Here is a 57,470-nt window from a genome sequence, read left to right as displayed (position 1 = left end):
AAATTACAAAAACCGTTCAACCGAACAATAAACACACAAACCGCGTAAATACTCAGCTAAATACGTTTGAATTAGGTTATTTTTAGCTTCAATTAAAGACAAACTATTTAAAAACGCTACTATGAATAAAACGTTTCTATTAAGAATTTGAATATGAAAACACAATTTCAACTCTACAATTTAAGTGAAGAGCACTTTACTGATGTTATTAACTTAGGGAATTTAGTCCACGGCGACGGTTATTTATTTCCAGATACATTAGCCGCTATGCACCTTAAGGGAATAAAGGATGGATTAAACTCCAGCTTTGTTTTGTATCATGGTGACATGTTAGTTGGCTTTCGTATCACTTACGCCCCTAATAATTGGCAACTTGATCGTTGGTGCACTCCTGAGCTTTGGCCAATAGCGACAGAGCTTGTCGCCTATTTTAAATGTAATACTATCCATCCTGATTTTCAGGGAAAAGGGTTGGGCGGAAAATTACTGTCTGAGTCCATGACCACTTTAAAACAAATGGGTGCAAAAGCAGGGTTAAGTCACATTTGGATGCAAAGTCCTGGAAATGCATCATTTAAGTACTTTACTAAAGCCGGTGGAGTGTTAATAAAAACCCACCCAAGACGCTGGCATGAAGATGAAGCTTTACAAGATTATGTGTGCATAATTTGCGGTGAAGATTGTTTTTGTAATGCATCTGAAATGATGTTGGAATTTGATAAAGAGTAATCGCAGCCATGTATGATCCATTAACGAATAAGCAACTTAACAACCAACAAGGTTTTCCAGAGTCGTATTGGAGCTCTACTACATCGCCAATCAATTATGCTCCCCTAAATAGTGATGTTAACGCTAATGTTGTTATTGTTGGTGCGGGATATACTGGTTTAAGTTGCGCTATTCATTTAGCGCAACAAGGCGTTAATAATATTGTTGTCGTTGAAGCTAACGAAATTGGTTGGGGTTGTAGTGGTAGAAACGCAGGTTTTGTTTTACCAGGTTCTGGTCGACTTGGTTATAAACAACTTGTTGACCGCTTTGGACTAGCGCCTACCCACAAATTACATGATGATTTCATGTCTGCTATTGAATTAGTCGACACCTTAGCTATAAAGACCAAAGCCAATATTGATAAAACTGAACTTGGTTATTTAAAACTAGCCCACAGTAAAAATTGGTTTGAAAAGTTAAAGGACTCGGCAAATTACCTTCACCAAGAGTTTAACTATGATGTAGAGATCATTTCAAAGTATGATTTCTGTCATGATTATGTCGATCATAAAAATGTATTTGGGGCTATTCGTTACAATAATGGTTTTGGCATTAACCCACTTAAGTTAGTTAATAGTTATGCTGAGTATGCGACTTCTCTAGGGGTAACTATTTATAATCAAAGCCCAGTTAACCAGATAACCAAAAGCGGTCAACAGCATTCAGTAAACACGGAATTTGGATCTGTGTTGGCTGATAAATTAGTGATAGCTACGAACGGATACACACCTAAAGGTTTAAATACCCCAATAAAAAACAAAATTTTACCAGTGTTAACCAATGTCATTGTCACTCGGCCATTAACAGCTGATGAGTTAAAACGCTCAAACTTTAACACTCACCAAGTGATGATGGATACTCGAGAATTAAAATACTATTACCGCTTATTACCTGATAATCGAATTTTATTTGGCGGACGAGGTGCCATTTCAGGAAAAGACGCGACTAAACCTAAATACGCTAATAGGTTATTGTCTGAATTAAAATCCTGCTTTCCAGAACTTAGCACTATAACGATAGATTACAATTGGATTGGTTGGATATCGGTCGCTTTTGACCAAATGCCACATATACATAAGACTGACGATGATATTTTTTATGCTACCGGATATTGTGGTTCGGGCGTTTCTTTTAGTGCATACGCAGGCAAGTTATTGTCTGAACTCATTCAAGAGAAAGATGTTGTCTCCCCTTTAATATCCGCTCTGCCCAGTTTACCTTTTGCCCAGTTTAGACGGACAGGTCAGCGATTCTTTTATCAATATGGAAGAATGAAAGATTGGTTAGGTTAACCAATCTTTTTTTTTGCTTATTTAATAAGGATGGTATTAATACATTAAGGTATATAGTTTACGACGATACTTACTGGCGAGTTCATCACCACTGGCTAAATTAGAGACGATATCTAAATAATATTTTTTCGCTTCACCAAAACTCATGTCAGATTTTAATATTTCATATAACAAGTCTAATGCTTCTTCATTTCTATTCACTTGACTGAAGGCCAATGCTAATTGCTGTTTCAGTTGAAAAGACTCAGGTTCATTAGCAAGTTCAGCTTGTAATTTTACAATCTCAGGTGAATCCGCCGCATTCGAGGCTAAATCTAATTTAGCGATTAATTGATTATAGGTAGAGTCTTGGTTCACTATCAATACACTGTCTAATAATGTTTGAGCGTCTTCTAATTTCCCTAATTCAATACTCGCATTAGTAAACCCGAACAGAAACTCCATTCGTGATTGTTCTGCTTCAAAGGCTTTTTTAAATAACGGATAGGCATCTAGCCAATTGTTTTGTTGCGCAAACTCGACGGCACTTGCGTACCAGGCATCTTGTTCTTTTGGTAAGTGTTTTTGTAATAAAGCTAAAATTTCCGACTCTGGCTGAACCCCTGCAAAACCATCGATGGGTTGTCCATCTTTCATTATGGCTACTGTCGGTAGGCTTTTCACACCAAATTGCATTGCTATTTGCTGTTGTTCGTCACAATTAACGCGGGCAAAAATAAGATCATTTGGATATTGAGCAGCAACTGAAACTAAACTTGGACTAAGTTGTTTACATGACTCACACCAATCTGCCCAAAACTGAACCATCACCAATGTTTGTTTAGACTTCTCTAACAAAACCTGTTGAAAATTTTCTAATGTTATATCAACTATATTACTCATGTTTCTGCCCCGACTTATTTTTGCTTTTATATATGGGATAAATATCTAAATACAATTAATAGTCTATCTTTATTTTAGATCGTTAAACCGCTTTCAATATTACAATGTTCAATATCATCATATAGGTAGGGAAAAAATATATGTTCAACCCGTTCAAGGTACAAACTGATCATTCGATCGAACTAAACGAAATGAGAAGTCAAATAACCCAGCTAACTTCTAAACTTGATGCTATCAACCGCTCTATGGCGGTCATAGAGTTTACTCCCTCTGGCGAGATAATTCATGCCAACGAAAATTTTCTGACACTGATGAATTATAAACTCGAGGACATCATTGGCCATCACCATAAGATGTTTTGCCAAACTAGCTTGACTAACAGTGAAGAATACAAACAATTTTGGCAGCACCTAAATAATGGTGAATATATAAAAGGCCAATATGAACGGATAACTGCAAACAATGAAATAGTATGGTTAGAAGCTAGTTATAATCCAGTCTTCGATAAAGATCGTAATCTAGTAAAGATCATTAAGTTTGCTTCTAACATCACAGAGTCCATTGAAAAAGCACAAGAACAAAAAAATATGGTTGATGCAATTGCACGCTCTATGGCAATCATAGAGTTCAACTTGGCTGGGGAAGTTTTGGCAGCAAATAACAACTTTCTTGATTCAACTGGATACAATTTAGAACAAATATTAGGCAAACACCACAGGATGTTTTGTGAGACCGATTACGCAAAGTCGAATGAATATCGTCAATTTTGGGAAACACTTAACCGTGGTCAATTTGTATCGGGTCAATTTAAAAGAGTAAGTAGTAACGGTGAAACTATTTGGTTAGAAGCCAGTTACAATCCTATTTTTAACATCAAGGGGGAATTAATTAAGGTCATTAAATTTGCAACTGATGTTTCAACACGTGTAAATGCTGCGATGAATGCTCGAAAAGTAGTATTTGCAACTTCGTTAGATGCCGATAAAGCAGCACAACTTGGCTCTGAGGTAGTTAATGACACTATTAATATTATGGATTCGTTATCAGCCGATATTACTTTTGCATCTCAAAATCTTGATGCATTAAATACTCAATCAGATCAAATCAACAATATAGTAAACACCATTAGCTCAATTGCAGAACAAACAAATTTATTAGCACTCAATGCAGCAATAGAAGCAGCAAGAGCCGGTGAGCAAGGTCGAGGATTTGCAGTGGTTGCCGACGAAGTTAGGGGGTTAGCAGCAAGAACGAGTTCATCAACAACTGAAATAGCCGATGTCATTAAACAAAATATTGAGTTATCGCAAAAGGCTGCTAAAACTATGCAAGCCAGTATTGAACAAGTAAATGCAGGTACTGAATTAGTTAAAAAACTAAGTGATAACATTTCAGATATTAATTCAGGGGTCAGCGACATAGTAAACGTCATGGACAAATTAAATAGAAGTTGACCTTACTAAAATAAAAAAACCGTCTAATGACGGTTTTTTTTAATGCTTAGAATTAAGTAGATTATTAAATATACTCAACTTCTACTATTTCGTATTCAACCATACCTGAAGGTGTTTGAATCTTAGCAACATCATCGACACTTTTACCAATTAAGCCTCGGGCAATTGGTGATCCTATAGAGATCTTGCCAGCTTTTATATCCGCTTCATCTTGACCAACGATGTGATACTTAATTTCTTCTTCCGTTTCACAGTTTAAGATGGTCACTGTCGTACCAAAGATGACTTTGCCTGTATTAGGCATTTTGGTGACATCAATGATCTGAACATTAGAAAGTTTTGCTTCAATTTCTTGAATTCGTCCTTCGCAAAATCCTTGTTGTTCACGCGCAGCATGATATTCAGCATTTTCTTTTAGATCGCCATGTTCACGCGCCGATGCTATATCGGCAACAATTTTTGGACGGCGAACTGTTTTTAACTCTATCAATTCAAGGCGCAGAGCTTCTGCACCATGAACTGTCATCGGAACTTGAGTACTCATATTACTGAATTCTCTTATGTAAGTTTTGTAATGACTCTACACTACCACGATCATCCGCTGAATTTGCTAAACAAGTTGCAAATGCTGCATTTAATGTTGTTGTGTAGTTCGCTTTATAACGTAATGCACCACGACGCAATACTTTTGAATCTTCAATCGCTTGACGACCTTCAACCGTATTAACTATGTAGTTGTACTCACCATTTTTAATTCGGTCAAGTATATGTGGACGCCCTTCAAATACCTTGTTTACTTTACGACATTCAATGCCAGCTTCTTCAAGTACTTTATGACAACCACGTGTTGCATCTAATTCAAACCCAGCTTCAATTAGTTTTTGAGCCAAGCCAATCACGCGAACTTTATCTGAGTCGCGAACTGAAATTAATGCACGACCGCCGCGAGCGATTTCAATACCAGCACCTAGTTCAGCTTTAGCAAACGCTTCTTCAAACGTATTACCAACACCCATAACTTCACCAGTTGAGCGCATTTCAGGACCAAGAATAGGGTCAACACCAAGGAATTTGTTAAATGGCATAACCACTTCTTTAACTGAGAAGTAAGGAGGAATTACTTCTTTCGTTATTCCTTGCTCAGCTAAACTCTTACCAGCCATCACACGAGCCGCTACTTTTGCAAGTGGAATCGCGGTTGCTTTTGATACAAATGGAACAGTTCGAGCAGCACGAGGGTTAACTTCAATTAAATACACTTTGTTATCTTTAACAGCAAACTGGGTATTCATTAAACCAATTACACCAAGCTCTAGTGCCATGTCACGCACTTGTTTGCGCATCACATCTTGAATTTCTTGAGACAATGAATATGCAGGTAATGAACATGCCGAGTCACCTGAGTGAACACCCGCTTGTTCAATATGTTCCATGATGCCACCAATGAGAACATCAGTTCCATCACATATTGCATCAACATCTACTTCGATTGCGTTATCTAAAAAGTGATCAAGTAATACTGGAGAATCATTTGATACTGATACGGCATCTGTCATATAACGACGCAAGTCAGCTTCATCATATACAATCTCCATTGCTCTACCACCTAGTACGTAAGATGGACGAACAACTAGCGGAAAACCTATATCAGCACTTTTCAGAATAGCTTGCTCAGTAGAAGTCACTGTTGCATTTTCTGGTTGTAATAAACCTAAACGCTCAACCATTTGTTGAAAACGTTCACGGTCTTCAGCACGGTCAATTGCATCTGGAGAGGTACCAATGATTGGCACACCGTTTGCTTCTAATGCACGAGCTAACTTAAGTGGCGTTTGACCACCATATTGAACAATAACGCCAACAGGCTTTTCAATACGAACTATTTCTAATACATCTTCAAGCGTGATTGATTCGAAATACAAACGATCAGATGTATCGTAGTCTGTAGATACCGTTTCAGGATTACAGTTAACCATGATGGTTTCATAACCATCTTCACGCAATGCAAGAGATGCGTGAACACAACAGTAATCAAACTCAATACCTTGGCCGATACGGTTTGGACCGCCACCGATAACCATGATCTTATCTTTGTCAGACGGGTTCGATTCACACTCTTCATCGTAACTTGAATACATGTAAGCTGTATCTGAACTAAACTCTGCAGCACATGTATCAACACGTTTGTAAACCGGATGAATTTTAAACGTTTGACGTTTTTTACGAACTTCAGATTCACTTACTGCTAATAAATCAGAGATACGAGCATCAGCAAAACCTTTACGTTTTAATGAACGTAAGAAACCTTTATCTAAACCAGCAAAACCACGTTTTACTACTTCAGATTCAGATTTAATTATGTCTTCAATTTGAACTAAGAACCAAGGGTCTACATTCGTTAATTTAAAGATAGCGTCTAAATCCATGCCACTACGGAATGCATCGGCAATATACCAAATACGATCAGAACCAGGCTCTTTAAGTTCATGAATAATCTTGTCGTGTGCGCCTTCAGATTCAAGGTCAATAATCGGGTCGAAACCTGATACGCCAACTTCTAGTCCACGCAAGGCTTTTTGTAATGATTCTTGTTGGTTACGACCAATTGCCATCACTTCACCCACAGATTTCATCTGTGTTGTTAAACGATCGTCAGAACCAGCAAATTTTTCAAAGTTGAAGCGTGGTAACTTAGTTACAACATAATCGATGGTCGGTTCAAACGAGGCTGGCGTTGTGCCACCTGTAATGTCATTACTTAACTCATCTAATGTATAACCTACAGCTAACTTAGCCGCGATTTTTGCAATTGGGAAACCTGTTGCTTTTGAAGCCAACGCCGATGAACGAGATACACGTGGGTTCATCTCGATGATCACCATACGGCCATCTACTGGATTAACACCAAACTGTACGTTAGAACCACCCGTCTCAACACCAATTTCACGCAATACCGCAATAGAGGCATTACGCATTATTTGATATTCTTTATCAGATAATGTTTGTGCAGGCGCTACAGTGATTGAGTCACCCGTATGTACACCCATGGCATCGAAGTTTTCGATAGAACAAATAATGATGCAGTTGTCGTTTTTATCACGAACCACTTCCATCTCATATTCTTTCCAACCGATAAGTGATTCATCAATCAGAATTTCATTCGTGGTAGATAAATCTAGACCACGTGTACAAATTTCTTCGAACTCTTCTTTATTGTAAGCGATACCGCCACCGCTTCCGCCCATAGTAAACGAAGGACGAATAATACAAGGAAAACCGATTCGACTAAGTACGTCTTTAGCTTCATCCATAGATTGAGCAGTTTCAGCACGAGGACATTCAAGATTTATGGCCTTCATCGCTTTGTCGAAGCGTTCTCTGTTTTCCGCTTTATCGATGGCATCCGCCGATGCACCAATCATTTCCACACCATACTTTGCAAGCACGCCGTGTTTTTCTAAGTCTAATGCACAGTTAAGGGCCGTTTGACCACCCATGGTAGGTAAAACCGCGTCTGGGCGTTCTTTTTCAATTATTTTTTCTACTACTTCCCAGTGAATTGGTTCGATGTACGTTGCATCGGCCATCTCTGGATCTGTCATTATTGTCGCTGGGTTAGAGTTAACTAGAATAACTCGATAACCTTCTTCGCGTAATGCTTTACAAGCTTGAGCGCCTGAATAGTCAAACTCACAAGCTTGACCGATAACTATTGGACCAGCACCTAATAACAGAATGCTTTTTATGTCGGAACGTTTTGGCATAGGAATTCTTCTCTTAAATCTGTATTAGTATTATTTACGCTCAGTCATTAGTTCGATGAAATGATCAAACAAAGGCGCTGCGTCATGTGGACCAGGACTCGCTTCAGGGTGACCTTGGAAACTAAATGCTGGTTTATCTGTGCGATGAATACCTTGTAATGTACCGTCGAACAAAGATTTATGAGTCGCAACTAAATTATCAGGCAATGAACTCTCTTGAGCCGCAAAACCATGATTTTGAGCAGTGATCATTACTTTTTTGGTTGCTAAATCTTGAACTGGGTGGTTACCACCATGATGACCAAATTTCATTTTTTCAGTTTTTGCACCACTTGCAATAGCCAGTAATTGATGACCTAAACAAATACCAAAAACTGGAATATCTGTTTCTAAAAATGATTTGATTGCATCAACTGCATATGTACATGGCTCTGGATCGCCAGGTCCATTAGATAAGAATATGCCATCAGGATTAAGTGCTAGTACTTCTTCCGCTGATGTTTGTGCAGGTACAACAGTTAGTCGACACCCACGATCAACTAACATACGTAAAATATTGCGTTTAACACCGAAGTCATAAGCAACAACATGAAAACGTTCTTCTGCTAGTTCTGAATAACCTTGACCTAATTGCCAGCTGCCCATTGTCCATTGATATGGTTTTGTGCAACTAACTACTTTCGCTAAATCCATTCCTTTAATACCAGGGAATTGTTTAGCAGCTTCTAACGCTTTGGCCTCATCAATTTCACCTAACGCAATGATACAACCGTTCTGCGCACCTTTGTCACGTAGAATACGAGTTAATTTGCGAGTATCAATATCTGCAATGCCAACAACATTGTTATTTTTTAAGTAAGTACTTAAATCTTGTTCACTACGAAAGTTACTAGCTACTAAAGGTAAATCACGAATAACTAGGCCTTTGGCCCAAATTTTATCGTTTTCTTCGTCTTCAGAATTAGTACCGTAGTTACCAATATGTGGATAGGTTAAAGTTATGATTTGTTCAGCGTAAGATGGGTCAGTAATAATTTCCTGATAGCCTGTCATTGAAGTATTAAAAACTACTTCGCCAACTGACATACCTTCAGCACCAATTGCGGTACCTCGGAATATAGTTCCATCTTCTAGAACCAATAGCGCGGGTTGAGTCAAGATAACCTCCTAGCAATGATATGCAGATTTTACGTTTTTATCTGCAACCGGTTAATCTTAGCCATACAAACCTGTTTTTTCATCTGACAAATGAGCAACAGCATTTGCGTTAGGCAAATTTCGATTATTGTAGCTAAGAGATCATCATTAGGCTAGGAAAAAATACATAAATTATAAAAACAGTCCATTTAAGTAAAAAAAATGCATTAGGCCGTTATTTTATATATTAAGTTCTTTTAAACTAAGTACATCTTGCATATCAAACAGGCCATTTTGTTTGTCACTCAACCAGTTTGCAGCCCTTACTGCACCTTTGGCAAACGTTAATCTGCTAGTTGCCTTATGTGTTATTTCGATGCGTTCACCTATATCTGCAAACAAAACCGTATGATCACCAACTATATCTCCAGCTCTTACCGTGGCAAAACCTATGGTTTCTCGGTCTCGTTCACCGGTATCGCCTTCTCTTCCGTACACGGCAACTTTGTTTAAATCACGATCTAACGTATCGGCGATCACTTGCCCCAACGCCATTGCAGTTCCCGATGGTGCATCTTTTTTGTATCTATGGTGACCTTCTATTATTTCGATATCACAGTCATCACCTATGGTTTTTGATGCGACTTCTAGCAACTTATATAACAAATTAACACCGGTAGAAAAGTTAGCCGCAAATACAATAGCAATATGCTGAGATGCATCTTTCATTTTTTCTAATAAGGTTTCAGGTAAACCAGTAACCCCTATCACCATGTTTAACTTATGTTTAACACAGAAATCAATATTGGCACTTAACGCCTCTGGTAAAGTGAAATCAATCCAAACATTGGTTAAAGGCGCCAAACTTTCTAATTCAGAACTTGCATAAATATTCGTTGCGCCAATACCAGCTATCAATCCTGCATCCATTTTATCAAATGGCGAAGACTCTCTAACCGAACAAGCTGATAATGTTGCCGTTTCATCTGCAACTACCGCTTCTATTAAATTACGTCCCATACGGCCGTTTGCGCCAAATATTCCCACGTTTGTCATTGTTTATCTCGTTTCTATCTATTTAGTGGTATTCATTACCAATTTGATTAACGGATGTTACCGCAATCCAAATAATAAAAAACCCGCCAATAGCGGGTTTTTAATGTTAATTTTCAAATATATTATTCAGAAATGGATAATATATTATAAATACTAAGGTGCTTTAGAAACCATAACCATAGCCGGTCTAAGTAAACGACCATTTAAGGTAAAGCCTTTTTGCATTACAGCTATTACTGTATTAGGTTCAACATCTTCGCTAGGTTGCATTGACATAGCTTGATGGAACTCTGCATTAAACTTTTCACCTTGAGGGTTAACTAACTCAACACCAAACTTAGCAACAGCGTCAATAAATGACTTCTGCGTTAACTCGATACCTTCGATTAACGGCTTTAATGCTTCGTTTTCTTTGTCAGAAAATTCGACGGCTCGCTCTAAATTGTCGATGACAGGCAATAACTCATTCGCGAATTTTTCTAATGCAAATTTGTGAGCTTTTTCAACATCAATTGCAGCTCGACGACGGATATTGTCGTTATCAGCAGCAGCTCTGATCACAGAGTCTTTTTGGCCTTCAATGGTTGCTTTCGCTTCCGCTAACTCAGCTTGTAGCTGTGCAATGTGAGCTATTGCGTCGATTTCTTCAGATTGAACTTCTGCTTCATTGTTAACAACTTCAGCGTCTTGTTGTTCATTTTCTAATTGTTCGTTGTTTTGATCTTGATCAGACATGGGGTTATAGACTCCAAACCACTCTAACTATAGGAAAAATGTGTTGTGGCATATTATGGGGATTGAAATTCTCGATTCAAGGCTGATGACAGAATATTCGCAGTAACGTCTACTGCAGATATAACTGACGCATAATCCATCCTTATTGAACCGACCACTGAAATATATCCAACAACCCTATTATCTTTGAATAACGGCTTAACAACAACACTGCAATTGGAAAAAAGCTCAACACCGATCTCTTCACCGATAAACACTGAAACACCATTATTATTTTTACTTTGTGTAAATATTCCGTTTAACGCCGACACATCTTCAAACGATTTAAGCAATTTACGTAAGGTGTCTGTGTCGTTTGAAATTTCATTATTTAATAAACGCGTCTCACCAGAAGAGTAAACCAATAGTTCATTCGCTACTAATGTGTCTCCGAATAACGTTTGTTTCACTAACTCAAAAACAGCGACGTCCATTTGTTTTATTAAATAAGGTAAACGCTCTGCCCCTTCCGCCATAGTAAAACCGGCTAAAGCAATATTAAGCAACTGAACCGTCTGTTGTAAAACAGGCTCTGACACAGGTTGTGCTAATTCAACAACACGATTTTGCACTTGATCATGTTCATCTATTAATACGCATAGTAGACGTCGATCAGCTAACCTCACCAATTCCAACTGACGTATTACCACATCATTACTCTGCGGCATTACTACTAAACCCGTTAATCGCGTCATGTCTGCTAATAACTTACTGGCTTTAGCACAAATTATCTCAGGATTTGAGGAATAACCTAAACTGCTAGACAGTTTTTGCAACATGTTGGGTTTACATTGAATGTTCGCCAGTAAGTGATCGACGTAATGTCGTAAACCTTCACGTGACGGAATTCGACCTGCACTTGTGTGCGGCGAAAAAATAAGTCCTTGTTTTTCCAAGGCCACCATTTCATTTCTGATGGTCGCGGAACTGGCTGAAATTTCATCTAAAGATGAAATAGCCTTAGAAGATATTGGGCTGCCACATTTTAAATAATTTTTAATAACTAAATTAAGTATTATTTCGCAGCGTGTATTTGTAATATTTTTTTGATTCAATGTTTTGTCAGTCTTCTAATTCAGTCGAAAAAACGCTATAACCCAACTAGATAATCAATTTCTAGCATATAGATACATCTATTAGGGCGTTTAGGTAAAATACAATGGCTCAACACTTCAAAACAATTGGATTAATTGGCAAAGCAAATCATGATGCCACTATGGAGACAGTTGTTGGCTTATATAACTTCTTAAAAAGTAAAGGTCACAACATAGTTGTTGAGGAAAACGTTGCTAGTTATATAAATGATGCCGGCTGTCCTGTTATGAATTTATTAGAGCTAGGCAAACTATGTGATTTAGCGATCGTTGTTGGTGGTGACGGTAATATGCTTGGCGCGGCCAGAACATTAAGTAAACATGACGTGGCTGTTATCGGAGTGAATAGAGGGAATCTCGGTTTTTTAACTGATCTTAGCCCTGACGATTATGAAACGTCTCTGACCGAAGTCCTCGATGGAAAATATAAAACTGAATTACGTTTTTTATTAGATGTATCGGTTTATAGAGATGGTGAGTTAAAAGCCAGTAACCGAGCAATGAACGAAGTAGTACTGCACGCTGACAAAGTTGCTCACATGATCGAATTTGAGGCATTTATTGATGGATCATTTGTTTTCCATCAACGCTCAGATGGGTTGATCGTTTGCACGCCTACAGGCTCAACAGCATATTCGTTGTCTGGTGGTGGTCCTATTGTTCACCCAAATCTAAACGCCATTGCACTAGTCCCAATGTTTCCACATACATTAACCAGCCGCCCATTAGTGGTTGACGCCAACAGTGAAGTTAAAATCATTGTTTCAAAAGCTAAAGATTCCTTACTACAAATAAGCTGCGACAGCCACATTATGTTGTCAGTAAAACCCGGCGATGAAATTATTATTAAAAAACATCATTTAGGTCTTCGTTTAGTTCATCCTACCAATCACGATTATTACAGTGTACTTAGAAAAAAGTTACACTGGGGTAAACAGAATTATTAGTAACACTAAGAGTTAAATTAATTTTATATAGACATACCAAAATATTTAAACTACTGTATATTACAACAGTTAATTATCTTTGTGATGTGTCTATATGTTACTTTCTTTAGCCATTAAAAATTTTGCAATCGTTAGCCAATTAGAAGTGAATTGGCATAATCAAATGACGACCATTACCGGTGAAACTGGCGCTGGGAAATCCATTGCGATTGACGCTTTAGCACAAGCTTTAGGCGAACGTAGTGAAGCATCTATGGTTAGAGCTAATACAGATAAAGCCGAAGTGATTGCTGTGTTTGATATTACCAATTTAACCTCTGCACAAAACTGGTTAAAAGAACATGAATTATTTAATGATGATGAGTGTATCCTGCGCCGTGTTATTTCAAAAGAAGGCCGCTCTAAAGCGTATATTAATGGTAGCCAAGTTCCAGCCTCTCAGCTAAAAGGCATTGGTAGTTTATTAGTAAGTATTCATGGTCAGCACGCACACCAATTACTGACAAAACCTGAACATCAACGTTTTATGTTAGACCAATACGCAGGCAATCAAACTCTTTTAAATAAGTTAAAAGCGAACTACCTTGATTTGCAATCCAAAACCTCAGAATTTAAACAATTAACTGAAAAACAAGCTGAATTTAGTGCTCAAAAACAACTATTACAATATCAGGTAGATGAGTTAAACAATGCTGAATTAATAGAAGGTGAATACCAAGAGATAGAACAAGAGCATAAACGTTTACATCATGCTAATTCATTACAAGGCGATAGCCAACATGCTCTGGACATATTGCATGAAAACGAAAATGGCAACGCTTATTCCGCATTACAATCAGCCCTTTCTTTACTACATAAGTCCTCAAACTTAGACTCGAGGTTAACACCAACTATTGAGTTATTAGATTCAGCATTAATTCAGCTGGATGAAGGCACTAGTGAACTTAGAAACTACATTGACGATTTAGAACTTAACCCTGCGCGTTTAATTGAAGTTGAGCAACGTTTAAACCTTTACGTTGAATTAAGTCGCAAACACCAAGTATTCCCTGAACAACTGATTGAAAAATTGGAAGAACTAACTGATGAGTTAAATAAACTGACCAATTCGGATAATAGACTTATCGAATTAGAAAGTGAGATTGAAATAGCCAAAAACAGTTATAAAGAATTGGCCATTGAATTAACTAATTGCCGGTTAAAATTTGCAAAACAACTTAATCAAAAAATCACAGCTAGTATGCAACAGTTGAATATGGGGGATGCCGTTTTTGAAATAGAGATAAAATCTGATCCGGAAACTTTCACACAATTTGGTTCTGACAAAATTGAATTTTTAGTCAGTGCCAATCCAGGTCAACCCTTACAGCCTCTATTAAAAGTGGCATCTGGTGGTGAACTAAGTCGCATGAGCCTAGCAATTCAAGTCATCATAGCCCAAAAGGTTACGACACCTACCCTTCTATTTGATGAAGTTGATGTGGGTGTTTCTGGTCCCACAGCGTCAGCAGTTGGTAAACTAATGCGAGAATTGAGTAACAATACCCAAGTGATTTGTGTCACTCATTTACCTCAAGTGGCATGTTATGGTCACCAACAACAATTTGTTAATAAACAAACACACTCAGGTATGACTCAAACCAGTATGGAAGCCTTAAATCAAACTGGCAGGATAGATGAACTAGCTAGATTGTTAGGGGGAGATACGATATCTGCCACGACCAAAGCTAATGCGTTGGAGTTATTATCGATTGCTCATGCACATTAGAGCAAATTTGTAATGAAAATTGGGGGAATGAATCAAGACCATCAGTATTAATCCTCCACTATAATAACGATTGCACAAATGAATTACACCAGTCATGTTTTGACAACTCTCTATGCAAACTAAAATAAGCCACAAGCTATATTGCAATTCATGTAAGTTAAAGTGAAACTGGGCTTAATAAAATTAGTGGTTTATAAATTCCAGCCGCTATATTTAGACATGCAATGAATAATAGGAAGCTGAAAGTGTTGAATAAATTAGTATTATCGTTTTTCCTATTATTGATTAACTTAGTCAGCCCAAACGTTTTCTCAGAGCAACTATATTTCAACAAAACCCAAGTTGGAGACAAAACAAAATTTGAGTATAAATGGCAAAATAGTAACGCAAGGCCATATTCTTTGGACTTTGAATTAAATACTAAAGCCATAAACAGCGACTTCAGACATTTTAAATCGTTAACGCCTTCAAGATTACAAATCTACTCAGTCAAAAAGTTAAAACAAGCAGCTTCTCAACTAGATCCCAGAAAAGGTAGTGTAAAGATCAAACCTAGTTACCAGGGAGTAGAATTTGAGTTTAAAAGTACTAGCCGTGAATGGATGGAACAGCAATCAGTCACACTCAAGAATGTCTATGACTCATCACTAAAAGATTATTTACATCAGGAATACTATATAGAATTCCAACCAATAGGTTATAGAGGTAATCCATCAACTTTATCCTATAAACCAGATCATGTTAGGTTTGCTAAAGAAAGTGCGGACTCTTTAGCGCCAATAATAAAAAGACTAAAAAAAATATTACCCCGAGCGAATGCCAGAAGGACGGCTATATTTTTACTATCGTGGTTACAAACGATTCCTTACAGCACTCTAGAATCTCGCACGCAGTCTAACGGTTCAGGCTTTTCACCTCCGATCAAACTTATATCAAACAATAAAGGCGATTGTGATAGTAAAGTCACATTGATGGCGAGTATTTTAAAAGCGATGTACCCAAGACTTAGAGTTGCCATCATATATGTGCCTGAACATGCCCTTATTGGGCTTAATGTTTCACACTTGAGTACTGATTATAAACTGCAAATTGATGGGCTAGATTACACGCTTGCAGAGCCTACCGGTCCTAGAATGATTAAATTCTCCGAAATCTCTGAACGCTCTAAAAAGTTTATTGAATCTGGCATGTATCAAACCGAAATCTTCTAACTTAATTCTTTTTTAAGGGCTCCCCTATTTACTTCTAGCCAGAAATCTCTACAATGCGCGCTGATTAAAAAATGTTCTTTAGTAATTTGTTCACACTTCAGTTGATGGTACGTATGTAACATCGATGTATTTATGTTGCGTGTAACACATTACGTTCTTTCTAAAAATAGGTGATTGATTTATGCAACCGATGTTAAACATCGCAGTTCGTGCTGCTCGTAACGCTGGAAAAATTATTGCTCGTGCATATGAGCAATTAGATTTAGTACAAGCTGAATTAAAAGGTACAAATGATTTTGTAACTAATGTTGATAGGGAAGCAGAAGAAGCAATCATCTCTACTATTAAAACCTCATTCCCAGATCACTCTTTTGTCGCAGAAGAAAGCGGTATAACTGAAGGTGATAGCAAATATCAATGGATCATTGACCCATTAGATGGCACCACTAACTTTATTAAAGGGATACCTCACTTTGCAGTTTCGATTGCATTAAAAGTTAATGGTAAATTAGAACAAGCCGTCATATTTGATCCGATTCGTGGTGAATTGTTCACTGCATCTCGTGGTGCTGGTGCACAGTTAGATGGCAAACGAATTCGTGTTTCTAAAGCTAAAGATTTATCTGGTACGCTTTTAGCAACAGGCTTTCCATTTAAACAAAAACATCAAACTACTGCTTACTTAGCAATTTTCTCAGATTTATTCCTACAAGTTTCAGATATGCGTCGTGCAGGTTCAGCCGCATTAGACTTAGCATATATTGCTGCTGGTCGTATGGAAGGTTTTTGGGAAATGGGACTTAAGCCTTGGGATACAGCTGCTGGCCAGTTAATCGCTAAAGAAGCCGGTGCGGTTATCTCTGATTTTGAAGGTGGTGATAACTTTGATAAAAGTGGAAACATCGTTGTAGCGACACCTAAAGTACTAGGCGCTATTCTTAAAACGATTAGACCTCATTTGAATGAAGGTTTACGCAGTAAATAACTAATTCGATAATTCTAAAAGCCGGCATCCGCCGGCTTTTTTGTATCTGCTTGTTTATCTCGATGTTTCATTTTATAGCCATATTTGACTGCATAAAGTGAATTACTAAAATAATTTAACAGTGATTTACAGGCAAAAAAAAACCGACATAAGTCGGTTCTTTTTAAAAGATAGAAATCTAGTTAAGAACTAAACCTTTACGGCCAGCCGTTTCTTTTACAAAACTCTGCCAACTAGCGGCAGTTTTAGCTGTATTTTTATCTTTCTTAGCTTCTTTAAATGCATCATAAGAGGCTTGCCAGTTTTCTAAGTAGAAATTAGCTTCACCAATTAATACTTGCAACATACCTTCACGTTTGAATCCAGCTTTAGAAGCTTTATCAAATGCGTCTAGTGCCGCTTCGTATTGTTCAATGATCATAAGATTGTTACCTTGCTTACGGAAAAGATCTCCGTCGTTAGATAACTTAGCCGCTTCACCATAATAAGTAGCTGCTTTCTTAAACTCTTTAGCATTTTGAAAAGTACTTGCCATGATAGACAAAGACTTATCGTCTTTCTTGATCAAGCCGCTATTGATGTATTTCTCTTGTATAACCGCTGCTTTATACGGAATACCATTATTGGCATATAATTGAGCTAAACGTTTCATTTCTGAATCTTTAGTCAAATAACCATTTCTGTAAGCAACTTCAAAAGTAGATAACGCTCTATCGTAATCTTCTATTAATGCATAGAAGTTAGCTAATTGAACCCACCATTTACTTTCTTCAGGGAATGTTTTAACAAGAACTTCAACAGCCTTAGTCGTTTCTTTATATTTTTTCTGCTCATAGTACGAAGCCATGATTAAAATATAAGGGTTTTGATTAGGTTTTTCTTGTAAAGCTATTGCCTTTTTAGCAGGCTCAAAAACATTATCATATTGCTTAAGTTCGTAATAAGCATTTGCAATGCCTACATAAACTTTTTCATTCTCATCTAAAGAAAAGTTTATATACTCTTTATAGTATTTAATCGCATCTTCATAATTTTGAGCTTGCATAGATAATGCAGCAACATTGTTAAGAATTTCTGAATGATCTCTAAATGGTAATTCATCAGATTCAATTGCTGATTTTAATCTAACAATTGCTTCTTCACCCTTACCATCGATGCCAGCGTACATAGAACCAATATAACGGTCTACGTTCGCTTTATCGAAATCATCTTTAGGAGACATTTCTAACAATATTTCTAAAGCTTCATTTACTTTATCTTCTTGATAAAGCTCAAAAGCTTTTTGAACTTTTTTACCTGCACGAGGACTTAGCGCTTTACCGCCACGAGCTTTCTGTCGTTTTTTCAACTCTTCCTGTTTATCAGCTGGTACTTTTGCTTCCGCTATAGGAGCAAGAGTGACACCAGCTGTGATAACAGCACAAAGGAATAAATTAAGAACATTTTTCATATCTATTAATTCCCCAGTTTAAAGTCTAATTGAACAGTTAAGCCTGTCTGACGCTGAGCCTTACCATCAACCATTTTTGGTTTATACTTCCATTTACGTAAAGCTTTTTTTGCTTCACGGTCAAATACACGCTTAGGCTCAGAATTGATTACGTCTACGTTTTCAACTCCACCAATTTCGTTTATTTCGAAAGTAAGTTGAACCCAACCTTCAATACCGTCACGAGCTGCTTTGCTAGGGAACTTAGGTTCAATACGAACGATAGGTGTTGCATCACCGTCACGTATTAAAGCACCAGGTCCATTCAAGCCAGCAGATGCAGTACCTACATCAACAGATGGCATGTTAAAGTTAAACCCACCATTATCAGCAATTTGCTGTTCTGGTTCAGGCTGAGCAGGTTTAGGTGGCTGCTTAGGCGGCGGCGGAGGCGGCGGCGGCACACGGTTACGCTGCTGCGTCTTACCCTCTGGTGGAGTAGTATTAATTTCAACTACAATCTTTTCCATTTCTTTATCGTCGGGACTAGATCCACTTGAAATAAGAAATGCCATAAAGACAAATAAGCCGAAAGTGACTACTACACCAAGTATAATTGATGCAATAAATCTCCCCATACTACTTTTTCTCCGCTGCGATTGAGATCTTCTCTATTCCAGCAGCTTTGATAGCATCCATAACTTCAACAACGACGCCATGTTTTGCTTCTTTGTCAGCTTGAATAATTACGATATCAGTTGGTTGTTCAGCCAGCATACTTTCTAAACGAGCGCCAACCCTTTCAATATCCACTTCAGCTTTATCCATCCAGATTACTCCGTTTGGTCTAATAGCAATAAAGATATTGGCAGAAGGTTTTGAACTTGCTTGAGCTGCTTTAGGTTTTAATACGTCAATACCTGCTTCTTTTACAAACGAGGTAGTAACAATGAAGAATATAAGCATGATAAACACGATGTCTAGCATCGGTGTCATATCAATTGCTGCGTCATCATCTTCACGGAAACGTTGTTTACGTGCCATAGTTCAATCTCCTAATGATGTGGCAAGCTATCTACTAGCTTTTCTTTTGCCACTTTAACTCTTGTTTCTAACCTTGTGCTGAAAAATATTCCAGACAAAGCCGCAACCATTCCTGCCATTGTAGGGATTGTTGCCATCGAGATACCTGCAGCCATCAAACGTGGGTTACCAGTACCTTGTGTTGCCATTGTATCGAATACAGTAATCATACCTGTAACCGTACCTAATAGTCCGATTAACGGACACATAGCAACAAGAGTTTTAATAATTAACATTCTTGCATTTAGTTTTTCGGATGCCTCAGAAACCCAAGCATCACGGATTCTATGTGCACTCCACGATGTGGTATCTAATCGAGCGTCCCAATTTGAAATAATTGAGTCACGAAGTTTTGGATATTCCAATGTAAGGAAATACCAACGCTCGATCATTAATGCCCACATAATAAGAAGAGCAGCAGCTACGAAGTATAATACGAAGCCGCCAGTCGCAATAAAATCCCTGACAGATTCCCATAGGCCTATCAGGTATAACATTACGCTTTCTCCTTCTCAGCATGTGCAGCGATGATACCAGCACTTTGCTCGTCAAGAACATGAACGATGCTCTTAGCTCTTGCAGCAACGATGCTATGTACAAAGATTAGAGGTAGTGCAGCGATGATACCCATTGCTGTTGTAACCAATGCCATTGAGATTGAACCAGCCATTAGTTTAGGGTCACCCGTACCGAACAGTGTAATTTGTTGGAACGTTTCAATCATACCAATAACCGTACCTAGTAGACCTAGTAGAGGTGCTACAGCAGCTAAAATCTTGATAGTGTTGATACCACGTTCAATACGCGGAGTTTCACGTAAAATAGCTTCGTCTAATTTAAGTTCTAAGTTTTCAACGTCAGAACCTTTATTCTCTTGATAGATTTTCAAGATACGACCTAACGCATTACCTTCAGAAGGATTGTTAGTATCTTTAAGCTGAGCTTTCATTTTACTACCTTCAGTTAAGGTAATGAATAAGCTAATAGCAGCAATGAAGAAACCTAAGAACAATACAGCTGTAATAACGTAACCTGGAGTACCACCTTGGTGATAACGGTCTTCCAATGTCGCTCTTTGCGTGTTCAGACGTAAGATACCGCCACGTGAAGGGTCAACATAAAAAGGAACGATTTCACCAGCTTTAGCATTTTGTAATGCGTTTGCTGAAGATACGTAGTGGCTATCTGCCGCTTTACCTAAAGGCTGTATACGTTGAACATTTGAGTTATAAATCAAGTATTCATCAGGAGCTACTAAGTTGAAAGAACCAACACGAGTAATCGTTTTAGTTACAGAACCACCAGATAACTGTGCAACTTCAGCGTCAAATACTGCAACTTTAGCAGATTCTGTCATTTCAGTTTGCAATGCAATCCAAAGGTCTTCTAACTCTTTAGTTGTTGGTAATTTTTTAGCTTCAGCTAACTCTGCTAATAAAGCAGAACGATCGCCATATCCAGGTTGACCTGAGATATTTGAAGCAGTAATTGAACCGATTGTGTTACTTGCTGCACGACGTACAACACCAAACATTTCACCTAAAGTACCTTGGGCATTTTTAAGTTCAGTTGCTTTTGTTGCTAAAGTGATTTCGTTTTGAGCATATTGCTTTTGTAAACGATCGCCACGTGCTTTTTCGTCTTTAAGTTCTTTTTGAGCTTTATTTAATAAAGCTTGTTTGTCAGCTTTGGCTGCCAAGAACTCTTTTTCACGTTTTTTATTAAGTTGACCTTCAGAGATACGGTCTTTTTTAACTTGTTCTAAAAGTTTATCTAGTTCACCTGCAGCACTAACATTAAAGCTAGTTGCTACTACAGCTGCAGCTAAAACCAATGAATTTAATACTTGTTTCATGCTTTTACTCCGCTGCAAAAATTGGTAATTTAATTAATTCATACGGCGCTTGTTTACGTGCCATACGGATAGTTAGCGTAATATCTTTAAGATATTCATCACCTAATTTAGACCAGCTACGAGTAGTATTATTCCATACCCAAGCATGCTTAAGATCTTTAGACTGTGCAACTAGAGCAATACGTCCTACGTGTACGAAGTCTGCGCTGATTTCTTGACCATCAAAAACTTCAGTAGCCTGCCAAGCTTCAACAGCTGAACCATAGTCTTTTTCAATTTCATACGCTTCAAGTACTTGACGATATTTTTCAGAAGTACTTACATTAGGGTCAATCATGATTGCACGTAATTTGGCAACACGAGCTTGACGTCTTTCTAATTTAATAGGAATGTCGGCATTTACGAATTGCTCTAACATATCGATCATACGGTACATTAGTGGCACTACGTTACGTTTAGTATTTTCAATCTCTGCGATTTGAGCTTCAAGTGATGAAATTTCATCATTTTGAGCTGCTACTAGTTTTGCAACGTGGTCGTTGTAAACTTTATGAATCTCAGTTTCATCAACAACTGAACGATATTCAATAACGATATCTTGAGTTTGTTCTTGAATTGTGTCGATTTTAACCTGCGACTTGGCCGCAGCTTTATGAATTGTACGCTCTGCAGCGTGAATTTTTTCTAGTGGATCTGCAGCCAGTGCAGAACCAGTAAATGCCATTGCACCTACAAGAGCTGACGCTACTAGATTTAATTTCATCTTAGACATAGTTCCCAACCAATGTGTATATTAAATTCTTTACTTAGAGTAAATACTCTTTATTCATTGACCTGTAGCCAAAGAATAATCGCCACAGAGTCTCCCAAACATATTCAATAATGTCAATTCAATAGATTGCCAAAATTTGTACTTGCAGCATAGTTACGCTGCAAATGACTAAATTTAGTACAATTATACGATGAACGCCCAATAAATGAGGTGAATGACCATTAATACATATCAATATATCGTCTACAAATGTACAAATTTCATCCGTACAAAGCAAAAAACTAAAATAATATGAGTTGTTGGTTAAATATTTTTAACGAGTTTGGGGAATAATTTGCCAATATAGCTTCGGCAATGGGGAAAATTTGCTTCTCAATATAATGTTCATAATTTGGAATTATATTTGATTGAATCACTTGGGGGCCGTTAACTGTAATAATATATTCAATTGAACTGCCTTTTGTATACAATGTTTCTTTATTCTGAGAGTTTGCCAGTCTCGCTGCTTTAATGTGTGGAGGGGTTGTTTTGACATAGCTTTCTAACTTTTGTCTTATCCTCTTTCTGTATATAAGTAGGTGATCCAGTTCTCCTTGTTTCAATTGTGACAATATAGTTGAAATATATTCATCACAATTTAAACCAGCAAACACACGTTTAAATAAATTAGTTTGAAACATTTTGGCTAATTCGGTCCAATCACTTCTTACGGTTTCCATACCTTTAAATATTAACTCAGGTTCCTTACCTAGCTGTTGTTTCATTCCAGCGTATCTTTTTTTAGAACCTGACTCTGATCCTCTAATGGTTGGCATAAAAAACGGAGAAAAATGGGTTTCAAACTCTAACTCCATTTTGTTTTCTAAGTCAAATTCATCCTTTAATTTTTGATCAAACCAATTGTTTAACTCAATGCCCAAACGTTCTGCATGTTCAAAATCAAATTTAGAGTCGTCTAAGCTAACAAATATGGAGTCAGTATCACCATAAATAACCGTTAGACCCTGTTGCTCAAACCATAACTTAGATTGGTGTAATACCCAATGGCCACGCATGGTGATTGAGCTAGCTAATTTAGTATCGTAGAAGCGGCAACCTGAAGAGCCTAATACACCATAAAAGCTATTCATTATAATTTTTATGGCATTAGACAATACTTTATTTTGTTCCGACTTAGCCTGTTCCCTAGCCTGCCATAACTTATCAAGTATCGTCGATAATATGACATTTCCTCGGCTAAATTCTCCGCCCCTAAAACCAGGAATACGTTGGTCTTTGTCTATCGTTTTAGCTTCTAACAAAGCAACAGGGTCAACATTAAAAGTGCGCATTATGCTTGGATACAAACTTTTGAAATCAAATACCAAGATATCCTTGTGAATACCAGGTATTGAATCCATCACAAAGCCACCTGGACTATTCACATAATCTTTAACTGCCACTAGATTTGGAGCGACCCAGCCCTTCCTATGTGCATGGGGCAAGTATAAGTTGGTGAACGCCGCCACTGAACCGCCGACTCTATCTAACTCAACACCCGTTAATTTTGTTCGCGTGATCACAAATTCAATGAGCTTTTCTTTAATAAAGATTTTTGACACTAATATGCAATCTTGTAAATTGTATTTTATTAGTGAACTGGGATCGTTTTTGTACAAGTGTTTAATTTCAGCAAGTTTATCAGTGCCGCTTTCTTGTATAAGCTTTTCTTCGCCAAGGATCTCACTAGCTACATTATTTAATGAAAAACTAGGGAATGAATAGGTAGCGTTTTTCATTACTTCAATCCCATCAAGTATCACTCGCCCAGCTACATAAACTTTATCAGGGTAACGTTGCTCTCCGTCTCGATTGCCATCAATAAACTCTAATTCAGAGCCATCCCGCCCTAACTTTAATTTAATTCCATTACGTTTCGCCGCATTCACTAACACTCGGATATCAAATTTAACAAAGTTCCAACCAATAATTACATCAGGGTCTAGCTCAGCTACTATTTGGTTAAACTTTAATAACAATTCCCATTCACTTTCTAACCAAATTGTATATTCCGGTAGCAGATCAGGTTTTGTAATTTGATATCCATTATATAAAACAATCTCAACCGTTTCGTTATGAAAACCGGCACCATGGCAACCTATTGAGTATAAATAACCATTTTCATCACACTCTATATCTACTGACAATGTCGATAACTTAGGGGAATATTCGCCTTGTTTTATTTTTGCTTGATTAACAATGTTAATTGTTTGTGAGGAGGCATTTAACTGCTTTTGATGGGCAACTCCGGTAAAACACAATTCCCCCTGAATAAATCGTTCCATTAAAAAACGATCTATCGGTTTAATATCGGCTTCTAATAATTCAATGCTGCACTCTTGTGCCAGTTTTCTTAACCTATGATAATCTTTTAATGAATTTGCGTATAAGCCAAACACTTTTTTATCATCAAACGCTTTTAAATCTAGGGGTTTATTCGTTATGTTTAATTGGTTTTGCTGACACAACGTAATTATCGCCGCCTGTTCGGCTTCATAAGCAAAACAAACCGCCTTTTCATTTTCGATAATAAGTTGATGACTACCGGTCTCTGATGTCACCCATAACTCAAAAACACAATGACCATTAAGATCAAATTGTTTACGAGTTAGTAGAAAACCATTTAGTTGTTCTTGGGTCATGTCACTTTTAATTCATATTAATACATTGAGATCACCGCTATAATAGCCGCGAAGCGTAGCTAAGACATCACTAAATTCATGTTAGCTACATAAAATACAATACCACGGAGTTTTTGTGAGCTGGATTACAGAGTTTGCCGAGTTTATAAATTTATCACCTTCCATAATCGGCATTCTGATTTTAACAGCTTTCGCGGCAGGTTATATCGATGCTATTGCTGGCGGTGGCGGATTATTAACTGTCCCGGTTTTGTTATCTTCTGGCATGTCACCGCATGTTGTACTTGGCACAAATAAACTTGCTGCCACGTTTGGTTCATTAATGGCGAGTTATACTTTTTATAAGAGACAATTATTTTCACCGTCATTTTGGAAGTTAAGTTTTATATCAACAGCCGTCGGCGCGATCGCCGGTACCATAATTGTCAGTTTTATCGACGCGAGTAACTTAAATAAAATATTACCCATCTTCATCGGCTTTAGTGCAATTTATGCATTATTTAACCGGGTAAAAGAAGAGGACTCTAATCAACTTCCTACCATTAACTCCACTTTGAAAACCAAACAAATTAGTCAAGGATTAACCTTAGGTTTCTACGACGGATTTGCTGGTCCTGGCACAGGTGCCTTTTGGACTGTGAGTAATTTATTTTTATATCGCCTCAACATTTTACTTGCCTCTGGTGTTGCCAGAACCATGAATTTCATAAGTAATATATTTTCTTTAATTGCTTTCATCTACTTAGGTTATGTTAACTTTACCATTGGATTATTAATGGGTGGCTTTTTAATGTTAGGGTCGTATTCGGGGGCGAGATCCGCCATTAAGTATGGCAACAAGTTTATCCGCCCTGTGTTTACCATCGTTGTATCATGCATGGCGGTTAAACTGGCCTTTGATGCTTGGAGCTTATAAACACCTATGATAATTCAATCGACTTCTGTTTTTATAAATGATACTCAAATACTATGAATGCATTAATCAATCAATTAAACACGCAGTTTCAAATGCTTGAACAATCTATAAAAGGATTAAAACTCAGCTCGAAACAGTGGTTTGCTAATAGCGAAATATTTCGCTCGTCTGGCTTTGCAACACACAGTGACGATATTGATGATTATTTAATTGAGTTAAAAACAACCATTGATAAATTGGCCAGCGTAAACAACGAACAGCATGTAAGTTATTTATCCGAAAGAGTCACTCAACAATTCTCTTGTCTCAAACGATTTGTTAAATCAAACGATATTAACGTAAGAAACAACCAATACAGCAAAGATCGAATACGAAATTTAAACAAAACCAAACAATTTACTTTGCAAGCTTCACAATCAAGCCAAGAGTTATATGCTGAATTATCAAAGTTACAAGAATTTGAACGTCGATTATTAGATAAGGTCAACTTATCACAACAACAATTAACTATGTACAAAGGCATGAGCAATAGGCCTGCGTTACAACAAGAAGTACTCACCAACCAACAAAGGCTTGGACGTTGCCGTCAGGCCTTAAGTAAAGTTGAAGAGTCAATTCAGAAACTAGATAACAATAACTAGCTCAAATTATATAAACGACCAATATGCCATTAACCTCATTGCCTTTAGTATTTCATCCTATTTATAGTCAACTCGACTTGCCTAAGAATCACAGATTTCCAATCCAGAAATATTTAAGTTTAAAAAATGCTGCTATAAATAAGTTTTCATCTAAAGTAAGTGTAAACCTTGTAAAAGCGCCTATTACTAGAGCTAAGCTATTACAAATACATAATGCTAAATACGTTGATGATTTTATTCATAATCAGCTCTCCACTAACGAAATGAAACGAATTGGCTTTCCTTGGTCGGAACAATTTGTACAACGTACCTTAACCGCTGTAGGCGGCACTTTGCAGGCAGCACAATTAGCAACAGAACATGATATTGCTATAAACCTGACTGGTGGGTATCACCATGCTCACCCTGACTTTGGTTCTGGCTTTTGTGTGTTTAATGATTTATCCATTGCCGCCCATACATTAATTGAACAAGGTAAAGCTAACCGCGTACTTATCTTTGATTGTGATGTTCATCAGGGGGACGGAACCGCCACGTGCGTTGAAGACAACCCTAATATATTCAGTTTGTCTATCCATTGTGAAAAGAACTTCCCAGCGAGGAAACAGCAAAGTGACTGGGATATTGGGCTTGAAAAGCATATTGAGGATGAAGCCTATTTAGCTCAAGTCAAAGACGTGTTAACAACCGCGTTTTACTCTTTTAAACCTGACTTTATTATTTATGATGCTGGCGTAGATATTCATGAAGATGATGACTTAGGGTTGTTGAATATAACCACACAAGGGATATATCAAAGAGATTGTTTGGTATTTGACTTAGCAAAACAAAACCATATTCCAATCGTGGCGGTGATTGGTGGCGGCTATCAACGAGATATTAATGCGCTTACCGCAGTGCATTTACAACTTATTAATGCCGCTATTGCCACATTCATTCGGTGATAAATCAGTAATATGCTCTATAATCTCAAATACGGTGCTACTGTCATAAGTAGCGCACATTTTAGATAGGAAAATTTATGCAACTTAATGACGACATACACAATTATTACGAAAAGCTCGTTATCGACTACATCACTTTACATAAATTAGATAAACGTTTTTCAAACGAATTTTTATCGGACTTATGCTGCATCGTTTTAAATCAATTACCTTCAAAGTACATTAGACACGAAGTAGATTTGGCTTTTTATATGCCTGCAGCGGAACGTTTTGAGATGGAAATGAATGTAAAAGAATCTATAGTCAGAGCCTTAGAGTTCATGGAATCACGTGAAGAACGAGAAATATAAATTGAAAGATCAACGCACAACTGAAACGGATGAAGTTACAAAACAATTAGAGTCCGCAGATGAACATATCCAATTAGCGGTTGATTTAATTTACTTGTTAGAATCAAACAAAATTGATCCTAATGTAGTGGTAAAAGCGTTGGATATAGTGAGTGCAGATTTCAATAAAAAATTAAACAAATAAAAAAAGAGCCTATTGGCTCTTTTTTATTAATCTGACCCGTCTTAAAAAAGGGTAATGACTATAAACCCAGTACTACTTTTTCAGATTTTAACGAGTTAGCAATCACTTTAATAATTACTAACGAAGTTATGACCGTCACTACAGAGCCCGCTAATAAAGGCATATAACTATCCAATTCTCCACGAATTAACTGGCTAATCGCCTGCTGTTGCGCAAATATTGGAATATAACTTAACACTTCATTTTTATAATTCACAATCTCAAGCATCATAGGGACTATAATCGGCACCATAACTGTGTATTGAATATAGGATTGTGCTTCTTTAAACGATTTAGCATGAAACGCAGTGGCCAGTTGGAATGCAGCTGCAAACAAGGCTAAAGGCACTAATAATAACCAAATAGTCATACCTAACTGGAAGTCAAAGTTGAATGCCATACCTGCTTTGTGAAGCGGTATAAACGGAATAGCAATGGCGGTGAACACAACACTAAGTGTGGCACCAACAATTCCAAAAAATGCTGTATTCATCGTTTTAGCTAATACTACTTGCATAGTACTGACAGGCTGCATGATCAAAAGCTCTAATGAATTACGCTCACGCTCACCTGCGCTACAATCTATCGCCACATTAGTTGACGATACAAACACAGCAACCATGATCATCACACCTAACATACCCAAAAGTAACGCCGACTTAGACGATGGTGTACTGGTATCATTTTCTTCAATATGAATAGCGCTTAGTAATGAGGGCGACACTCCACGGGCTACAAGTTTCATTGCCACCAATTGACTCTGATAACTATTAATTACATTTTTCACACGCCAAACTTCATCTCTGGCACCTTTTTTAGAGTAATCCGTTAATAATGTTATTGTGGCTTTTTCACCACGATGCATTTTTTCTGCAAAAGAATCTTCAAATGTAATAGTTATTTTTGAATGCTCAACCGTTTCGCCATCCAGTTCAAAATCTTTACCTTTCTCAGGCATATCTGCGTGTAAAATTTTGCCTTGCTCTAATAACTCAACTATATGAGGGGCTTGTTGCTGATTCTCTATAGTTATATATAGTTCATCAACAGACGTAGACTCTTCTAATACAAACGTCATCATTACTGCAAACATAATTGGTGGTAAAAAGGCCCCCAACAAAGCTGCAAATACTGAGCGTTTATCACGGATTGAATCTAAAAATTCTTTAGTAAATAATGTTTTTATCATGCCGCTATCCCTTCGTCGCTACCAATCAATGCTACAAATGCTTCTTCTAATTCAGTTTTTCCAGTACGCTCACATAATTCTTGTGGGGTACCAACTGCTGCAACTTTACCATTAGCAACCACGATAACTTTGTCGCATAACGCGGCGACTTCTTGCATAACATGGGATGAAAATAAGATACATTTACCTTGTTGTTTTAAGTCCAACAATATATCTCTTAAAATACGAGTACTCATAACATCAAGTCCACGAGTAGGCTCATCTAAAATTAAGTTTTGCGGCTGATGTACTAAAGCTTGGGCAATAATCACTTTCATTCTCTGACCTTGTGAAAAACCTTCACAACGTCGGTCGGCTATATCTGCAATATCTAACTTTGATATCACGTCATTTAACGCCTTGTCTTTAGCTTCACCTGTTAGGCCATGTAAACCAGCAAAATAAGCTATTTGTTCACGGGCGGTTAATCTTTCGTACAACCCAAACTTGTCAGGGAATATACCAATTTCTTTACGTGCAAGTTGAGGCGATATCTGACTATCTACGCCATTAATTAGTCCAGTTCCTTGCTCAGCTTTTAACAAGCCATATAACACTCTTAATGCTGTGGTTTTACCCGCACCATTTGGCCCAAGAATACCGGTTATTTGTCCGTCTTCAGCTGAAAAACTTAAATCATCTAACGCTTTCACATCGCCAAAATGTTTGACTAAATTATTTACCTGTAACATTTGATGATCCTTTTTAATGAAGTTGATTTAAGTTAGTGAAAAATAAGTTAGGTACAGGTTTATCTGCACAGATAAAGTCGACACTTTCAAACGTACCACTTTGCATAAATTGTTTAACTGCATCCATGCACATTCTTAAGGACGCCACATGTGAGCCATTTTTAATAACTACGTGTTTTGAATTAGGTAATGTATTGTCTGCCATCTCACCATATGCAGGCGGCGTAACAGGGTCATATTTCCCAGAGAATAATAATACTGGTACATCGACAGTTACTGGCTCAGCAAAGTCCGCAGGTGCTTGCCACTTCGGCCAAAATTTACATATATCAGTAAAGTTAGTAAACCCTAACTCACCATTAAAGTAGTTGTCCGCATCTTTACTAAAGTCAGACTCAACAGCTCGGGGCATATCTTCATTACAAATAATATTCATTGTGAGACCGGTATATAAACTTCCAGGTGTGTGTTCAGTACTATTAACTTGGCTCATCAAAGCCGCTAATGGACGGAAATCCCCTTGCGCAGATGCATTTACGATATAAGGCAATAATTGACGTGAAGATAAAGCATATAAAGTGGTTCTTAATGTTTCTGTCACTTTACTTTTTGTAAGAATTATATCGATTTTTTTGCCCGTAATTGGATGATACATAGATTGTGTTATTGGCTTTTCTAACTGCGCTAACAAGGTTAAATAATCTTGTTTTAAGTTAGGGTAAGATTCATTGCAATACTTGTGTGCTTTACAATCTTCAACTAAAAAATCGAATGCTCGTTCTGATGATTTACCAAAAAAACCGACGATCATTTCCATCGGGGCATTGCTATCTAATGTCGCTGTTTGAATCGACTCTGGATGGTTCTTTAAATAAGCAAAACCAGCTCTTGTTCCATAAGAACCACCAAATATATGAACCTTTTGATAACCTAACGCTTGGCGTACCGCTTCAAAATCTTCGATTGACTGGTAAGTGTTATAACTTGGTAAGTGATGATCAGCAAAACTGGTTAAACAGTCTTTTACTTCTTGCTCAATATCAACGTCGTTACTATCAATGACTAAAGGGTCAATGTATTCCTGAGCGTCACACAGCAACCCATTAGATTGACCGGTTCCACGTTGGTCTATCAAAATAATGTCATGTTCTTGTCTAATTTCTGTCAGTGGATTATTTAACATTCCCGCTAACTCAGTAGCTGCTTGACCTGGGCCGCCAGCTAAGAACATCATTGGTAGTTCTTTACTTTGTTCTTTAAACTTAGGCAATACCACCACATTCAAAGAGAGCGTATTGGCTTCGGAAATATCTAATGCTGGATTTTCAGCAACATCAAGTTTGCCACATAAAGCTTTACTCTTAACCCCTGAAACAAAACACGCTTCAAGTTTGAGTTCAGACGCTGTAACTAAGTTCGGCATAAATAGCCCAACCGCTACAAATAAAGTGAGTAACTGTTGTTTCACATTAAACTCCATGTTTTTTTCTTCTCTGTTACAAGAAGCATAAAATAATTAGTCTGAAACTCTAACTTGAACAACTAACAATGTAAAAATAAAATCACAAGTTATTAAAAATAAACGCGATTTTTGTACATTAAATGTTAACTATTCAAGTTTGGAAATCTATTCCCTTTAACCATCACCTCAACTCATTTATACTTTAGAAAAATCACTTCAAGTAAAACAAAAATATGAATCAAGTTCTTTGCCGCTATTCTGTTATTTTTATTTTTGTATTCTTACCTAGCTTCAGCTCTATTGCGGCACTAAACATTGTATTCCTTAACCCTGGTCACCCTGATGAAAATGCGACTGGGAGTTTTTGGTCCAAAGTTACAACATTTATGGATGCAGCGGCACAAGACTTAAATATTAAGCTAACCACAGTCCATGCCAATAGAGATCATATCTTAATGAAATCTCTAGCCACTACTATTATAAAATTAGATCCGGATTATGTTGTACTGGTTAACGAAAAAGGCATCGCTGTTGACATCATTAAGACGTTAGCCCCGCATAACATTCCAATATTTATGCTACTAAACACCCTAAATAACAAAGATCTATCAAAGTTAACTGAACAACAAAAAAGCCTAATTAAAGGCAGTGTTACTCCAAACAATTCAATTGCTGGAGAACAACTATTAGAAGGTTTATTTAATATATTCCACCAGCAAGTCACGACAACTACTCCACCTAAATTATTAGCCCTACAAGGTGATTACACAACGCCAGCGTCGTTACAACGAGAACAAGGTTTTCATCAGGCATTACAAAAAAACAAAGCTCAGTTAATTGACAGTAGTGTCAGCAATTGGTCTAAAGAAATGGCTTATTACAAAACCAAAGGTATTTTATGGCACGCTCAAATCAATATCATTTGGGCTGCTAATGATGCTATGGCATTTGGAGCTAAAAAGGCCGTAACCGATGCTAAAATCAATTACCCTGTAATTATTGGTGGGATTAATTGGGACTTCGACGAACCAGAGTACCCTGTCGACTTATCCCTTGGAGGCCATGTAACACTGGGCGCCATGGCATTAGTGATGATAAACGATATCGCAAACAATCAATTAAATCAGGAAAAAACAGTCCAACAGATAAATATTTTCGAGTCCAGTTTAAGCCCTCATTATAAAGGATTTAAACAGCTTATGACTCAAGGTAAAATAAATCAGATTGATTTTTCTCGCTTTAGTCAAACGCATAAAAATCCATTAACGTTTTCTATCGAAAACCTAATTAAAGCAATGCATTAACATACCTACGGCTTACTTTTTATTCTTCCCGTTTACCATATGACAATACCATTTGATAATGCCATTTTGCATTTCATCAAAGGTAAATAAACAAATAGCAAAAAGTACTAATACCGCTAAAGAAAATTTTTCAAAAGCAAAAACATTAGCTTTAGTAGCGTCAACATCAACTAACTCTAATATGGTAATGGTTAAGATCACCGAAATTAAATACTTGATAAATGAACGAAAGAATTGATTGGATTTTTTATATTCCATTGTTAAAACCTATGTAACTTCAAACCCTTTTTGGCTTTTATTGGGTCTTAGTAATAGATTGATATTAGATTGTCGTTTTATTCGGTTGAGCACTCACACACTCAATCTCACGTATACCAAGAGCGGTATCATCTACCTGAGAAAAACCAAGTGCCTTGGCTTTTTCTACATTGGCTATATCTATGACAAATAAATGAACTTGCCCTGTTTGTCCACCGCAAACACTCGCGTACATTCTACCGGTTAATACCCCACAACTCTGCGACATAACGTCAATGCCAGCCGCTAATAAATCACGTTTAGTCGTATTTATCGGCAAAGCGTTATCCTGACATTGGGTTTTGCCATTTGAGATAAAAACGGTGGCTTTTTTCTGCTCCTTAGTGACTGGAACGTCAGTGATACAAGCACAAGCGGCCAACGAAATAAGTATGAAAAAAATAACAGCTATACGGCTCATGTTTATATCCAAAACAATGTTAAGTAATAAGGTGTAGTGAAGAAAATACACTCACTCAGTTTCATTTAGCCAGTTTAATGCAATATAGATGTCATTAAACAACTTAGTCTTATGACCAAGTATTGTAGCTTGTTCTATGACGGTATTATTAATAAGTTGTTCTGGTTTTACTAACACAGCAACGCGAGCGCCTTCAAGTTCTTCTCTCGAGGCAATATAGTTAGCAAACAAGGTTTGTTCAACTTCACTCATGACTTCCGTTACCTCTTGAGCGTCAATCAGTATTTTTATACAGCTTTCTAACGCTTTGTATTCAACACAGATTTGTTCAACACAATTAACGCGTTCATCTAATGTTACGTCACCTCGATAAGACACTTTGATAATATCAGTGCCTTCTATCAATTCTATTTTGGAATCCATATCATCCCCATAGGTGAGTGTTATATTTTATTTAATAATGACAATAACTTATCAGTTGTTTAAATGACAAACAACACTAAATTATTAGCTTAGAAATTTGAACTAGCGTTAACAATCAAACTCAAACTTTCTGATTGTTAACGCTAAAATCAATGGACAAAATACGGTTAATGTTAATGGCTAGATAAGTGGTGCAGTGAGTTAACTTTTTGTTTTGAAAACCCATTGTACAAAACAGGTAATACAAACAGAGTTAATAAGGTTGCAGTAACTAATCCGCCAACAATAACCGTAGCAAGGGGTCTTTGTATTTCAGCGCCAACACCATCCGACATTAACATTGGAATTAAGCCCAATGCTGATGTAATAGCGGTCATCAATACAGGTCTTAACCTGGAAGTTGCGCCTTCAAAAACAGCTTTGCTACTGTCTAATCCATCGGCTATGCGTTGGTTTATGCTCTCTACCATTACCACGCCATTTAATACCGCCACGCCAAATAAAGTAATAAATCCTATGGCACTAGGCACTGACAAATACTGATCTGTCATATACAGCGCAAATACTCCTCCAATCACAGCCAATGGCACATTCACTAATATCAATAACGCTTGTCCCACCGAGCCAAAAGCAAAATAAAGCAATAAGGCGATTAACGCTAATGAAATAGGCACAACAATAGAGAGTCGTTTTTGAGCTCGCTGTTGGTTTTCAAACTGACCACCAATATCAACTGAATAACCTGCAGGCAAAGCTACCTCTTTACTGATCTGAGCCTCAATATCAGCTACTACGCTGCCCATATCTCGACCTTGCACATTAGCTTGGATTACTACTCTGCGTTGTACATCATCCCTTCTTACTTGTGGTGCACCTGACTGATAAGAAACACTGGCAACATCGCCTAATCTTACCCACGCACCACTTGGTGATCTCAAGCGAATATCAGAGATGGCTTCTATATTATTACGGTAGTTATCCTGTAAACGCACATAAATGTCATAACGTTCATTACCGTTAATAATTTGTCCTGCAGCAACACCTCCAATCCCATCTTTGACTAAGTTCATTATGTCGCCCACCGCTAAACCAAACCTTGAAAGCTCTTGTCTATTGGGTTCAATAACCAGCTGGGCTTCACCGGTTATTTGTTCCATAGCGACATCTCTTGTACCTTCAATTGTTTTTATTAGGCTTTCTATCTCTTTACCTTTTGCCGCTAATACATCTAGTTCAGGGCCAAATAACTTAATGGCAAGTTGTGCTTTTACACCTGACAATAGCTCATCAACACGAGTGGCAATAGGTTGTGAAAAGTTTAATAACAAACCAGGATATTGTTCTAAACTGCGCTCCATTAAATCTTGAAGTTCATAACGATTATTGGCACTTGTCCACTCCGATCCTGGTTTCAAGCCTATGTATATCTCAATGTTGTTTACAGGTTCTGGATCACCACCAATTTCTGGACGACCAATGCGGCTTAACGCATAAGTCACCTCCGGAAACATCATTAGTTTTTGCTCTAAAATCGGAGCCACCGACAAGGCGGTTTCTAAACTAGCAGAAGGGGCTAGTGTGACTCTTAAATTAATAGTGCCCTCTTCTAACTCTGGTACAAATTCAGTGCCTATATATGGAATGACCATGATTGCAAATATCACTAACAAAATTGATATCAACATCACTTTTTTAGTATGCAGTAATGCTACCTTTAGCGTTGTTTTATAAAGTCTATCAAGTGGCTTCAAAACCAAACTTTCACGTGGTTTTACGCCGTTTTTAAACATATACGCAGCCAAAGCAGGCACCACAATCAAAGCAACAATAATGGCAGAAACCACCGCTAAAATAATACTAATTGCCATAGGTTGAAACAACTTAGCTTCCACGCCCTCAAAGCTAAATAAAGGCGCAAAAACCACTAAAATAATAGAGGCTGCAAAAAATACTGACCTTGCCACTTCTTTACCGGCTTGTTTTAACCTTGCTTCTATTCCTGAAGTTTTGCTGTTTATACTTTTTTCTTTAAGAGCTTTTGTTTCTTCAAGTGCAAGCTGTTTAAACATGTTCTCAACCATCACTACAGAACCATCCACCAGCATACCTATCGCAACTGTGATGCCACCTAGCGACATTAAGTTAGCGGAAATCCCCCACCAAGCCATGACCATTAAAGCAATGGCGATTGAAATAGGAATAGAGACCAATACCAATAATGTTGCCCTTAAGTTCATTAAAAACAGAGCTAACACAATAAAGATAAAGATAAATGCCAACGTCAATGCTTCAACAACCGTATTAACCGCTTGCTCTATCAAGTCCGATTGATCATACAAAGCCTCAAATCGCACACCTTTCGGCAGTGCTTGTTGAATTAACGGTAACTTGGCATTTAGGCCACCAATAGTCGCGTTAGTATTTGACCCCATACGTTTAAGAACTATGCCTGATACCACTTCGCCATACGATTTAACTTCATTGTTATCTGATCGTTGCGTTAACGTCACAGCGCCTTGTCTTATCTCACTGCCAATCTGTACTTTGGCCACATCTGATAAAGTTACCACTGCGCCATTTACGCTTTTAACAGGTACTTGGTTAATCTCGCTTATGCCTTGATTGCCACTTTTAAACCAACCTGTGCCCCGTATAACCAATTGCTCTTGTCCACGGTTCATATACCAACCACCAACATTGGCATTGTTTACTTCCAGAGCTTGCACAATATCGCTTTGGGTTAATTCATAAGACAGTAACTTGGTGGGATCTAAATTCACTTGGTATTGTTTAACATGACCACCAAATGAGAGTACGTCTGTCACCCCATCCACCGGCATGATCAACAACTTCACTATCCAGTCGTTCAAACTTCTTAAACTCATTGAGTCATATTCGGAGTTTTCGTCGGCAATCAACAAATACTGAAATACTTGTCCTAAGCCAGAAGTATTTGGCCCCATTTCAGGAGTACCAACCCCTTCAGGGATTAACTCTTTGGCAGCTTGTAGTCGTTCAAAAACAAGCTGGCGAGCAAAGTAAATATCAGTACCCTCTTTAAAGACCACAGTTACACCAGACAAACCAGTTTTTGATATTGACCTTACTTGCTCAACATCTGGCAGTGCATACATTACAGCTTCAATGGGATACGTTATTAGTTGCTCTACTTCTTCAGCGGCTAACCCAGGCGCTTCGGTATTCACCGCCACTTGAATATTAGTCACATCTGGAAATGCATCTAAGTTCAATTTAGGTATGGTCATAACGGCAATGGCCATTGTTATGACAAGTGCAAGAACAACTAGAAACCGATTATCAATAGACCAATCTATGATCTCGTTAAAAATAGAGTTATTAAAAACAGCTTGTTCGGATTCTGCTTTGTTAAAATTAGTTTTATTAGACATAACAGACTCCTTAATGGTTATGCGGATCAAATCCGCCTTTGGCTTTTTCTGAGGCAACAAAAAATGCCCCTTGAGTCACAACGCGAGTGCCACTTATCAGTCCTTTAATCTCTCTTAAGTCACCCAACGCTCGACCAAGCTCTACTTCTACCGCATTAAATTCACCGGGATGATCTTCAACAAAAACAATCCAATCTCCATCAGCACCACGTACCAAAGCTTCTTCTGGCACCGCCATTACTTTATTGGTGGTGGCAAATTGAAAGTTTATTTTGACAAACATGCCTGAGTGCAAACTATCTTCATGGTTATCTACCGACAAGCGTATGGTTCTTGTGCGGGTAATGGGATCTATGGTGTGAGCTTCTTGAATGACTTTGGCTGTGTAATCTTGATTACCCAAAGAAACAACCGCTGGAGAATTAATGGAGACATTAAGTTTTTTGTTAGGAGATACTTTCGCTTCTACCCATAAGTCATCTTCATCGGCTAACAGCATAACGACATCACCTACCGCCACACGTTGACCTTGGTAAAAGTCATCTTGCAAAACCACACCCGCACTTTGAGCAACCAACGAATATTGACCAAATAATCGAGTATCTATATTGGTAATATCTTTAATCGTTTGCTCAGTTAAACCAAATGCGATGAGCTTGCCATAAGCTGCATTAAAGGTAGTTTCAACCAAGACTAATTGGCTTTCGCTCACTGTTTGGCTATCTAGTTTTTGCAGGCGATGCCATTCAGTAGACGCTATTAAATAATCGGCTTGTGCTTGTGCCATTGACTCGCTAAACAAGGTGACGAGTTTCTGCCCAACTTCAACATGTTCACCTAATATGGCATGTCTGTTGATAATGACGGATTCAGTCCGAGGTGAAACAACATAACTTTTATAACCGTTCGCTTTCACTTCACCTGGCGCGTAAATCGTACTGTATTGTATTTTTGAAATAACAGGTTTGACCTTAATACCTGCAATCTTCATTTGAGCAGCACTTAAGTTAATCCCCTCTTCATGATCAGTTTCATTCTCTTGGGCATTCTCTTGCTCAAGCAAAGCGAACTTAGACGCAGCGGCTAATGGAGCTGTGATCATAAAAGTCACAGCCATAAAGACACACAGGAACAAACCTGTATTGTTTTTTAATGTATACATAAAATCTCTTAATTATTTATTTTAATGGCGAGCCAAAAGGCTCAAGTATTTGATAAATAAATTAAGATCTAGGTGGTCTAAAGGAAGCTTCGAAAACTTCGCTATAAGCTGAATTTTGATATGGGATAAATTGAATATTAACGGCTGAAATTGGCGTTATGACACTTTTCACTAATATCCAAGACAAATGAGTACCAGTGCAATGCCCACAATGATGACAGTCGGATATATTATGTTCTTGTTGTATCACACTGCTATTTTTTAACTGTAAATCATCACTATGATTATGTTCACTTTGAATATGCTGTATATCAAGTTGATGATCATTGCTTGGCGCAGCAATAGCCGTAAACGATTGTATTACAATCGAAATAACTAAAATTATGCTAACAACAAACTTGTCGAACAAGATAAACTACCAAAGCTGATTTAAGATCTGACCTCAGTATTTCAAATATCCTAATTAGGGTCAAAGCTTATCAGCATTATCGAAGTATATTTTTTAAGAGAACACCACATTGATACAAACTAAAAGAATGGCCTTTTGGGCGTTAGTGGCAGTAAATGCCATTTGGGGTTTAGGTTTTGTTGTTATTGATGATGCTATCAATATTATGCCTACCAGTGTTTTTAATGCATTTAGATTCAGTCTGGCTGCTTTAGTATTATTACCACTTTGGTTTATCACTGGGAAAAAATCGCCTACCGAGAACTATCAACGTACTCGTTTATTTAAATCCGGATTTGGCTTAGGTTCATTATTGTTTTTAGGTTTTACTTTGCAAACCGAAGGACTTAATTACACTAGCGTTTCAAATACAGGGTTTATCACTGGTTTATGTGTGCCTTTGGTTCCACTTATTGGCTATTTGTTATATCGAAACAAAGTTGGATTTGAGGTTTGGGTCTCTGTCGTTCTAGCGACATCCGGTTTATACTTTTTAACCATAGGCGATAATCTCACTATCAATAAAGGTGATATTCTGGTTGCTCTTGGTGCCACTTGTTACGCCGTGCATATTTCTTTTATGGCTAAATACAGCCATCAATTCCCTGTAATACGTTTTAGCATTGTTCAATTAGGCGCAGTGGCCGTGTATTGTATTTTTACCGCGTTTGTTGAAAATAGTATTGGACGATATGAACAGTACGCTAGCATCTGGCAACAAATATCAGAACCTAGAGTTATTGCTGCCATAGTGTATTCTGGAGTGTTATCTAGTGCCTTTGCTTATTGGGTGCAAACCTCGAGTCAACGTTTGATAGAGCCACACAAAATAGCCTTGGTATTTGCTTTAGAGCCTATTTTTGCACACGTTTCAGCTTACTTTATATTGTCTGAGCATTTGGGAGTACAAGGTTGGTTGGGCGCAGGCTTGATCATTACTGCGATGTTATATTCTGAATTGGGCGGTAATCGGAAAGTGAAAATTCAGCCATTGGAACAAATGGCCGCCCCTGTTGATAAACAATAAAACACACAGGCTAGTCTCTTCTTGTCAATCAAATGAGCCTTCACACAGTCATTAATGACTGTGTGAATGATGCTCATGCTCGTGGTGTTCGTGTTCTGAGTCACTTACCATTTCATCTCTGCATTGCTCATCAGGGAACTCGAACTCTATAGTGGTATGCGCCAAGTTAAATGGTGCAAGATTAGCCGCAATCTCTTGTTTTAAAGTAAACAGTTTATTGGCCTCAACCATTTGTGATAATTCTAAGTGAGCCGTTAATACGTGTTGTTCACCATCTAACGACCATAAATGCAGATGATGTGTATTCACAACTAATTCATCACGAGTTAGTTCCTTTTGAATATCATTAAGTAGCTTTTGATCAGGCGTGGCTTGAAAAAATAACGTAAAAGTACTGCGTAAATACTTAACCACATTAAACAAAATAAACAGGGTAAACGCGATAGATAAAATAGGATCTAATAACGGCCACTCAACAAACATCAACACCACAGAAACAATTAAAACGGCAACCCATCCAAGAACATCTTCGATTAAATGCCAATTCAGCATTTTTTCGTTTAATGATTTACCGCTGCTTAATCGATATGCTGCATAACCGTTCACGGAAATACCTAACAACGCTAAAAAGAACATGCCTTCAGCCATTGGCATTTGAGGATCAAACAACCGAGATACAGATTCAATCAATACCCAAGTAGAACCTATGATTAAGATCACGCCATTTAATAAAGCCCCCAGTAAAGAAAAACGTTTAAAACCATAACTGTATGATTCATTAGCTTTTTTATTACCTAATTTATTTAACAGCCAAGCACTACCTATGGATAACGTATCACCTAAGTCATGCACAGCATCGGCCATAATAGCAGTACTGTTAGTAAGATAACCGCCAATAAACTCAATTATAGTAAAGGTGAAGTTGAGAAAAAATGCCCAAGCTATTTGGGTTGAAGATTGATCACTATGATCGTGATGATGGTGATGACCGTCATGAGAAGAGTGCGAGTGCATAGCCACTAAATCCTAGTTAACAAAAGTTTGAATAATAACACTAACTTATCATACGCAACTTTATCGGAAATACGCACAAAATTGTTTATTAACCTTTATAACTCAAGCTTATTTGACTAACGCTTAGCTTTATCCTAGTTGAGAGAACTGGCGGATTAAATTGTGATAAACGTTATGTAAACGATCTAATTCTGCTCGACTGGTTTTATCATCTGCAATTAGGTTTTGGATACTACGATCTAATTGGTACAAGGTTTGTCTTAAACTGGTATCCGCTATCATACTTTGCATCCACGTAATGGCTGCAACACGTTGACCTGAAGTAACCGCATTCACTTTGTGTAAGCTGCTCGACGGATAAACAACCGCATGCCCTGCTGGCAATTTAACTTGTTGTTCGCCAAATTCAGTGGAAATAACAAGTTCACCACCTTCATACTCGTTAGGATCATTCAAAAATACAGTCATTGAAATATCACTGCGTAATACTTCTTGTGTACCAGGAATTCGCATAATGGCGGCATCTACATGGTACCCATATTCTTGGCTTTCGCTGTACAGGTTAAAAACAGGTGGGAATATTTTATGCGGTAGCGCCGCAGAAATTAATGTGGGATGTTGACCAAGTTTCGCCAACAACTCATTTGAGAGTTGGCGAACTTTGGCATCAGAACTATCAGCTTGATTGTTATTTTTCACCGATGACGCCATGCCCATTGCAGTATTAGTTCCATCTTGCCAAGGCAATTCAGATAACTGTTGACGAAAGTAGCTAACGTCTTGGGCAGAAATTAAAGGTTCAATAACAATCATGCTGTCTCTCTATCGTTAAAACTCGTAAGTTGCGGTTAGTTTAGTACTCGCTGCATTACCTAAATACATAAATGCACCACTGCGATATGCGGCAGTATAATATGTTTCATCAAAGGCATTGCCAATATTTAATCTAAACGTTAACGCATCAGTTGCATAATAGTTAGCAAATAAGTTAACAACTTGGTAATCAGGTACGACAATGCTGTACTGGTTGTTAGTAAAATCGTAACCAGCCGCGGTATCTGGCTGACCGGCATACATTTCACTTTGATAAGCATAATCGCCACCGACTACAAACTTGTCGTTAATTTCATATCTTAGTTGTAAATAAACACTGTTTTCAGCAAAGTTACTCAATGCTAAGCCAATGCTAGTCTCGTTTATTGACTCTGTTACTTCTGAATCCATAGCCGTTGCAGAGAATTGAACACTTAATTGTTCGGTAATATCACCAACAAAACCAACTTCAATACCTTTAACTTTATTTTCACCCGTGTTTAGCGTGCCTAATGTTGCATAGTCATCGTCACCAACACTTTCCATAACGTCACTCTTGGTGATTTGGAATACAGAAGCAGTGAACATAAACTTATCATCAAACGCCATAAACTTAGTGCCAAGTTCAATATTTTCTACACGTTCAGGATCCGAATCTGGAACTTGATCAACCGAACCACAAACACCACCATAACCACAACTTGCACCTAAATCTGACTCACCACCATTAATGTTTGTTGCAGTACTGTAGTTTGCATAAACATTAACATCTTCCGACAGATCATAAATTAAACCAATGTTGCCGTTGTACATAGTATCTGAGTATTCGTACGCGGTAACAGTTCCCTGTCTTTGTGTGTCATTGCTATAATCAAAACTGTCTACACGAGCACCATAATAAAGGTCTAGTTGTGGATTTAATTTAACTGTATCCATCATGTAAATAGAAACGGTCTCGATGTTCATAACCGCGTCGTCATAATCATCAACATAAGTTCTACCCATTAACTGGCCAATATTACTTACAACATCACCGTTGCCATCGATAATACAGTAGTTTGGAGCATCACCACGACGGCCACTGGTTACACAGTTAGTTGGGTTGTTACTTTCAATGTCGTAAACACCGTTACTTACATTCTCATCAGTAAACTCAGCACCAAATACAAAGTTGTTTTGTAAGCCTAATAATTCTGTATTCCAGAATAAATTAAACTGAGAACTCATGTACTCAACATTTTGATTACCTTGGTGTGTACTTAAGCTGATTGTCGCAACACCTGGTGCAAATGGGTCTGAATCCGCTCTAGTTGTACCACTTGCGCCTGTTGTAATGTAACCATTTTCAGTTTCACCAATACGTGTTGCGTTATAAACCGTAACATTATCGCTTACTTCGTATTCTGTTCTTAAAGTAAATGTTTTTACTTCAGAAGATAAGAAATCTGAATCCTGTGCATAAACCGGGATATCTGCAAAAGGTTTACGTGTATCTCGGTTAAAGTAGCTGCCTAAGTCAGATACATCTTTAGCGTCTAAATAATAGCCATCAGCAGTGAAAGACAGTTTTTGTGTTGGTAAATAAACACCAGACAACTGTAAACCATCTCTGTCGCTCGATATGCCTTCACGGCCAGGTTTATCTTTACCAGAAGTTAATGCATTAATACGTACCGCGGCGATATCAGAAAGCGGCAAGTTGTAATCTAACGTTACACGTGAGTAATCATCCGTACCTAAGCCGGCTTCTACACGCCCTAGGTTATAAGCAACAGAGGCTTTTTTAGTAACACTGTTTACTGCACCACCTGATGAACCACGTCCAGCAAACGTTGAACTAGGACCTTTAGTGATCTCAACTCGTTCTGTAGCAAAACTTTCACGAGTACTCATACCTGGATCACGTAATCCATCAACAAATACGTCACTACGCGCTTCGTGACCACGAATGATGTAACGGTCACCAAATGCATTACCATTTTCACCCGTACCTAAAGTAACACCAGCTTGCGCTGACAAAATATCTTTAAGGTCAGTTTTACCCGCTTCTAAAATTTGGTCTTGTGTTAGAACAGTAATAACCTGAGGCGTATCAACTAATGCAGCGATACGACGAACATCGCCAGACTCATCACTTAAATAAACTGAGCTTCTTACGCCATGAACGCGAATTTTTTCCATCGCTTCTTCAGTTTGGTTAATTTCGCATTTAACATCATTTTTATCAGCACATGCCTTTTCTACATCACTGCTATTAGCTTGTTCTGCATATAAAAATGGGCTAGTGATAGCAAGAGCGGCTGCAACAGCTTGAGCACCAAGTGCTCGTTTTGGATTTGATTTGTTGTGATCCATGATTCGAATTTCCAAGTTAAGTTGTTATGACTTTTGTTAAGAGTAATGAATAAAATACAACAAGTAAATGAGAATCATTATCATTAATAACTAAACGATTGAAATTTGAACAATTACTCTATTTTTATCATTCTTATTTGGTAACCCCCTTAAAATAATTGTGGGTTAATAACAACAAAGGCTCTGTGTATGTAGGATTGCCGTTTATGAAAGTGAAATACTTTTGCCTTCAGCTCTGCAATTGAGGGCAATTAAAACGAAGATTGTAAAAAATTATGGGGGTAAAACGTAGGCAAGCTATTAATGATTAAATCTTACGAAGAAAAATAGATACATTTTTAAACAATTTCGAGTAAATACCCTATATCCACTTTTCTCAAAATAAGTTAGCATGCGCACCTAATTTTAATGTTGCTATTTAACGTTAATTTTAAACTTTTAAAATTAAGTGGAGTTTAATGTGTTTAAAGTTTTTTCTAGTATAAGTCTTATTGTTTTGGGTATGACTATGTCAACCAACCTTATCGCCGAAGAAAAAGAAGTCGGTATTCATGAAAAAGGGTCATTTTATGCGTTCTGGGGTTGGAATCGTGGGTATTACTCAAAATCTGACGTTCATTTTAGAGGTGAGAATTACGACTTTACTATTAATGATATGACAGCATCAGACCGACCGTCTGCGGTTGGTATTCACCCTTACCTAAATCCACTTGGTATGACTTTGCCTCAAACTAACTTTAAAGTTGGTTATTTTATTGCTGATCATTATGCGATTTCTTTTGGTGTAGACCATATGAAATACGTTATGGATCAAGAGCAAACAGCCCAAATAGACGGTTACATCAATGTTGGTAGTATTCATGACGGCACCTATAACAATGAAGGCGTTTATTTAGGAAACCGAGGTGAACCAAACGATGATCACAAACTTGGTGTACCAACGTTATTAGCTTTTGAACATACTGACGGCTTGAACTATATCAATATCGAACTGAATCGCTTTGACGAATTACATGCCGTAACGCCGAGCTTCCGCATTTCTAGAATTTTAGGGGCTGGTGTCGGTGGTATGTTACCTAGAACCAATGCAACTATTCTTGGTAACGATCGTCACGATCAGTTTCACTTTGCTGGTTGGGGCACACATGTAAAAGCGGGCATAGAGTTTAGCTATAACAAACTATTTTTCCGTTCAGAATTAAAATTTGGTTACATTGATATGCAAGATATCAGAACCACCAAATTCACCGCTGACAAAGCGTCTCAGCACTTTACGTTCACTGAGTGGAACATATTATTTGGTAGTTATTTCTAACCAGTTACTGAATAAAATTTAAATCAAAAAAAACCTCATATTAGAAATTCTAAAATGAGGTTTTTTTATGTTTCTTTCTTAATAAAGAAATATAAACTTATTTAGTTTCAGCGGCTTTTGTTCTAGCAGCTTGTTTTTGAATCAAGTTATTTACTTGGTGCATAGAACCTAAATGAGCGTAGATAGGACCTAAGAAACCACGTTTACGTAAGCTTAAGAAATCTTCGTCAGAAAGTGCAGATAGTTTTTTCTCATCAACGATAAACAAACCATTTAAGTTAAACTCTTGCTCACCCACTTTAACATTAATGTTTTGAGCATGTAGAAGGTCAAACTTAGTTAGCTCTTCAATAAACGCTTTGGTAATTTGCTCATGTTCAACATAAGAGATTAACGACTTTTTACGGCTTGCTAAGTATTCTGTTTCTTCACCGTCTTCTTTGAAAAGCGCTTGGCCTTCTTCTTCAGAAACGATTTCGCTGTCCATATTAATAGCGATACCAAACAAGTTAGCATCTTCTTTACTAGGGATCACTGAGAATGGCTTGTGAGTATAACGAGCTGGCATGTACATACCTTCCCATTTGTTGTCTGCACTAACAAACAAGTTTGTTTGTGGCTCAAGACCTAAAATAGCAACTGGGAAAAATGTTTCTTTATCTTTTTCTTTAACAAATACAATTGGGTATTGATTACCCGCTAAAGCAAACTCTTGTACAACAACACCTAATGCGTGTTGTGTTGCTAAATCTTCTACAGATTGAACTGGTTTTACTTTGATCTTATTATGCGTTTCTTTATGTAAAGCCTGAAAGTTAACGGCCATATTTTATTCTCCAATGTGTTCCTGGTCAGTTTTCCTGACTCAAATTTTTATTTAAGTAATTCAGCATCAAGCTTTATGTCTGTGCAATCTTTTTCACACTTTATCATTACACTATCTGCACCCGTATGTACGCTTATTAACGTATTACAGTTATTACACTTAACTTTTTTACCAGCCAAAACCTTTTTAATTAAAGATTTTTGTTGGTTGAAAGAATTTGCGGCAGATTTATTTAAGGCAGAAAAGTCCATAACTACTTAATGCTATCTATATATTGCTACAAAAAGAGATATGGACGATATGACAGAATTAAAGGGCAGTACAGGAGAAAGATCGTTTTTATTCATTAACTGCCTATTATCTAGACAACTGATAATTAAAAATGGGGAAATCAAATCCCCATTAACGACAATCTATCAATAACATCACGAGTTAACTTTTCCAAAACAGGATGGTTAGTGGCAAAGTTAGTTTCCATTTCTAGTAATTGTTCAAAAATGGTTTCTTCGGCTTTTAACTCATTGGAGTTAATCTTGCTCTGTATGTCTCGGTGAAATAACTCTAATTGCTCTAAAACTTCTGGCTCAATATCATCGGTTACCTCAAGCTCTGAGCGTAACTTTATAACGGACTCTAAAATATTATTGGGGTTCATGACATCTCCAAAACTGCGTTCTAAGAATGATAAGCATAGTCCGTATTTTTTAGTTTTGATAAAGCTGCACAAACAAAAATGCCGACACTAGGTCGGCACTTATCAATAATTACATTAGTAATTAAAGAGCAAAATCCCATGCGTAACTTGCATACAATTTAATTTCATCATCGCCTTCATCAACTTTAGATACACCTACTGCCCAAGAATCTTTTGCGATTGTTGCGCCAATATCGATAGTGTCAGAAGAGAAGTCACCGCTGTAAGAACCAACATGAAGACCTAATTCAAAATCATTTGATAAAGGAATGGCATAATCAGCAGAAAGATACAGGCTATCACCAAAGTCAGCACCCGTTGCATTAGCTAATACAGCAATACCAACCGTTAATGCATCCATTGAGAAGTTACCGTATAACTCACCAAAGTTAAGTCCATCTTCACCACCTGGGTATGCGAATAAAACGTAACCAACATCAAATTCTATCTTATCGTTTAACGAACCTGTGTAACCACCGTAAAGGTCTAATTCAATTTTTGCGTCGCCACCAAAATCAACATTTGAAGCCCAAGTTCCAGCATAAAAACCAGACTCATTTGAGTAATCAAGACCACCTTGAACCGCTGGACCACCATCAGCTTGTTCTAAACCACGCCAAAGGTAATTAGATACAACTGATGCATTAGCAGACAATTCTGCATGTGCAACTGAAGAAACTAGTGTAGTCGCACCTAATAAGGTAGCTAAAAGTGTTTTTTTCATGTTATTTTTCATGTTGTTAATCCTGAAATTATTGTAGTTTTTTTGTGTTGTAGTTGTTAATACCAATTCAACATACATGCCGAATTATATATCATTGATATTGTTATATTTTTTTTGATTGTAGGATTTATTTCACCTTAATATTCACAAGTTGGTGCATTATAACGCCCCAACATGGTGCTTACATACATAAATTATAAGAGACGTTAAAATGTACAACAAACCAATTATCGCTCCGTCTATATTGTCCGCTGATTTCGCTAAATTAGGCGATGAAGTAAATGAAGTATTGGCTGGCGGCTGCCAATGGGTTCATTTTGATGTCATGGATAATCATTACGTGCCTAATTTAACCTTTGGTTCGATGATCTGTTCTGCCCTTAGGGAACACGGTATTACAGCGCCGATAGATGTTCATTTAATGGTTGAGCCTGTTGATACAATGATTGAACAGTTTGCGAAGGCGGGCGCGACATCAATTAGTTTTCATCCAGAAGCCTCCAAACATATCCATCGTTCAATTAGCTTAGTGAAACAGTTAGGCTGCCAAGTTGGACTCGTATTAAATCCAGCTACACCAATCACCATATTAGAAGAATGTATTGAAGAGTTAGATATGGTGTTAATTATGTCGGTTAATCCGGGTTTTGGTGGCCAATCATTTATTCCAAGCTCATTAGATAAGATTAAACGAGTCAGAGAATTAGCGTTAAAACATGATAAAAACATTCGTATATCCGTTGATGGTGGCGTCAATCAAAACAACATCAAACAGATACAACAGGCTGGAGCGGACACTTTTGTAATGGGCTCTGCCATTTTTAATCAAGAAAACCGAAAACAAGCCATTGAACAGGCATTTTTGCAACTTAACGATTAGATATAACAAATAAAGTGCCTTGCTAGATTGCGCATGTACATTTTCACGTTACAATGTCGCACTTTTCGGCGTAACTAAAGTCAGTTTAGATAAACGCCAACCATAGTAATTACAAGTTTTAGATGATGAGACAGTTATGACACAGACAGTTTTAAGTGGGATCCAAACCACCGGCGGGATGACAATTGGTAACTATATTGGCGCAATTAACCAATGGTTAACGTTACAACAAGATCATGACTGTTTTTTTATGCTTGCAGACTTACATGCAATAACCGTACGTCAAGACCCTAAAACTTTACGTGAGCGTACTTTGGACGGTATCGCGTTATACACAGCGTGCGGTATTGACCCAACTAAATCAGCCTTGTTTGTGCAATCTCAAGTAAAAGAACATGCGCAATTAGCATGGGCGTTAAGTTGTTATTCGCAAATGGGCGAATTAAATCGTATGACGCAATTTAAAGACAAATCAGCTAAAAACCAAAACAATATCAATGTAGGTTTATTTTCCTACCCTGTTTTGCAAGCGGCCGATATTCTTTTATATCAAGCGGATAAAGTTCCTGTAGGCGAAGATCAAAAACAACATTTAGAGTTAACTCGAGACATCGCTACCCGCTTTAACAATATTCATGGTGATGTATTTACGGTGCCAGAACCTTACATTCCAGAGTTTGGCGCACGAGTAATGAGCCTACAAGAGCCAACTAAAAAAATGTCTAAGTCAGATGAAAATCCGAATGGCTTTATCATGTTATTAGACGAACCAAAGAAAATTGAGAAAAAACTAAAAAAAGCCGTTACGGATTCTGACGAGCAAGCTCGTATCTACTTTGACCGTGAAGAAAAACCAGGTGTATCAAACTTGTTAACACTGCTAAGTGTTGCAACTGGGAAGTCAATTGCAGACTTAGTGCCTGAATACGAAGATAAAATGTATGGTCATTTAAAGAAAGATACAGCAGATGCGGTAGTCTCTATGATAGAACCTATTCAGCAACGTTTTTATCAAATTAGAGATGATCAAACTGAACTAAGCAAAATAATGACGCTTGGTGCAGAAAAAGCATCCGCTAAAGCAGAAAAAACTTTAAAGGCTGTTTATGATGCAATTGGTTTTGTAACGCCATAAATATGTTTTTCATGACCATCTTATATAGATGGTCACTACAACAGCCCTTTTATATTTTGTAGATTACTTTATGCTGTTAATGATTGATAACTACGACTCTTTCACCTATACCTTAGTGCAATATTTTAGGACATTGGGACAAGATGTTGTCGTAAAACGAAATGATGAAATTACGATTGATCAGATTAAACAACTAAAACCTAATCATATCGTTATATCACCAGGTCCAGGTACACCAGAACAAGCCGGTTTATCAAAGGATATTATTCTTCAGTTTTATAAACATGTGCCGATACTGGGTGTGTGTCTAGGTCATCAAGCTATCGCACAAGCATTTGGGGCGGTGGTTTCCAAAGCAGACAAAGTGATGCATGGAAAAACCTCTAATATCATGCATTCACAAAGTGATATTTTTGCTGGAATTGACAATCCATTTACGGTTACTCGTTATCATTCTCTAATTGTTGATGAAAATACGTTACCAGATCAAATTCAAGCAACGGCTTGGAGTTGTGATCAAAATAATAATAAACATGAACTCATGGCTTTGAAGTTAAAAGGCTACCCCGTAGTGGGCGTGCAGTTTCATCCTGAATCGGTACTGACGCAATTTGGCCATAAATTATTAGCAAATTTTCTGGCATATTGATCAAATTTCAATAGAATCTATGTACTTGTTTTAAATTAAATATCTTAAACTGAACAATATTATTATATGAATAACCCTAATTATCAAAAAACAGCGTCTTTTGTAGAATCTAGATTTATGGATTTACTGTTATCTGATGACTTTGCTATGTCTCGATTAGGGTTTAATCGTGATGAATTAAAACAAAGTTCAACTCGTTCATTATTAGACATTGAAGAAAAAGCTCGTGAGAAAAAATTAAAACAACAAGCAACTAAACAAGAATTTAAAGTTTATGTTAGTGAGTATTTTCATGAAAACTTATTCACCTATTTAGAACAACGTGTTGCTGATCCTGATTATATCTTTACCGAGTTATTACAATTTGAGCCTGAAATCCCAAAGTTATTTGACGCTTGTGCTGCCAAAGCAGCAGGAGCGAGTCATTTTGAACAGATTATTGCCAGAATTCCGTGGTTAAATACCAACTTTATAGAAACCATCAACAACCCCCCTTTTCGCGAAGCTAAGTCGATAAAACCAAAAGTTGAAAACCTTGGTTTGGCAATACGTTACGTGGGGTTAGATAACACTAAATTAGTTGTTTTATCACAGGTTGCTCAACATTTTTTACCTCACAGCACTGAACCATATAACACCTTCAAAGGTCGTTACTGGCAGTATGTGGTTGCCACTGCGAATTGTTCAAGACAGCTAGCAAGGTATTACCAGCTTAATGAAGTAGTCGCCTTTTTCTTAGGTTTATTCCATGCTATCGGTACGTCATTAGCTTTACGTTTATATCTACGTGCTTTTGATACTGTACGTGTAGCACAAATGAAAGATGCCCTTAAAAATGGACGTCGCGATATAGAAACCGTGTTAAACGGTTTAGAAATAGATCCTAACTTTATTAGTGATGCATTAACTAAATTCTCTAATCAAATCTCTTACCGTGTATTTGAAAAGTTAGGTTTGAAATACGCAGTTGTTGCACCGTTTGTAGAAGAAATCAAAGACAAACTTGCCTTTGACCAAGCAAGTCCAATGACGCAAGTATTAATGCAAGCCCGTACATTTTCACAATACAAAATATTGCAAAAAGCACGTTTGATTGAACTTGATGAAGCTAAGATATTTTTGACCAATTACAAGATTGGCAACGCCGTAATTGGTGAATTAAATAAAGTTAACCTAACAAATATTAAATATTCAAAATAATTTTTGTGGGCAACTATGCAAATCTTGCATTTACAACAAGTTGCCCATTCCATCACCAAACCACTTCACCCCTAGTCTATTCTGCGTAATCTCCCTTTGTTTATTGTTTGAACTAACTATTTTAAACAACATCATAATTATTCACATTTATCGAGAATATATTGAATCGCCCGAATTTAAAGGCATTCCACACCATTTTGAGGGGAAGACTTCTGTTATTTTTTCTGCAATAATCACTTCAATTTGTACTAATTATCATGTCAAAAGTAATGTAAGCCGTTACATTAAAGTGATTAAGAGTGGATGTTAACGTCATTAATTATGATGTTAATTTTAACAGCGATATTAAATGCCAACCAACTCTTCAAATTAATGTAATTGGTATTACTCTATATTTAAGACAACACCTATTAAGGACTAAGAAATGACAGTAAACAGAGCGTTATTTGATTCAGTAATGGTTCCAAACTATTCTCCTTCACAAGTAATTCCAGTTAAAGGGTTAGGTTCTCGAGTATGGGATCAAAATGATAAAGAATATATCGACTTTGCTGGCGGTATCGCCGTAAATTGTTTGGGTCATTGTCACCCTAACTTAGTCGCAGCATTAAAAGAACAAGGTGAAAAAATTTGGCACCTTAGTAATGTAATGACTAATGAACCTGCATTACGTTTAGCTGAGAAATTAGTGAACTCTACTTTTGCCGAAAAAGTTTACTTTGCAAACTCAGGTGCAGAATCAAACGAAGCAGCACTTAAACTTGCACGTCGTTGGGCATTAGATAACTTTGGTGAGCAAAAATCACAGATCATCGCCTTTAATAAAGGTTTCCACGGCCGTACTTTCTTTACCGTAACTGTTGGTGGCCAAGCGGCTTACTCTGATGGTTTTGGTCCTAAGCCTGGTAACATTGATCACGCAGAATACAATGACTTAGCAAGCTTAGAAGCGCTTATCTCTGATAACACTTGTGCAGTTATGCTTGAACCGCTTCAAGGTGAAGGTGGGATCATTTCTCCAACTAAAGAATTTATGCAAGGTGTACGTGACCTTTGTGACAAACACAATGCACTTATGATTTTTGATGAAGTTCAAACTGGTGTTGGCCGTACAGGTGAATTATACGCTTACATGGGTCTAGGTGTTACGCCAGACATTTTAACAACGGCTAAAGCCCTTGGCGGTGGTTTCCCAATTGGCGCTATGTTAACAACTACTGAATTAGCAACGCATTTAAAAATTGGTACTCACGGTTCAACATACGGTGGTAACCCATTAGCATGTGCCGTTGCCGAAGCTGCATTTGACACAGTTAACACAACAGAAGTTTTAGCCGGTGTAAAACAACGTGAAGCTATCATTAAAGATGGATTAAAAGCCATCAACGAAAAATATAACGTGTTTGCTGATATTCGTGGTGAAGGTTTGTTAATTGGTGCTGAATTAACTGAAAGTTACCAAGGTCGTGCTAAAGACTTTTTAAACGCCGCTGTTGATCAAGGTTTAATGATCTTAGTTGCAGGTGCAAGCGTTATCAGATTTACCCCATCTCTTGTTATTCCTTTAGAAGACATTGAACAAGGGTTAGCTCGTTTTGAGTCAGCCGTTGCAGCAATAGTAAACGCATAATTTAATTCAATGAATAAAAAGCCAATGCCTAGCATTGGCTTTATTATCTAGAAGGAATACGGCATGTTTGTAGTGCGTCCTATACAACAAAAAGACTATGCAGATTTACTCGCTATCGCAGTTGAATCAGGCCATGGCTTTACTTCATTACCTGTAAATGAAGAGTTAATCGCAAACAAAATAAATAACGCTGAAAAATCTTTTAAAGAGGCCGTCGGCGACGCACCTTGTGACCATGGTTACTTGTTTGTAATGGAAGATACTGAAACTGGTAAAATAATGGGTACCAGTGGCATCGAATCTTCTGTTGGTTTAAATGATGCGTTTTATCACTACCATATAAGTAAAGTTGTACACAACAGCCGAGAATTAAACGTTTATAACACAGCTGAAATTCTGACACTTTGTAATGACTACACAGGTGCATCTGAGTTATGCACCCTATTCCTTAGAGAGCCGTATCGCCAAGGAGTAAATGGTCGAGTATTAAGTAAGTGTCGCTTTTTATTTTTAGCACAAAATAAATCTCGTTTTTCTGATACGGTTATCGCAGAAATGCGTGGTGTATCAAATGACAATGGCGACTCACCGTTTTGGAAATGGTTAGAAGACAACTTCTTCTCATTAGACTTCCCAACGGCAGATTACCTAACCGGTATAGGCCAAAAAGTATTTATCGCCGAGTTAATGCCTAAATATCCGGTATATGTAAACTTGTTATCCCAAGCGGCACAAGATGTCATTGGTAAAGTTCACGAAAATACAGCTCCCGCTCTAAACTTGTTAAAATCTGAAGGGTTTAGTTGGAAAGGTTATGTGGATATTTTTGATGCTGGCCCTACGGTAGAAGCTGATTTATCACAAATACGCAGTGTACAAAATAGTGAATTATACACCGTTGAAATCGTTGACCAATTAACAGGTGAAGACTACATCATGTTGTCTAACTTAGAAGTTGAGTTGTTCCGAGCAACGGCAGTAAAAGCACAATTAGATGAAACTTTGCAAACCATTAAGATCACCCAAGAAATAGCTGAAATATTAAAAGTTTCAGCGGGTAAGCAAGTTCGTGCAGTTAAATTAATATAGAGAGTAAAACAATGACTCAATCTGAAAACAAATTTATCGATGGCCAATTTATTAATGGTCAATGGCATGCCGGTCTTGGACATGATTTAGAATCTGTAAACCCTGCGACTGATGAGCCTCTGTGGCAAGCAAAATCAGCGACAGTTGAGCAAGTGAACGACGCTGTATTAGCCGCAAGAGCCGCTTTTTTACCTTGGGCTGATAAAACCGTTGAAGAACGTTTAACTATCGCAAAGCGATTCGCAGAATTATTAGGCGAGTATAAAGAACAATTGGCATTAGCCATTGCGATGGAAACTGGTAAACCGTTATGGGAAACCCGCACTGAAATTGGCGCTATGATTGGTAAAGTTGCGATTTCAGAGAAGGCTTACTTTGAACGTACGGGTACTAAAGAAAACGCAATGCCAGTTGGTAAAGCCATGTTACGTCACTGCCCACACGGCGTAGTGGCTATTTATGGTCCTTACAACTTCCCTGGTCATTTACCAAATGGTCACATAGTGCCAGCATTAATCGCGGGTAACACCGTCGTGTTTAAACCAAGCGAATTAACACCTATGTTTGCTCAACTTATGGTTGAGTTATGGGAAAAAGCAGGAATTCCTGCAGGCGTATTAAACTTAGTACAAGGTGAAGTTGAGACCGGTAAAGCATTAGCAAATCATCCTCAAATCGATGGACTATTCTTCACGGGTAGCTCTGGCACTGGCCACATATTGCATAAACAATTTGCTGCACAGCCGGGTAAAATATTAGCGTTAGAAATGGGTGGTAATAATCCACTAATCGTTTCAAATGCAAGCAATACTAATGCAGTTGTTCACGACATTATCCAGTCAGCATTTGTAACAAGCGGCCAACGTTGTACTTGTGCTCGTCGTTTAATGTTGCCAGTTGGACCTGAAGGTGATGCCGTATTAGCTAAGCTGATTGAATCAACTAAAGCTATCGTTGTTGGAGACTCTTTGGCTGAAGGCGCTACTGAACCATTTATGGGATCAATGATCTCTGAAAATGCTGCTTTAGGTATGGTTGCTGTTCAACAAGAACTGGTCGCTATGGGCGGTAAAGTACTCGTTGAGCTAGTACATTTAAAAGAAGAAACTGGTTTTGTTTCTCCGGGTATCATCGACTGTACTAATATCAAAAACTTCCCAGATGATGAGCATTTTGGCCCATTATTAAAAGTGTTCCGATTCTCTACTTTTGACCAAGCAATTGAACTTGCTAATGATACTTCATTTGGTTTATCTGCTGGTTTATTAAGTGATGATGCAGCTTTATACGACCGATTCTTAAGCCGTATCCGTGCTGGTATTGTTAACTGGAATCGTCCAATTACCGGAGCAAGTAGTGCTGCTCCGTTTGGTGGCATTGGACAAAGTGGTAATCACAGAGCCAGTGCTTATTATGCTGCTGATTATTGTGCATACCCAGTTGCTTCTGTGGAACTTGAAGAAGTCGAACTGCCTGCAACACTAAGCCCAGGCCTTTCTATCTAATTAATCATTACACAAGTTAAAAGGTAACTTAGTTACCTTTTAACTTTCATTGTTTAGGAAACAAAATAATGCATAACAATGTTAACCAACTTTTTGATAACCTTTGGCAAAATTACCTAGCAGTCACCCCTTCAGCTGACAAGATTCACGCGCTGTTAGGTGAGCAAAATGGTAAAGACGTCATTAATGACCACATTGCATTACGTACCTTTAATATTGGTAAAGTAAACTTAGCTAAACTCGCGGCTCATTTTGAAGCGCTAGGTTATAAAGATTGTGGCGATTATGATTTTGTTGCCAAAAAATTAAAAGCCAAACACTACGAACACCCAAATACCGAATTACCTAAAGTATTTATTAGTGAATTATTAGTTGAAGAATTCCCTGAGAAAGTACAAACCATTATTCATAAAATGGTTGAGCAAGTATCAGAAGATGCAGTGACCGCTGACAACTTTTTGTATTCAGGCACTCATTGGCAAATTAGCCATGCTGAATATCAAATGTTATTAGAAGAAAGTGAATACGCTGCATGGATGGCTGCTTGGGGTTACCGAGCAAACCACTTTACCGTTAGCATCAATCAACTTAGCCAATATACAACTATTGAACAAGTTAATGAAAAACTAAAAACATCTGGTTTTGTATTAAATAGTTCAGGCGGTGAAATTAAAGGTTCGGCTGAGGTTTTATTAGAACAATCTTCAACCATGGCCGACTCTGCAACAACCACATTTAGTGATGGTGAATTCACTATACCTAGTTGTTTTTATGAGTTTGCACTACGTTACCCACTGCCTTCTGGAGAGCTTTACACAGGATTTGTTGCAGCATCTGCAGATAAGATCTTTGAAAGTACCAACGTAAAAGGTTAGATTAGGTATAATCTTGGTTCAGCATTTTAATTTTTTCCGCTGAACCAACTTAACCTATAGGTATTACAATGGTCACAGACAAACCAGCATATGATCAACTAATAGATTATTTAACCACCAGCAAATCAATTTTTCATAATACAACGGCACCCGTTACGGACATGCCAACGGTTGAAACCTTGATTGAAGAAGAACTTTCCGAACAAATCATCACCTTGTGTACTCAACAAGAAGCATTAGAGCCTAATCACAGAGCTATCATAGTGCGTGAAGTTGACGGTATCGTTTATGATATCCAACAAGTATTAGCTGAATATTGGACAAACCACGCCACAGAAGAACAAGCGGAATTTATCCATGAATTTGCTGGTTTAATAAAAAATGTATTTGATTCAGCCATTGTTGAATTACTAGATTAATCTTTTAGAAGTAGAAAAAATGAAAGCAAAAGTATCTTGGATTGACGGAATGGCCTTTGTTGGTCATTCAGAAACTGGCCACAAAATAGTAATGGATGGCGACAGAGAAGGTGGCGCACCATCTCCAATGGAAATGGTATTAATGTCTGCAGGAACATGCAGTGCCATAGACGTTGTTTCTATCCTAGAAAAAGCCCGTCAAAATATTCAAAACGTAGATGTTGAATTAAGTGCAGAACGCGCTGAAACGGTGCCTAAAGTATTCACGACTATTCACTTACACTTTGTTGTTACTGGTACTGATGTCGCTGAGAAACACGTTGAGCGTGCAGTAAACCTCTCTGCCGACAAATACTGTTCAGTTGCAAAAATGTTAGAAAAAGCCGCGACCATTACTCATAGTTTTGAAATTAAGCAAGCTTAGAAGCTGTAAGCTGTAAGCTG

General features: G+C 37.6%; 54 protein-coding genes. 25 read left to right on the top strand and 29 right to left on the bottom strand.

Translation table 11 applies throughout. The features are described from left to right. Nucleotides 1-153 precede the first annotated feature (153 nt). Together KO505_RS06450 and KO505_RS06445 are read left to right on the top strand one after the other, a co-directional pair. Entirely contained in the window at nucleotides 154-729 is a 576-nt protein-coding gene (locus KO505_RS06450; RefSeq protein ID WP_216054635.1) for a GNAT family N-acetyltransferase, read from the top strand. An 8-nt stretch (nucleotides 730-737) separates the two neighbouring features. After that, a complete protein-coding gene (locus KO505_RS06445) occupies nucleotides 738-2,063 on the top strand; it encodes an FAD-binding oxidoreductase (protein WP_216054634.1) in 1,326 nt (441 codons plus the stop codon). Nucleotides 2,064-2,099: 36 nt separating this feature from the next. On the opposite strand, the gene KO505_RS06440 is transcribed toward KO505_RS06445, so the two are convergent. Then, a complete protein-coding gene (locus tag KO505_RS06440) occupies nucleotides 2,100-2,963 on the bottom strand; it encodes a tetratricopeptide repeat protein (RefSeq protein ID WP_371819967.1) in 864 nt (287 codons plus the stop codon). A gap of 122 nt (nucleotides 2,964-3,085) precedes the next feature. On the opposite strand from KO505_RS06440, the gene KO505_RS17525 reads away from it, so the two are divergent. Continuing rightward, the gene (locus tag KO505_RS17525) at nucleotides 3,086-4,399 is read left to right on the top strand and encodes a methyl-accepting chemotaxis protein (protein ID WP_216054632.1); all 1,314 of its coding nucleotides are present in this window, start codon (nucleotides 3,086-3,088) and stop codon (nucleotides 4,397-4,399) included. A 64-nt stretch (nucleotides 4,400-4,463) separates the two neighbouring features. Here the strand turns inward: KO505_RS17525 and greA are convergent, their stop codons facing one another. The 6 genes from greA to hrcA all read right to left on the bottom strand — a co-directional run bounded on the left by greA (nucleotide 4,464) and on the right by hrcA (nucleotide 12,185). Beyond that, nucleotides 4,464-4,943, bottom strand: a complete 480-nt coding sequence (gene greA, locus KO505_RS06430; protein WP_216054631.1) for a transcription elongation factor GreA — start codon at nucleotides 4,941-4,943, stop codon at nucleotides 4,464-4,466. Between the two features lies 1 nt (nucleotide 4,944). Beyond that, nucleotides 4,945-8,163, bottom strand: coding sequence for a carbamoyl-phosphate synthase large subunit (gene carB / locus KO505_RS06425; protein WP_216054630.1), 3,219 nt, complete (start codon nucleotides 8,161-8,163; stop codon nucleotides 4,945-4,947). A 30-nt stretch (nucleotides 8,164-8,193) separates the two neighbouring features. After that, nucleotides 8,194-9,321 (bottom strand): glutamine-hydrolyzing carbamoyl-phosphate synthase small subunit, encoded by a 1,128-nt coding sequence (gene carA / locus KO505_RS06420; protein ID WP_216054629.1) that lies wholly within the window; start codon nucleotides 9,319-9,321, stop codon nucleotides 8,194-8,196. A 219-nt stretch (nucleotides 9,322-9,540) separates the two neighbouring features. Then, nucleotides 9,541-10,356: a 4-hydroxy-tetrahydrodipicolinate reductase gene (dapB, locus tag KO505_RS06415; protein WP_216054628.1), complete on the bottom strand. Its 816-nt coding sequence runs from the start codon at nucleotides 10,354-10,356 to the stop codon at nucleotides 9,541-9,543. A 153-nt stretch (nucleotides 10,357-10,509) separates the two neighbouring features. Continuing rightward, nucleotides 10,510-11,091: a nucleotide exchange factor GrpE gene (gene grpE, locus KO505_RS06410; RefSeq protein WP_216054627.1), complete on the bottom strand. Its 582-nt coding sequence runs from the start codon at nucleotides 11,089-11,091 to the stop codon at nucleotides 10,510-10,512. A gap of 53 nt (nucleotides 11,092-11,144) precedes the next feature. After that, a complete protein-coding gene (gene hrcA / locus KO505_RS06405; protein ID WP_216054626.1) occupies nucleotides 11,145-12,185 on the bottom strand; it encodes a heat-inducible transcriptional repressor HrcA in 1,041 nt (346 codons plus the stop codon). Nucleotides 12,186-12,289: 104 nt separating this feature from the next. Between hrcA and nadK the strand changes: the two genes are divergently transcribed. The 4 genes from nadK to suhB all read left to right on the top strand — a co-directional run bounded on the left by nadK (nucleotide 12,290) and on the right by suhB (nucleotide 17,135). Next, entirely contained in the window at nucleotides 12,290-13,171 is an 882-nt protein-coding gene (gene nadK, locus KO505_RS06400; protein ID WP_216054625.1) for an NAD(+) kinase, read from the top strand. Nucleotides 13,172-13,265: 94 nt separating this feature from the next. Beyond that, complete coding sequence (gene recN, locus KO505_RS06395) at nucleotides 13,266-14,939, top strand: DNA repair protein RecN (protein WP_216054624.1); 1,674 nt, start codon at nucleotides 13,266-13,268, stop codon at nucleotides 14,937-14,939. Between the two features lie 245 nt (nucleotides 14,940-15,184). Further along, on the top strand, nucleotides 15,185-16,150 hold the full coding sequence (locus KO505_RS06390; protein WP_216054623.1) for a hypothetical protein: 966 nt from the start codon (nucleotides 15,185-15,187) through the stop codon (nucleotides 16,148-16,150). 181 nt (nucleotides 16,151-16,331) lie between these two features. Beyond that, nucleotides 16,332-17,135, top strand: coding sequence for an inositol-1-monophosphatase (gene suhB, locus KO505_RS06385; RefSeq protein ID WP_216054622.1), 804 nt, complete (start codon nucleotides 16,332-16,334; stop codon nucleotides 17,133-17,135). A 178-nt stretch (nucleotides 17,136-17,313) separates the two neighbouring features. On the opposite strand, the gene KO505_RS06380 is transcribed toward suhB, so the two are convergent. The 7 genes from KO505_RS06380 to KO505_RS06350 form a co-directional block, all read right to left on the bottom strand. Next, a complete protein-coding gene (locus KO505_RS06380) occupies nucleotides 17,314-18,585 on the bottom strand; it encodes a lipopolysaccharide assembly protein LapB (protein ID WP_216054621.1) in 1,272 nt (423 codons plus the stop codon). Nucleotides 18,586-18,590: 5 nt separating this feature from the next. Further along, nucleotides 18,591-19,202 carry an energy transducer TonB gene (locus tag KO505_RS06375; RefSeq protein WP_216054620.1) on the bottom strand — a complete coding sequence of 204 codons (612 nt, stop codon included), beginning with the start codon at nucleotides 19,200-19,202 and terminating at the stop codon, nucleotides 18,591-18,593. A gap of 1 nt (nucleotide 19,203) precedes the next feature. After that, complete coding sequence (locus tag KO505_RS06370; protein ID WP_216054619.1) at nucleotides 19,204-19,608, bottom strand: biopolymer transporter ExbD; 405 nt, start codon at nucleotides 19,606-19,608, stop codon at nucleotides 19,204-19,206. Between the two features lie 11 nt (nucleotides 19,609-19,619). After that, complete coding sequence (locus tag KO505_RS06365; protein WP_216054618.1) at nucleotides 19,620-20,144, bottom strand: MotA/TolQ/ExbB proton channel family protein; 525 nt, start codon at nucleotides 20,142-20,144, stop codon at nucleotides 19,620-19,622. Further along, entirely contained in the window at nucleotides 20,144-21,502 is a 1,359-nt protein-coding gene (locus KO505_RS06360; RefSeq protein ID WP_216054617.1) for a MotA/TolQ/ExbB proton channel family protein, read from the bottom strand. The genes KO505_RS06365 and KO505_RS06360 overlap by 1 nt, the downstream gene beginning before the upstream one ends. A gap of 4 nt (nucleotides 21,503-21,506) precedes the next feature. Next, nucleotides 21,507-22,274 carry a DUF3450 domain-containing protein gene (locus tag KO505_RS06355; protein ID WP_216054616.1) on the bottom strand — a complete coding sequence of 256 codons (768 nt, stop codon included), beginning with the start codon at nucleotides 22,272-22,274 and terminating at the stop codon, nucleotides 21,507-21,509. A 281-nt stretch (nucleotides 22,275-22,555) separates the two neighbouring features. Next, the gene (locus KO505_RS06350; RefSeq protein WP_216054615.1) at nucleotides 22,556-24,955 is read right to left on the bottom strand and encodes a DNA polymerase II; all 2,400 of its coding nucleotides are present in this window, start codon (nucleotides 24,953-24,955) and stop codon (nucleotides 22,556-22,558) included. A gap of 115 nt (nucleotides 24,956-25,070) precedes the next feature. On the opposite strand from KO505_RS06350, the gene KO505_RS06345 reads away from it, so the two are divergent. The 5 genes from KO505_RS06345 (at nucleotide 25,071) to KO505_RS06325 (ending at nucleotide 27,990) form a co-directional block, all read left to right on the top strand. Then, the gene (locus KO505_RS06345) at nucleotides 25,071-25,871 is read left to right on the top strand and encodes a TSUP family transporter (protein ID WP_371819964.1); all 801 of its coding nucleotides are present in this window, start codon (nucleotides 25,071-25,073) and stop codon (nucleotides 25,869-25,871) included. A gap of 53 nt (nucleotides 25,872-25,924) precedes the next feature. Continuing rightward, nucleotides 25,925-26,512 carry a primosomal replication protein PriC gene (priC, locus tag KO505_RS06340; protein WP_216054614.1) on the top strand — a complete coding sequence of 196 codons (588 nt, stop codon included), beginning with the start codon at nucleotides 25,925-25,927 and terminating at the stop codon, nucleotides 26,510-26,512. 23 nt (nucleotides 26,513-26,535) lie between these two features. Continuing rightward, a complete protein-coding gene (locus tag KO505_RS06335) occupies nucleotides 26,536-27,456 on the top strand; it encodes a histone deacetylase (RefSeq protein ID WP_216054613.1) in 921 nt (306 codons plus the stop codon). Between the two features lie 77 nt (nucleotides 27,457-27,533). Then, complete coding sequence (locus tag KO505_RS06330) at nucleotides 27,534-27,806, top strand: late competence development ComFB family protein (RefSeq protein WP_216054612.1); 273 nt, start codon at nucleotides 27,534-27,536, stop codon at nucleotides 27,804-27,806. A 1-nt stretch (nucleotide 27,807) separates the two neighbouring features. After that, nucleotides 27,808-27,990, top strand: coding sequence for a DUF2496 domain-containing protein (locus tag KO505_RS06325; RefSeq protein WP_216054611.1), 183 nt, complete (start codon nucleotides 27,808-27,810; stop codon nucleotides 27,988-27,990). A 58-nt stretch (nucleotides 27,991-28,048) separates the two neighbouring features. Here KO505_RS06325 and KO505_RS06320 read toward each other — a convergent pair whose 3' ends face one another. The 3 genes from KO505_RS06320 to KO505_RS06310 are packed head-to-tail and all read right to left on the bottom strand — an operon-like array spanning nucleotide 28,049 to nucleotide 31,429. Then, complete coding sequence (locus KO505_RS06320; protein WP_216054610.1) at nucleotides 28,049-29,218, bottom strand: ABC transporter permease; 1,170 nt, start codon at nucleotides 29,216-29,218, stop codon at nucleotides 28,049-28,051. Continuing rightward, entirely contained in the window at nucleotides 29,215-29,949 is a 735-nt protein-coding gene (locus KO505_RS06315; RefSeq protein ID WP_216054609.1) for an ATP-binding cassette domain-containing protein, read from the bottom strand. The genes KO505_RS06320 and KO505_RS06315 overlap by 4 nt, the downstream gene beginning before the upstream one ends. Nucleotides 29,950-29,962: 13 nt before the next feature. Then, nucleotides 29,963-31,429, bottom strand: a complete 1,467-nt coding sequence (locus KO505_RS06310; protein ID WP_216054608.1) for an alpha/beta fold hydrolase — start codon at nucleotides 31,427-31,429, stop codon at nucleotides 29,963-29,965. A 215-nt stretch (nucleotides 31,430-31,644) separates the two neighbouring features. Here KO505_RS06310 and KO505_RS06305 point away from each other — a divergent pair, with 215 nt between their 5' ends. Then, nucleotides 31,645-32,715, top strand: coding sequence for an ABC transporter substrate-binding protein (locus tag KO505_RS06305; protein WP_216054607.1), 1,071 nt, complete (start codon nucleotides 31,645-31,647; stop codon nucleotides 32,713-32,715). A gap of 12 nt (nucleotides 32,716-32,727) precedes the next feature. Here the strand turns inward: KO505_RS06305 and KO505_RS06300 are convergent, their stop codons facing one another. The 6 genes from KO505_RS06300 to KO505_RS06275 form a co-directional block, all read right to left on the bottom strand. Continuing rightward, nucleotides 32,728-32,973, bottom strand: coding sequence for a hypothetical protein (locus tag KO505_RS06300; RefSeq protein WP_216054606.1), 246 nt, complete (start codon nucleotides 32,971-32,973; stop codon nucleotides 32,728-32,730). Nucleotides 32,974-33,037: 64 nt separating this feature from the next. Continuing rightward, entirely contained in the window at nucleotides 33,038-33,433 is a 396-nt protein-coding gene (locus KO505_RS06295) for a hypothetical protein (protein ID WP_216054605.1), read from the bottom strand. Nucleotides 33,434-33,484: 51 nt separating this feature from the next. Continuing rightward, nucleotides 33,485-33,856, bottom strand: coding sequence for a hypothetical protein (locus KO505_RS06290; RefSeq protein ID WP_216054604.1), 372 nt, complete (start codon nucleotides 33,854-33,856; stop codon nucleotides 33,485-33,487). A 173-nt stretch (nucleotides 33,857-34,029) separates the two neighbouring features. Then, entirely contained in the window at nucleotides 34,030-37,206 is a 3,177-nt protein-coding gene (locus KO505_RS06285; protein WP_216054637.1) for a CusA/CzcA family heavy metal efflux RND transporter, read from the bottom strand. A gap of 70 nt (nucleotides 37,207-37,276) precedes the next feature. After that, a complete protein-coding gene (locus KO505_RS06280) occupies nucleotides 37,277-38,428 on the bottom strand; it encodes an efflux RND transporter periplasmic adaptor subunit (protein ID WP_216054603.1) in 1,152 nt (383 codons plus the stop codon). Nucleotides 38,429-38,489: 61 nt separating this feature from the next. Then, a complete protein-coding gene (locus KO505_RS06275; RefSeq protein WP_216054602.1) occupies nucleotides 38,490-38,837 on the bottom strand; it encodes a hypothetical protein in 348 nt (115 codons plus the stop codon). 109 nt (nucleotides 38,838-38,946) lie between these two features. On the opposite strand from KO505_RS06275, the gene KO505_RS06270 reads away from it, so the two are divergent. Continuing rightward, nucleotides 38,947-39,903, top strand: a complete 957-nt coding sequence (locus tag KO505_RS06270; RefSeq protein ID WP_216054601.1) for a DMT family transporter — start codon at nucleotides 38,947-38,949, stop codon at nucleotides 39,901-39,903. A 51-nt stretch (nucleotides 39,904-39,954) separates the two neighbouring features. On the opposite strand, the gene KO505_RS06265 is transcribed toward KO505_RS06270, so the two are convergent. The 3 genes from KO505_RS06265 to KO505_RS06255 form a co-directional block, all read right to left on the bottom strand. Then, a complete protein-coding gene (locus KO505_RS06265; RefSeq protein WP_216054600.1) occupies nucleotides 39,955-40,917 on the bottom strand; it encodes a cation diffusion facilitator family transporter in 963 nt (320 codons plus the stop codon). Between the two features lie 129 nt (nucleotides 40,918-41,046). Further along, nucleotides 41,047-41,730, bottom strand: coding sequence for a Fe2+-dependent dioxygenase (locus KO505_RS06260; RefSeq protein ID WP_216054599.1), 684 nt, complete (start codon nucleotides 41,728-41,730; stop codon nucleotides 41,047-41,049). 15 nt (nucleotides 41,731-41,745) lie between these two features. Then, nucleotides 41,746-44,085 (bottom strand): TonB-dependent siderophore receptor, encoded by a 2,340-nt coding sequence (locus KO505_RS06255; protein WP_216054598.1) that lies wholly within the window; start codon nucleotides 44,083-44,085, stop codon nucleotides 41,746-41,748. A gap of 508 nt (nucleotides 44,086-44,593) precedes the next feature. Between KO505_RS06255 and KO505_RS06250 the strand changes: the two genes are divergently transcribed. Next, the gene (locus KO505_RS06250; RefSeq protein WP_216054597.1) at nucleotides 44,594-45,400 is read left to right on the top strand and encodes a hypothetical protein; all 807 of its coding nucleotides are present in this window, start codon (nucleotides 44,594-44,596) and stop codon (nucleotides 45,398-45,400) included. Between the two features lie 97 nt (nucleotides 45,401-45,497). On the opposite strand, the gene KO505_RS06245 is transcribed toward KO505_RS06250, so the two are convergent. The 3 genes from KO505_RS06245 to KO505_RS06235 all read right to left on the bottom strand — a co-directional run bounded on the left by KO505_RS06245 (nucleotide 45,498) and on the right by KO505_RS06235 (nucleotide 47,644). Continuing rightward, nucleotides 45,498-46,226, bottom strand: coding sequence for a SapC family protein (locus KO505_RS06245; RefSeq protein WP_216054596.1), 729 nt, complete (start codon nucleotides 46,224-46,226; stop codon nucleotides 45,498-45,500). Between the two features lie 391 nt (nucleotides 46,227-46,617). Continuing rightward, nucleotides 46,618-46,881, bottom strand: coding sequence for a DUF4404 family protein (locus KO505_RS06240; protein ID WP_216054595.1), 264 nt, complete (start codon nucleotides 46,879-46,881; stop codon nucleotides 46,618-46,620). Nucleotides 46,882-47,002: 121 nt separating this feature from the next. Then, nucleotides 47,003-47,644, bottom strand: coding sequence for a TorF family putative porin (locus KO505_RS06235; protein WP_252731674.1), 642 nt, complete (start codon nucleotides 47,642-47,644; stop codon nucleotides 47,003-47,005). Nucleotides 47,645-47,855: 211 nt separating this feature from the next. Here KO505_RS06235 and rpe point away from each other — a divergent pair, with 211 nt between their 5' ends. The 10 genes from rpe (at nucleotide 47,856) to KO505_RS06185 (ending at nucleotide 57,450) form a co-directional block, all read left to right on the top strand. Next, nucleotides 47,856-48,524: a ribulose-phosphate 3-epimerase gene (rpe, locus tag KO505_RS06230; protein WP_216054594.1), complete on the top strand. Its 669-nt coding sequence runs from the start codon at nucleotides 47,856-47,858 to the stop codon at nucleotides 48,522-48,524. A 136-nt stretch (nucleotides 48,525-48,660) separates the two neighbouring features. After that, the gene (gene trpS / locus KO505_RS06225; protein WP_216054593.1) at nucleotides 48,661-49,659 is read left to right on the top strand and encodes a tryptophan--tRNA ligase; all 999 of its coding nucleotides are present in this window, start codon (nucleotides 48,661-48,663) and stop codon (nucleotides 49,657-49,659) included. Between the two features lie 70 nt (nucleotides 49,660-49,729). Next, nucleotides 49,730-50,308 (top strand): aminodeoxychorismate/anthranilate synthase component II, encoded by a 579-nt coding sequence (locus tag KO505_RS06220; RefSeq protein WP_216054592.1) that lies wholly within the window; start codon nucleotides 49,730-49,732, stop codon nucleotides 50,306-50,308. A gap of 66 nt (nucleotides 50,309-50,374) precedes the next feature. After that, nucleotides 50,375-51,508 (top strand): HDOD domain-containing protein, encoded by a 1,134-nt coding sequence (locus KO505_RS06215; protein WP_216054591.1) that lies wholly within the window; start codon nucleotides 50,375-50,377, stop codon nucleotides 51,506-51,508. Between the two features lie 424 nt (nucleotides 51,509-51,932). Continuing rightward, on the top strand, nucleotides 51,933-53,138 hold the full coding sequence (locus KO505_RS06210; RefSeq protein WP_216054590.1) for an aspartate aminotransferase family protein: 1,206 nt from the start codon (nucleotides 51,933-51,935) through the stop codon (nucleotides 53,136-53,138). A gap of 63 nt (nucleotides 53,139-53,201) precedes the next feature. Further along, nucleotides 53,202-54,227, top strand: coding sequence for an arginine N-succinyltransferase (gene astA, locus KO505_RS06205; protein WP_216054589.1), 1,026 nt, complete (start codon nucleotides 53,202-53,204; stop codon nucleotides 54,225-54,227). An 11-nt stretch (nucleotides 54,228-54,238) separates the two neighbouring features. Then, the gene (astD, locus tag KO505_RS06200; RefSeq protein WP_216054588.1) at nucleotides 54,239-55,732 is read left to right on the top strand and encodes a succinylglutamate-semialdehyde dehydrogenase; all 1,494 of its coding nucleotides are present in this window, start codon (nucleotides 54,239-54,241) and stop codon (nucleotides 55,730-55,732) included. A gap of 68 nt (nucleotides 55,733-55,800) precedes the next feature. Continuing rightward, nucleotides 55,801-56,607, top strand: a complete 807-nt coding sequence (locus tag KO505_RS06195; protein ID WP_216054587.1) for a DUF1338 domain-containing protein — start codon at nucleotides 55,801-55,803, stop codon at nucleotides 56,605-56,607. A gap of 68 nt (nucleotides 56,608-56,675) precedes the next feature. Next, nucleotides 56,676-57,026, top strand: a complete 351-nt coding sequence (locus KO505_RS06190) for a DUF3802 family protein (protein WP_216054586.1) — start codon at nucleotides 56,676-56,678, stop codon at nucleotides 57,024-57,026. 19 nt (nucleotides 57,027-57,045) lie between these two features. Beyond that, nucleotides 57,046-57,450, top strand: coding sequence for an OsmC family protein (locus KO505_RS06185; protein ID WP_216054585.1), 405 nt, complete (start codon nucleotides 57,046-57,048; stop codon nucleotides 57,448-57,450). Nucleotides 57,451-57,470 lie beyond the last annotated feature (20 nt).

It is taken from the genome of Psychrosphaera sp. F3M07, from assembly GCF_018860345.1.
Classification (GTDB): domain Bacteria; phylum Pseudomonadota; class Gammaproteobacteria; order Enterobacterales; family Alteromonadaceae; genus Psychrosphaera; species Psychrosphaera aquimarina.
Note: the sequence above shows the minus strand (reverse complement) of the source record. Positions and strands in the feature narration are given on the sequence as shown.

Bases quoted from the DNA above. Each gene is read 5' to 3' on its own strand.
- greA (WP_216054631.1), bottom strand. From the start codon at position 4,943: ATGAGTACTCAAGTTCCGATGACAGTTCATGGTGCAGAAGCTCTGCGC.
- KO505_RS06300 (WP_216054606.1), bottom strand. From the start codon at position 32,973: ATGGAATATAAAAAATCCAATCAATTCTTTCGTTCATTTATCAAGTAT.
- grpE (WP_216054627.1), bottom strand. From the start codon at position 11,091: ATGTCTGATCAAGATCAAAACAACGAACAATTAGAAAATGAACAACAA.
- dapB (WP_216054628.1), bottom strand. From the start codon at position 10,356: ATGACAAACGTGGGAATATTTGGCGCAAACGGCCGTATGGGACGTAAT.
- suhB (WP_216054622.1), top strand. From the start codon at position 16,332: ATGCAACCGATGTTAAACATCGCAGTTCGTGCTGCTCGTAACGCTGGA.
- KO505_RS06185 (WP_216054585.1), top strand. From the start codon at position 57,046: ATGAAAGCAAAAGTATCTTGGATTGACGGAATGGCCTTTGTTGGTCAT.
- KO505_RS06365 (WP_216054618.1), bottom strand. From the start codon at position 20,144: ATGTTATACCTGATAGGCCTATGGGAATCTGTCAGGGATTTTATTGCG.
- KO505_RS06240 (WP_216054595.1), bottom strand. From the start codon at position 46,881: ATGAACCCCAATAATATTTTAGAGTCCGTTATAAAGTTACGCTCAGAG.
- KO505_RS06370 (WP_216054619.1), bottom strand. From the start codon at position 19,608: ATGGCACGTAAACAACGTTTCCGTGAAGATGATGACGCAGCAATTGAT.
- KO505_RS06335 (WP_216054613.1), top strand. From the start codon at position 26,536: ATGCCATTAACCTCATTGCCTTTAGTATTTCATCCTATTTATAGTCAA.
- KO505_RS06245 (WP_216054596.1), bottom strand. From the start codon at position 46,226: ATGGCCGTTAACTTTCAGGCTTTACATAAAGAAACGCATAATAAGATC.
- trpS (WP_216054593.1), top strand. From the start codon at position 48,661: ATGACACAGACAGTTTTAAGTGGGATCCAAACCACCGGCGGGATGACA.
- KO505_RS06330 (WP_216054612.1), top strand. From the start codon at position 27,534: ATGCAACTTAATGACGACATACACAATTATTACGAAAAGCTCGTTATC.
- KO505_RS06295 (WP_216054605.1), bottom strand. From the start codon at position 33,433: ATGAGCCGTATAGCTGTTATTTTTTTCATACTTATTTCGTTGGCCGCT.
- priC (WP_216054614.1), top strand. From the start codon at position 25,925: ATGAATGCATTAATCAATCAATTAAACACGCAGTTTCAAATGCTTGAA.
- KO505_RS06195 (WP_216054587.1), top strand. From the start codon at position 55,801: ATGCATAACAATGTTAACCAACTTTTTGATAACCTTTGGCAAAATTAC.
- KO505_RS06355 (WP_216054616.1), bottom strand. From the start codon at position 22,274: ATGTCTAAGATGAAATTAAATCTAGTAGCGTCAGCTCTTGTAGGTGCA.
- KO505_RS06360 (WP_216054617.1), bottom strand. From the start codon at position 21,502: ATGAAACAAGTATTAAATTCATTGGTTTTAGCTGCAGCTGTAGTAGCA.
- KO505_RS06320 (WP_216054610.1), bottom strand. From the start codon at position 29,218: ATGATAAAAACATTATTTACTAAAGAATTTTTAGATTCAATCCGTGAT.
- KO505_RS06250 (WP_216054597.1), top strand. From the start codon at position 44,594: ATGTCAACCAACCTTATCGCCGAAGAAAAAGAAGTCGGTATTCATGAA.
- KO505_RS06255 (WP_216054598.1), bottom strand. From the start codon at position 44,085: ATGGATCACAACAAATCAAATCCAAAACGAGCACTTGGTGCTCAAGCT.
- astA (WP_216054589.1), top strand. From the start codon at position 53,202: ATGTTTGTAGTGCGTCCTATACAACAAAAAGACTATGCAGATTTACTC.
- KO505_RS06380 (WP_216054621.1), bottom strand. From the start codon at position 18,585: ATGAAAAATGTTCTTAATTTATTCCTTTGTGCTGTTATCACAGCTGGT.
- KO505_RS06305 (WP_216054607.1), top strand. From the start codon at position 31,645: ATGAATCAAGTTCTTTGCCGCTATTCTGTTATTTTTATTTTTGTATTC.
- KO505_RS06315 (WP_216054609.1), bottom strand. From the start codon at position 29,949: ATGTTACAGGTAAATAATTTAGTCAAACATTTTGGCGATGTGAAAGCG.
- KO505_RS06445 (WP_216054634.1), top strand. From the start codon at position 738: ATGTATGATCCATTAACGAATAAGCAACTTAACAACCAACAAGGTTTT.
- KO505_RS06290 (WP_216054604.1), bottom strand. From the start codon at position 33,856: ATGGATTCCAAAATAGAATTGATAGAAGGCACTGATATTATCAAAGTG.
- KO505_RS06260 (WP_216054599.1), bottom strand. From the start codon at position 41,730: ATGATTGTTATTGAACCTTTAATTTCTGCCCAAGACGTTAGCTACTTT.
- nadK (WP_216054625.1), top strand. From the start codon at position 12,290: ATGGCTCAACACTTCAAAACAATTGGATTAATTGGCAAAGCAAATCAT.
- KO505_RS06210 (WP_216054590.1), top strand. From the start codon at position 51,933: ATGACAGTAAACAGAGCGTTATTTGATTCAGTAATGGTTCCAAACTAT.
- carB (WP_216054630.1), bottom strand. From the start codon at position 8,163: ATGCCAAAACGTTCCGACATAAAAAGCATTCTGTTATTAGGTGCTGGT.
- KO505_RS06190 (WP_216054586.1), top strand. From the start codon at position 56,676: ATGGTCACAGACAAACCAGCATATGATCAACTAATAGATTATTTAACC.
- KO505_RS06450 (WP_216054635.1), top strand. From the start codon at position 154: ATGAAAACACAATTTCAACTCTACAATTTAAGTGAAGAGCACTTTACT.
- rpe (WP_216054594.1), top strand. From the start codon at position 47,856: ATGTACAACAAACCAATTATCGCTCCGTCTATATTGTCCGCTGATTTC.
- KO505_RS06375 (WP_216054620.1), bottom strand. From the start codon at position 19,202: ATGGGGAGATTTATTGCATCAATTATACTTGGTGTAGTAGTCACTTTC.
- KO505_RS06350 (WP_216054615.1), bottom strand. From the start codon at position 24,955: ATGACCCAAGAACAACTAAATGGTTTTCTACTAACTCGTAAACAATTT.
- KO505_RS06310 (WP_216054608.1), bottom strand. From the start codon at position 31,429: ATGGAGTTTAATGTGAAACAACAGTTACTCACTTTATTTGTAGCGGTT.
- KO505_RS06265 (WP_216054600.1), bottom strand. From the start codon at position 40,917: ATGCACTCGCACTCTTCTCATGACGGTCATCACCATCATCACGATCAT.
- KO505_RS06220 (WP_216054592.1), top strand. From the start codon at position 49,730: ATGCTGTTAATGATTGATAACTACGACTCTTTCACCTATACCTTAGTG.
- KO505_RS06215 (WP_216054591.1), top strand. From the start codon at position 50,375: ATGAATAACCCTAATTATCAAAAAACAGCGTCTTTTGTAGAATCTAGA.
- KO505_RS17525 (WP_216054632.1), top strand. From the start codon at position 3,086: ATGTTCAACCCGTTCAAGGTACAAACTGATCATTCGATCGAACTAAAC.
- KO505_RS06280 (WP_216054603.1), bottom strand. From the start codon at position 38,428: ATGTATACATTAAAAAACAATACAGGTTTGTTCCTGTGTGTCTTTATG.
- KO505_RS06235 (WP_252731674.1), bottom strand. From the start codon at position 47,644: ATGAAAAAAACACTTTTAGCTACCTTATTAGGTGCGACTACACTAGTT.
- recN (WP_216054624.1), top strand. From the start codon at position 13,266: ATGTTACTTTCTTTAGCCATTAAAAATTTTGCAATCGTTAGCCAATTA.
- astD (WP_216054588.1), top strand. From the start codon at position 54,239: ATGACTCAATCTGAAAACAAATTTATCGATGGCCAATTTATTAATGGT.